44 protein-coding genes, 3 tRNA genes, 8 rRNA genes and 1 riboswitch (1 of these 56 running past the window's edge) are annotated in these 57,671 nt (G+C 45.8%); of the genes, 15 read left to right on the top strand and 40 right to left on the bottom strand.

The genetic code is table 11. The features are described from left to right. Positions 1–73 precede the first annotated feature (73 nt). Positions 74–379: a DUF3630 family protein gene (locus Q7657_RS08220; RefSeq protein WP_107167108.1), complete on the bottom strand. Its 306-nt coding sequence runs from the start codon at positions 377–379 to the stop codon at positions 74–76. A gap of 339 nt (positions 380–718) precedes the next feature. After that, positions 719–2,569 carry an ATP-dependent DNA helicase RecQ gene (recQ, locus tag Q7657_RS08225; RefSeq protein WP_107167107.1) on the bottom strand — a complete coding sequence of 617 codons (1,851 nt, stop codon included), beginning with the start codon at positions 2,567–2,569 and terminating at the stop codon, positions 719–721. 206 nt (positions 2,570–2,775) lie between these two features. Between recQ and rarD the strand changes: the two genes are divergently transcribed. Beyond that, positions 2,776–3,699, top strand: coding sequence for an EamA family transporter RarD (rarD, locus tag Q7657_RS08230; RefSeq protein WP_107167106.1), 924 nt, complete (start codon positions 2,776–2,778; stop codon positions 3,697–3,699). A 117-nt stretch (positions 3,700–3,816) separates the two neighbouring features. Continuing rightward, positions 3,817–5,580 (top strand): gamma-glutamyltransferase, encoded by a 1,764-nt coding sequence (ggt, locus tag Q7657_RS08235; protein ID WP_107167105.1) that lies wholly within the window; start codon positions 3,817–3,819, stop codon positions 5,578–5,580. Between the two features lie 100 nt (positions 5,581–5,680). Here the strand turns inward: ggt and uvrD are convergent, their stop codons facing one another. Next, positions 5,681–7,852 carry a DNA helicase II gene (uvrD, locus tag Q7657_RS08240; protein WP_008985978.1) on the bottom strand — a complete coding sequence of 724 codons (2,172 nt, stop codon included), beginning with the start codon at positions 7,850–7,852 and terminating at the stop codon, positions 5,681–5,683. A 218-nt stretch (positions 7,853–8,070) separates the two neighbouring features. Here uvrD and Q7657_RS08245 point away from each other — a divergent pair, with 218 nt between their 5' ends. Genes Q7657_RS08245 through Q7657_RS08260 form a run of 4 tightly spaced genes read left to right on the top strand, consistent with a single transcriptional unit; the run spans position 8,071 to position 10,442 of the window. Continuing rightward, a complete protein-coding gene (locus tag Q7657_RS08245; protein WP_053986643.1) occupies positions 8,071–8,334 on the top strand; it encodes a BufA1 family periplasmic bufferin-type metallophore in 264 nt (87 codons plus the stop codon). Next, on the top strand, positions 8,335–9,249 hold the full coding sequence (gene bufB, locus Q7657_RS08250; protein WP_107167104.1) for an MNIO family bufferin maturase: 915 nt from the start codon (positions 8,335–8,337) through the stop codon (positions 9,247–9,249). After that, the gene (locus tag Q7657_RS08255) at positions 9,176–9,994 is read left to right on the top strand and encodes an HvfC/BufC N-terminal domain-containing protein (RefSeq protein WP_107167103.1); all 819 of its coding nucleotides are present in this window, start codon (positions 9,176–9,178) and stop codon (positions 9,992–9,994) included. The genes bufB and Q7657_RS08255 overlap by 74 nt, the downstream gene beginning before the upstream one ends. Continuing rightward, positions 9,987–10,442, top strand: a complete 456-nt coding sequence (locus Q7657_RS08260) for a DoxX family protein (protein WP_107167102.1) — start codon at positions 9,987–9,989, stop codon at positions 10,440–10,442. The genes Q7657_RS08255 and Q7657_RS08260 overlap by 8 nt, the downstream gene beginning before the upstream one ends. 54 nt (positions 10,443–10,496) lie before the next feature. Here the strand turns inward: Q7657_RS08260 and yigB are convergent, their stop codons facing one another. From yigB to lptM, 6 genes are all read right to left on the bottom strand, one after another. Further along, entirely contained in the window at positions 10,497–11,225 is a 729-nt protein-coding gene (gene yigB / locus Q7657_RS08265; RefSeq protein WP_107167101.1) for a 5-amino-6-(5-phospho-D-ribitylamino)uracil phosphatase YigB, read from the bottom strand. Positions 11,226–11,255: 30 nt separating this feature from the next. Then, positions 11,256–12,164 carry a tyrosine recombinase XerC gene (gene xerC / locus Q7657_RS08270; RefSeq protein WP_107167100.1) on the bottom strand — a complete coding sequence of 303 codons (909 nt, stop codon included), beginning with the start codon at positions 12,162–12,164 and terminating at the stop codon, positions 11,256–11,258. 2 nt (positions 12,165–12,166) lie between these two features. Further along, positions 12,167–12,871 (bottom strand): DUF484 family protein, encoded by a 705-nt coding sequence (locus Q7657_RS08275; protein WP_107167099.1) that lies wholly within the window; start codon positions 12,869–12,871, stop codon positions 12,167–12,169. After that, positions 12,868–13,698, bottom strand: coding sequence for a diaminopimelate epimerase (gene dapF / locus Q7657_RS08280; RefSeq protein WP_107167098.1), 831 nt, complete (start codon positions 13,696–13,698; stop codon positions 12,868–12,870). The genes Q7657_RS08275 and dapF overlap by 4 nt, the downstream gene beginning before the upstream one ends. Positions 13,699–13,735: 37 nt before the next feature. Continuing rightward, positions 13,736–14,986, bottom strand: a complete 1,251-nt coding sequence (gene lysA, locus Q7657_RS08285) for a diaminopimelate decarboxylase (RefSeq protein WP_107167097.1) — start codon at positions 14,984–14,986, stop codon at positions 13,736–13,738. Positions 14,987–15,056: 70 nt separating this feature from the next. Beyond that, the gene (lptM, locus tag Q7657_RS08290; protein WP_008985988.1) at positions 15,057–15,173 is read right to left on the bottom strand and encodes an LPS translocon maturation chaperone LptM; all 117 of its coding nucleotides are present in this window, start codon (positions 15,171–15,173) and stop codon (positions 15,057–15,059) included. 78 nt (positions 15,174–15,251) lie between these two features. Here lptM and cyaY point away from each other — a divergent pair, with 78 nt between their 5' ends. Continuing rightward, positions 15,252–15,563 (top strand): iron donor protein CyaY, encoded by a 312-nt coding sequence (cyaY, locus tag Q7657_RS08295; RefSeq protein ID WP_008985989.1) that lies wholly within the window; start codon positions 15,252–15,254, stop codon positions 15,561–15,563. Between the two features lie 99 nt (positions 15,564–15,662). On the opposite strand, the gene Q7657_RS08300 is transcribed toward cyaY, so the two are convergent. Continuing rightward, positions 15,663–18,218: a class I adenylate cyclase gene (locus Q7657_RS08300; protein ID WP_107167096.1), complete on the bottom strand. Its 2,556-nt coding sequence runs from the start codon at positions 18,216–18,218 to the stop codon at positions 15,663–15,665. Between the two features lie 396 nt (positions 18,219–18,614). Between Q7657_RS08300 and hemC the strand changes: the two genes are divergently transcribed. The 4 genes from hemC to Q7657_RS08320 are packed head-to-tail and all read left to right on the top strand — an operon-like array spanning position 18,615 to position 22,829. Continuing rightward, on the top strand, positions 18,615–19,547 hold the full coding sequence (hemC, locus tag Q7657_RS08305) for a hydroxymethylbilane synthase (protein WP_107167095.1): 933 nt from the start codon (positions 18,615–18,617) through the stop codon (positions 19,545–19,547). After that, positions 19,547–20,293, top strand: a complete 747-nt coding sequence (locus Q7657_RS08310; protein WP_107167094.1) for a uroporphyrinogen-III synthase — start codon at positions 19,547–19,549, stop codon at positions 20,291–20,293. Before hemC ends, Q7657_RS08310 begins: the two co-directional genes overlap by 1 nt. Positions 20,294–20,307: 14 nt before the next feature. Beyond that, positions 20,308–21,645, top strand: coding sequence for a uroporphyrinogen-III C-methyltransferase (hemX, locus tag Q7657_RS08315; protein WP_107167093.1), 1,338 nt, complete (start codon positions 20,308–20,310; stop codon positions 21,643–21,645). Continuing rightward, complete coding sequence (locus Q7657_RS08320; RefSeq protein ID WP_107167092.1) at positions 21,645–22,829, top strand: heme biosynthesis protein HemY; 1,185 nt, start codon at positions 21,645–21,647, stop codon at positions 22,827–22,829. Before hemX ends, Q7657_RS08320 begins: the two co-directional genes overlap by 1 nt. A 346-nt stretch (positions 22,830–23,175) precedes the next feature. Here the strand turns inward: Q7657_RS08320 and Q7657_RS08325 are convergent, their stop codons facing one another. After that, on the bottom strand, positions 23,176–23,634 hold the full coding sequence (locus tag Q7657_RS08325; RefSeq protein ID WP_107167091.1) for a hypothetical protein: 459 nt from the start codon (positions 23,632–23,634) through the stop codon (positions 23,176–23,178). A 121-nt stretch (positions 23,635–23,755) separates the two neighbouring features. After that, positions 23,756–24,529 (bottom strand): class I SAM-dependent methyltransferase, encoded by a 774-nt coding sequence (locus Q7657_RS08330; protein ID WP_107167090.1) that lies wholly within the window; start codon positions 24,527–24,529, stop codon positions 23,756–23,758. A gap of 163 nt (positions 24,530–24,692) precedes the next feature. Between Q7657_RS08330 and asnC the strand changes: the two genes are divergently transcribed. Then, positions 24,693–25,154 carry a transcriptional regulator AsnC gene (gene asnC / locus Q7657_RS08335; RefSeq protein WP_008985997.1) on the top strand — a complete coding sequence of 154 codons (462 nt, stop codon included), beginning with the start codon at positions 24,693–24,695 and terminating at the stop codon, positions 25,152–25,154. 66 nt (positions 25,155–25,220) lie between these two features. On the opposite strand, the gene hemB is transcribed toward asnC, so the two are convergent. The 9 genes from hemB to rmuC form a co-directional block, all read right to left on the bottom strand. After that, entirely contained in the window at positions 25,221–26,270 is a 1,050-nt protein-coding gene (gene hemB / locus Q7657_RS08340) for a porphobilinogen synthase (protein ID WP_008985998.1), read from the bottom strand. A gap of 59 nt (positions 26,271–26,329) precedes the next feature. Further along, positions 26,330–27,109, bottom strand: coding sequence for a 3'-5' ssDNA/RNA exonuclease TatD (tatD, locus tag Q7657_RS08345; RefSeq protein WP_181319894.1), 780 nt, complete (start codon positions 27,107–27,109; stop codon positions 26,330–26,332). Between the two features lie 142 nt (positions 27,110–27,251). Continuing rightward, the gene (gene tatC, locus Q7657_RS08350) at positions 27,252–28,016 is read right to left on the bottom strand and encodes a Sec-independent protein translocase subunit TatC (RefSeq protein ID WP_008986000.1); all 765 of its coding nucleotides are present in this window, start codon (positions 28,014–28,016) and stop codon (positions 27,252–27,254) included. A gap of 11 nt (positions 28,017–28,027) precedes the next feature. Next, positions 28,028–28,366 carry a Sec-independent protein translocase protein TatB gene (gene tatB / locus Q7657_RS08355; RefSeq protein ID WP_023931280.1) on the bottom strand — a complete coding sequence of 113 codons (339 nt, stop codon included), beginning with the start codon at positions 28,364–28,366 and terminating at the stop codon, positions 28,028–28,030. Between the two features lie 3 nt (positions 28,367–28,369). Beyond that, entirely contained in the window at positions 28,370–28,636 is a 267-nt protein-coding gene (gene tatA, locus Q7657_RS08360) for a Sec-independent protein translocase subunit TatA (RefSeq protein ID WP_008986002.1), read from the bottom strand. 84 nt (positions 28,637–28,720) lie between these two features. Then, positions 28,721–30,358, bottom strand: coding sequence for a ubiquinone biosynthesis regulatory protein kinase UbiB (gene ubiB / locus Q7657_RS08365; RefSeq protein ID WP_179946558.1), 1,638 nt, complete (start codon positions 30,356–30,358; stop codon positions 28,721–28,723). A 7-nt stretch (positions 30,359–30,365) separates the two neighbouring features. Then, positions 30,366–30,968 (bottom strand): ubiquinone biosynthesis accessory factor UbiJ, encoded by a 603-nt coding sequence (locus Q7657_RS08370; protein ID WP_008986004.1) that lies wholly within the window; start codon positions 30,966–30,968, stop codon positions 30,366–30,368. 7 nt (positions 30,969–30,975) lie between these two features. After that, positions 30,976–31,731, bottom strand: coding sequence for a bifunctional demethylmenaquinone methyltransferase/2-methoxy-6-polyprenyl-1,4-benzoquinol methylase UbiE (gene ubiE, locus Q7657_RS08375; RefSeq protein WP_008986005.1), 756 nt, complete (start codon positions 31,729–31,731; stop codon positions 30,976–30,978). 131 nt (positions 31,732–31,862) lie between these two features. Further along, a complete protein-coding gene (gene rmuC / locus Q7657_RS08380; RefSeq protein ID WP_107167089.1) occupies positions 31,863–33,398 on the bottom strand; it encodes a DNA recombination protein RmuC in 1,536 nt (511 codons plus the stop codon). 215 nt (positions 33,399–33,613) lie between these two features. On the opposite strand from rmuC, the gene Q7657_RS08385 reads away from it, so the two are divergent. Next, on the top strand, positions 33,614–34,510 hold the full coding sequence (locus Q7657_RS08385; RefSeq protein ID WP_043128555.1) for a DMT family transporter: 897 nt from the start codon (positions 33,614–33,616) through the stop codon (positions 34,508–34,510). 45 nt (positions 34,511–34,555) lie between these two features. Here Q7657_RS08385 and Q7657_RS08390 read toward each other — a convergent pair whose 3' ends face one another. After that, positions 34,556–35,767, bottom strand: coding sequence for a multidrug effflux MFS transporter (locus Q7657_RS08390; RefSeq protein ID WP_107167088.1), 1,212 nt, complete (start codon positions 35,765–35,767; stop codon positions 34,556–34,558). A gap of 322 nt (positions 35,768–36,089) precedes the next feature. On the opposite strand from Q7657_RS08390, the gene Q7657_RS08395 reads away from it, so the two are divergent. Further along, positions 36,090–37,877, top strand: a complete 1,788-nt coding sequence (locus tag Q7657_RS08395) for an aminopeptidase P family protein (protein ID WP_107167087.1) — start codon at positions 36,090–36,092, stop codon at positions 37,875–37,877. Between the two features lie 52 nt (positions 37,878–37,929). Here the strand turns inward: Q7657_RS08395 and thiH are convergent, their stop codons facing one another. The 7 genes from thiH to Q7657_RS08430 form a co-directional block, all read right to left on the bottom strand. Next, a complete protein-coding gene (gene thiH, locus Q7657_RS08400; protein ID WP_107167086.1) occupies positions 37,930–39,042 on the bottom strand; it encodes a 2-iminoacetate synthase ThiH in 1,113 nt (370 codons plus the stop codon). Between the two features lie 9 nt (positions 39,043–39,051). Further along, positions 39,052–39,816, bottom strand: a complete 765-nt coding sequence (locus Q7657_RS08405) for a thiazole synthase (protein WP_107167085.1) — start codon at positions 39,814–39,816, stop codon at positions 39,052–39,054. Position 39,817: 1 nt separating this feature from the next. After that, positions 39,818–40,030 carry a sulfur carrier protein ThiS gene (gene thiS / locus Q7657_RS08410; RefSeq protein ID WP_107167084.1) on the bottom strand — a complete coding sequence of 71 codons (213 nt, stop codon included), beginning with the start codon at positions 40,028–40,030 and terminating at the stop codon, positions 39,818–39,820. Further along, on the bottom strand, positions 40,031–40,816 hold the full coding sequence (locus Q7657_RS08415) for a HesA/MoeB/ThiF family protein (RefSeq protein ID WP_107167083.1): 786 nt from the start codon (positions 40,814–40,816) through the stop codon (positions 40,031–40,033). After that, positions 40,806–42,023 carry a thiamine phosphate synthase gene (thiE, locus tag Q7657_RS08420; protein ID WP_107167082.1) on the bottom strand — a complete coding sequence of 406 codons (1,218 nt, stop codon included), beginning with the start codon at positions 42,021–42,023 and terminating at the stop codon, positions 40,806–40,808. The genes Q7657_RS08415 and thiE overlap by 11 nt, the downstream gene beginning before the upstream one ends. Continuing rightward, positions 42,024–43,946, bottom strand: coding sequence for a phosphomethylpyrimidine synthase ThiC (thiC, locus tag Q7657_RS08425; RefSeq protein ID WP_107167081.1), 1,923 nt, complete (start codon positions 43,944–43,946; stop codon positions 42,024–42,026). A 119-nt stretch (positions 43,947–44,065) separates the two neighbouring features. After that, a riboswitch (TPP riboswitch) is annotated at positions 44,066–44,163 on the bottom strand. 124 nt (positions 44,164–44,287) lie between these two features. Continuing rightward, positions 44,288–44,710 carry a universal stress protein gene (locus Q7657_RS08430; protein ID WP_107167080.1) on the bottom strand — a complete coding sequence of 141 codons (423 nt, stop codon included), beginning with the start codon at positions 44,708–44,710 and terminating at the stop codon, positions 44,288–44,290. A gap of 205 nt (positions 44,711–44,915) precedes the next feature. Between Q7657_RS08430 and crcB the strand changes: the two genes are divergently transcribed. Then, the gene (gene crcB, locus Q7657_RS08435; protein ID WP_107167079.1) at positions 44,916–45,299 is read left to right on the top strand and encodes a fluoride efflux transporter CrcB; all 384 of its coding nucleotides are present in this window, start codon (positions 44,916–44,918) and stop codon (positions 45,297–45,299) included. A gap of 215 nt (positions 45,300–45,514) precedes the next feature. Here crcB and Q7657_RS08440 read toward each other — a convergent pair. From Q7657_RS08440 to Q7657_RS08490, 11 genes are all read right to left on the bottom strand, one after another. After that, positions 45,515–45,591: transfer RNA gene (locus Q7657_RS08440), tRNA-Asp, on the bottom strand. A gap of 105 nt (positions 45,592–45,696) precedes the next feature. Continuing rightward, positions 45,697–45,812, bottom strand: a 5S ribosomal RNA gene (gene rrf / locus Q7657_RS08445). A gap of 85 nt (positions 45,813–45,897) precedes the next feature. Next, a 23S ribosomal RNA gene (locus tag Q7657_RS08450) occupies positions 45,898–48,788 on the bottom strand. A gap of 316 nt (positions 48,789–49,104) precedes the next feature. Continuing rightward, a 16S ribosomal RNA gene (locus Q7657_RS08455) occupies positions 49,105–50,653 on the bottom strand. Between the two features lie 376 nt (positions 50,654–51,029). After that, positions 51,030–51,145, bottom strand: a 5S ribosomal RNA gene (gene rrf / locus Q7657_RS08460). Between the two features lie 85 nt (positions 51,146–51,230). Next, positions 51,231–54,117: ribosomal RNA gene (locus Q7657_RS08465) — 23S ribosomal RNA — on the bottom strand. Between the two features lie 257 nt (positions 54,118–54,374). Next, a tRNA-Ala gene (locus tag Q7657_RS08470) sits at positions 54,375–54,450 on the bottom strand. Between the two features lie 46 nt (positions 54,451–54,496). Continuing rightward, positions 54,497–54,573, bottom strand: a tRNA-Ile gene (locus Q7657_RS08475). A gap of 73 nt (positions 54,574–54,646) precedes the next feature. After that, a 16S ribosomal RNA gene (locus Q7657_RS08480) occupies positions 54,647–56,195 on the bottom strand. Positions 56,196–56,571: 376 nt separating this feature from the next. After that, positions 56,572–56,687: ribosomal RNA gene (gene rrf / locus Q7657_RS08485) — 5S ribosomal RNA — on the bottom strand. Between the two features lie 85 nt (positions 56,688–56,772). Beyond that, positions 56,773–57,671: ribosomal RNA gene (locus Q7657_RS08490) — 23S ribosomal RNA — on the bottom strand (it continues 1,988 nt past the right edge of the window). The 16S, 23S and 5S rRNA genes sit together here with 3 tRNA genes alongside, the layout of an rRNA operon.

Raw genomic sequence — 57,671 nt, forward strand, 5'->3', positions numbered from 1 at the left:
CGCCAACAACGACCAGGTCGGCGATTATACAGAAACCAGCTTGCTTGCCTAGCTTTTGATCTTGCGAGAAAGATTAATTTAATAAGCTCGCAATAAAGGTGAGTGTTTCTTCATCGTCGTCACTCATGGCTTCAAGCCATAACGCACCGCTGTAATGCTCACCTTTTAACAGCAAACGACAACCTTCAAAATCAATCAACCAAATATGCAGATCTGCATTACTCTCTTTCTCCACCACAGTCGCATCAATGGCGAGTAACAAAGATTCTGCGATCGTATCAAAACTATCGAAATCAAATTCAGGACTTTTAATCGATAAAAAACGTGCGTCGCGATCAAACTGACGAATACCGAATACGTGACTTGTTACTGCTGTCATCATGACTCCTATTTATACCCAAGTAACTTGGGTATATTGCTTTAAATAGTGGCTTTCAATCCCTGTTAGCCCTTGATGTAACCAAGTGTTAATTAGCATTACAAAGGTTAAGGTTGCTCTAGTATTCCACTTCTCATCATGGTCTTATTAGGCTGCTGCTAGAGCACGTTATCGCGAGTCCCGTCGCATGACCTAGCAGTCCGGTGAAATGAATATTCCACCAAATACGCAAGCTGTTTTGTCGTGACCAAACACCCTATTAAGGCTGTTTCTTTAACGCATTCTAGCCGGGCTTACCATGAGCCCGGTTTTTTTATACCTGTCTTTTATGCTATCAGCTTAGTGTGGCTCATCAATCGCCAGTATATGATCGCGGATCAAACCAAGAAACACCTCACCGTATTTCTCAAGCTTACGCTGTCCAACCCCATTTATAGCCAGAAAATCGCCGTTTGATGTCGGTAATCGCTCTGCCATTTCCATTAGACTGGCATCATTAAATACCACGTATGGTGGCAGATCTTCTTCGTCAGCAATCGCTTTTCGCAATTTACGCAACTTGGCAAAGAGCTTTTTATCGTACTGACGATTCACCAACTTGTTCACTTTCATCGTACGGGCAATGTTATCTAGCCGAGGTACTGCAAGCTCTAAGCTGACTTCTGCACGCAATAAAGGACGGGCTTTTTCCGTTAGCTGCAACACCGAGTTACGACTAATATTTTGAGTTAGATAACCAAGGTGGATAAGCTGTCGCAGTACACTAACCCAATACTCATGGCTGTAATCACGACCGATACCATAGGTGCTAAGTTTGTCATGCCCATGCTCTCGAATGCGTTGGTTTTGCATCCCACGTAGCACTTCTACAATGTAAGTAATACCAAAGCTTTGCTGCACACGGTAGACACAAGATAACGCTTTTTGCGCCACCTCCACCGCATTGAAACGCTTAGGCGGATCTAAACACACATCGCAGTTACCACACGGCTCATCACGGTGCTCACCAAAGTAATGCAATAACACCTGACGACGGCAGGTTTGCGCTTCGGCAAAAGCGCCCATCGCATTGAGTTTATGTCGCTCAACCTCTTTTTGTTGCCCTTCTGGCTTTTCATCTAAGCAGCGACGTAACCACGCTAAGTCAGCAGGATCGTAAAACATGACCGCTTCAGCTGGTAAGCCATCACGCCCAGCACGCCCTGTTTCTTGGTAATAGGATTCGATATTACGGGGAATATCAAAATGCACCACAAAACGGACATTGGGTTTGTTGATCCCCATACCAAAGGCAACGGTAGCCACCACAACATGAATATCATCACGTTGGAAAGCATCTTGCACATGTACACGTTCGGCATGCTCAAGCCCTGCATGATAAGCTTCGGCACGAATACCATTGTCTCGCAACTTCTCGCTGATCTGCTCTACCTTTTTACGGCTATTACAATAAATGATACCGCATTGGCCTCGCATCCCTTCGATATAGCGAATGATTTGCGTCAGCGGCTTGTGCTTTTCCCACAAGGTGTAACGGATATTCGGACGATCAAAACTGCCCAAATACTCATGGGGCTTCGATAAGCCTAAACGCTGGATAATGTCATGACGGGTAGTTTCATCAGCGGTCGCAGTAAGTGCCATCACGGGCAGGTTATCAAACGACTGCTTCAGCAATCCTAACGCCGCATATTCAGGTCTAAAATCATGTCCCCATTGGGAAATACAGTGAGCTTCATCGACGGCAACCATGGCAAGCGGCACATCACGCAAGCGATCAATAAAGTCGTGGGTTAACACGCGCTCCGGTGAGACATACACCAGTTTCACGTTGCCGGCTTGCATCGCTTCAAACACCGCAAAAATGTCATCACGACTCATGGTGGAGTTAATGTAAGCGGCAGCAACACCATTGGCTTTGAGTTGGTCGACCTGATCTTTCATCAAGGAGATCAAAGGGGAAATAACCAAGGTTACTCCCTCTTTTAATAAAGCAGGGATCTGGTAGCACAAGGATTTACCACCGCCTGTTGGCATGATCACCAAACAATCTTCATCACGGTTAACGGCATCAATCACATCCTGTTGACCCACGCGAAATTGCTGGTAACCAAAAACATCTTGGAGAACAGATTCACAACAAGGAGCAGATAACGCAGAACAAGGTTCACTGTGACAAACGGATGACATGGTAAGGCTCTTGGCTAAACAGGGCGTTCATTCTATACCTAAAGCCCCCATTGATGCGAGGCACTAACTGGGCTATCAATGAAAAACGCAGCCCTGTTTTTCTCTAACCTTTTCTCCCACAATAAAAATAAATGCTGGAATAATCACCACTTCACTATATATACTGCTAAAGAATAAAATTTAACCAACTTTAGATTTGGAGTTTCATGGAAGAGAACAACAATCTAGCCAAACGTGGCATTATTCTCGCCATTGCGGCCTACACCATGTGGGGCATCGCACCGATTTATTTCAAATCACTATCACAAGTCACTGCCTTGGAGATCCTTAGCCATCGGGTGATTTGGTCATTCTTTTTTCTCGCCCTGCTTATCATCATCGGTCGTCAACGCCATCGTGTTAGCGCGATCTTAAAGCAGCCCCAAACCCTCTTTTTGCTCCTCATCTCTGCTCTATTAGTCGGCTGTAATTGGCTCATTTTTATTTGGGCTGTGAATAACGATTATATTTTGGATGCCAGCTTAGGGTATTACATCAACCCACTGCTAAACGTGTTGCTTGGAATGCTTGTGTTAGGGGAAAGATTACGCCCGCTGCAATGGGGAGCGGTACTGATTGCTGCCATTGGTGTGATTGCCGAGCTGATCCAATTTGGCTCACTCCCTTGGATTGCTTTTGCCCTTGCGATCAGTTTTGGCTTTTATGGGTTGCTCCGTAAAAAAATCAATATTGACGCTCAAACCGGTCTTTTTATTGAAACTTGTGTGCTGCTACCGCTAGCAGCCATTTACCTTATCTTTATTACTGATAGCCCTACAGCCAATCTTGGTCAAAACCCACTAAATCTAAACCTACTCTTACTGGCCGCAGGGATTGTGACCACCTTACCGCTACTGTGTTTTACTGGCGCTGCCACCAAATTGAAATTCTCGACCTTAGGTTTCTTTCAATATATTGGCCCAAGTTTAATGTTTATTCTCGCCATTTTTCTTTATCAAGAACCGTTTAAATTAGAGCATGGGATCACCTTTGGCTGTATTTGGTTCGCCCTGTTGTTATTCAGTGTTGATGGTATTCGTACTCACCGTTTACAGTCTTCTGGGGTGAAACGACACCGCAAAGTACCGTGATGTGAAAGATCATGTGATATGTATGATATATCTCTCATTTTTATTACCTAAATCTATAAATTTAAAGTATAAAATAGTGTTCAGTTACGTCATTTAGCCCACTCATAAGGATCATCTATGCCAAGGTTTGCCCCACCTTTTGCCCTGTTATTGAGTGCTTGTTGTTTTTCATTACCTGTTTTTGCCAATGAAGCATCGCAAGCCTCTGATAATATTGAGCCAGAGCCAGCCATTAGTCAGCAATCTCAGCAGCTAGTGAAGGGTAAAGAATGGATGATCGCCACTGCTAATAAATATGCCAGCGAAGCAGGAGCTGATGTTTTAAGTAAAGGCGGCAGTGCAGTGGATGCGATGATCACTGCACAATTGATTTTAGGCTTAGTAGAGCCTCAATCGTCGGGCATTGGTGGCGGTGGGTTCTTGGTTTATTGGGATAACGACAACAACCAAATGACAACCTTTGATGGTCGAGAAACCGCACCTTTTGCTGCCACTCCCCGTTTGTTTCAAGACAATCAAGGTAAACCGCTAAAATTCTATGATGCAGTTGTCGGTGGGCGCTCAGTCGGCACACCGGGCACCATTAAACTTTTGTGGCGAAGCCACGAGCAGTACGGCAAATTAGCGTGGAAGAGCCTCTTTTTACCAGCGATTAAATTGGCAAAAGATGGCTTTATTGTTAGCCCTCGATTAGCGGCAATGGTTGAGCAAGATGCACAGTATTTAAGTCGCTTTCCAGCAACCAAAGCCTACTTTTTTGATAATGATGGCAACCCTATAAAAGCAGGCACTAAGCTAACAAACCCAGCTTATGCTAACACCTTACGCCAAATTGCTGATTACGGCCCCAAAGCGTTTTATCAGGGTGATATTGCCCGTGATATTGTCGAAGCCGTACAGCAAGCAGAAGGCAATCCCGGGGTATTAAATACCATGGATCTTGCCAGCTATAGCGTCAAACAACGAGAGCCTATTTGTGCTCCTTATCGTCAATATCAAGTGTGTGGCATGGGGCCACCAAGCTCTGGTGCACTCACTTTAGGGCAAATCTTGGCAATGCTAAACCATTATCCGCTGGCGAAATTAGGCGCTGATAATGCCGAAAGCTGGCGCTTAATTGGTGATGCCTCACGCCTTGCGTTTGCCGATCGTGGTCGCTATATGGCTGACAATGATTATGTACCCATGCCAACCCGTGGCTTATTAGATCCAACTTACATAACGCAACGTGCAGCATTACTACAAGGCAAGCAAGCATTAACCAAGGTAGAACCGGGCACACCACCATGGAATCATGCGCAGAAACAAACGAGTAATGAGGCGATTGAGCTGCCATCCACCACTCATCTCTCTATTGTTGATAAAGAAGGTAATGTGGTATCGCTCACCTCTACGATTGAAAACAGCTTTGGCTCACGTTTGATGGTTCGTGGTTTTTTACTTAATAACGAGCTCACGGATTTCTCATTCCGTAGCCAAATTGATGGTGTCCCTGTTGCCAATCGCATTGAGCCGGGCAAGCGTCCACGCTCATCGATGACACCGACAATAGTGATGAAAGATAATCAGCCTGTACTGACTATTGGCTCACCGGGTGGCAGCCAGATCATCGGTTATGTCGCCAAAACGCTGGTCGCTTACATTGATTGGGGCATGGATTTACAGCAAGCGATCAATCTACCGAACATGAATAACCGTTTTGGCACCTTTGAATTAGAGCAAAACACCGCAGCAACTGCGTGGGCACCGAAACTCGAAAAACTGGGTTATAAAACCCAAATCAAAGATCTGAACTCGGGTATTCAAGCCATTAGCATTGCTCCAGAGCAGCTCACCGGTGCCGCCGATCCACGTCGAGAAGGCAAAGTGATCAGCCGATAATCCCACGTATCCATCATCAAAAAATCACAAAAAAGCCCAGCAACGAAATGTGCTGGGCTTTGTTTTATTTAAGCGGTTAATACTCGCTTAACGCTATTTATTACATTGGTGTTAGCTTCGCGTACTGGGTCACCAGCCATTTAATGCCTTCACCATTAAACGCAACTTGCACACGACTTTGTGCGCCACTGCCTTCAAAATTAATGATGGTGCCTTCACCAAATTTAGGATGCTCAACACGCTGACCTAAATTAAAGCCCGTCTCATTAAAGTTGTTATTGACTTGCGCTTGGCTAAAACGACCACTGCTGGCTGGACGTGATACTTGCGCTTTCATTCGCACTTCTTCTACGAACTGCTCGGGAATTTCACGAATAAAGCGTGATGGTTTATGGAAGTTATCTTTACCGTATAGACGACGCATTTCTGCATAGGTGATATACAGCTTTTGCATCGCACGGGTCATACCCACGTAACACAAACGACGCTCTTCTTCTAAACGTCCCACTTCTTCGGTAGTGCGTGAACTTGGGAACATGCCCTCTTCCACACCAACCATAAAGACCACAGGGAACTCTAGACCTTTGGCGCTGTGCATAGTCATCAGCTGTACCGCATCTTCAAAATCATCTGCCTGACCATCACCTGCTTCTAACGCCGCATGGGCTAAGAACGCCGCTAATGGGCTCATGTCTTCAGCTTCTTCAGGGATCTCAAACTGACGGGTCGCGGTCACCAATTCTTCTAAGTTCTCAATACGCGCTTGGGCTTTTTCACCTTTTTCTTGCTCATACATCGCACGTAAACCGGAATTTCGGATCACTTCATCCGTTTGTTGGTACATTGGCAATTCAGCGGTGTCGTCTTCTAGTGCATTAATCAGCTCAATAAAACGACGTAGAGCATTACCCGCACGACCCGCTAATACTTGCTCTTCCAGCAACGCAATACTTGCTTGCCACATGGTTAAGCCACGATCACGTGCTGCTAAGCGAATAGTTTCTAAGGTGCGATCACCCAAACCTCGGGTTGGAGTATTCACCACACGCTCAAATGACGCATCATCATTACGGTTTGAGATCAAACGCATGTAAGATAACGCATCTTTGATTTCTTGGCGCTCGAAGAAGCGCATACCACCGTAAATACGATACGGCAGACCTGCTTGAATTAAAGCCTCTTCCAATACGCGAGATTGAGCGTTACTACGGTACAAGAAAGCCGTTTCGTTTAAGCTACCGCCTTGATCACGCCACTCTTTGATTTTGCCCACCGCAAAGCGTGCTTCATCCAGTTCGTTAAACGCAGAGTAAAGCGAAATCGGCTCACCTTCACCGCCTTCGGTCCACAGCTTCTTACCCATGCGCTCATTGTTATTGGCGATAAGTTCGTTAGCTGCATTCAGAATATTACCTGTTGAGCGGTAGTTTTGCTCAAGGAAAATCGACGACGCTTCGTTAAATTCATTTAAGAAACGTTGAATGTTTTCTACTTTCGCTCCACGCCAACCATAGATCGACTGATCATCATCACCGACGATCATCACATGGCAATCAGGCCCTGCCATTAAGCGTAGCCAAGCAAACTGAATGCTGTTGGTATCTTGGAACTCGTCCACCAAAATATGCTTAAAGCGCGCTTGATAGTGTTCACGAATATGCTTGTTATCACGCAATAACTCGTAAGATCGCAGCAATAACTCGGCAAAATCTACCATACCGGCACGATCACAGGCTTCTTGGTAAGCGCTATAAATACGCAGCCAAGTTTTCTCTACCGGATCGTTATAAGTCTCGACGTGCTTAGGACGTAAGCCTTCATCTTTTTTGGCATTGATGTACCACGCCGCTTGACGGGCAGGCCAATGTTTTTCATCTAAATTCTGCGCTTTGATCAAACGGCGCAATAGACGCATCTGATCGTCAGAATCGAGGATATTGAAATCTTCAGGCAGACGAGCATCAAGATAATGAGCACGCAACATGCGGTGACATAAGCCGTGAAAAGTACCATTCCACATCCCCGCACTGGAGCCTTGCATTAACTCATTAATACGACCACGCATTTCTGCTGCCGCTTTATTGGTAAAGGTCACCGACATGATCGAGTACGGTGACGCTTGCTCTACCGATAACAACCAAGCAATGCGATGAACCAGCACACGTGTTTTACCACTGCCTGCACCCGCTAGTACGAGGTGGTTACCCAACGGTGCTGCCACCGCTTCTCTTTGTTTATCATTGAGCCCATCTAATAGGAGTGAAACGTCCATCGCTATCTACTGGTTATTTATACAATGGTGATGATTATAACAGCACGAAAAAAGATTGCCTCGATATCTTCATCTTTCCTGACTTACTCTACCATTTACAATCTTTATAATTTTTTTTCGCAATAAAGTGACAACTTCCCCTTTCCTATAAGACAAGAGCGTTTTAACGCCAACCAAGAAAGTCTCGTCACCACCGACCAATATTAAGAGGAAGTATTATGAATAAGGTAAACAAGTTAGCACTTGCATCTGCTATGACAGGTTTAATCGCATTAGCCGGTAGTGTTGCCTCTACCTCAGCCGTGGCTGGAGAAGCGAAAGAAAAATGCTATGGCGTAGCAAAAGCAGGAAAAAATGACTGTGCCACCAAAACCTCATCTTGTGCTGGCACATCAAAAGTAGATGGTCAAAAAGATGCCTTTATTGCAGTACCGAAAGGCATGTGTGCCCGCCTTCACGGTGGCTCTACAGAGTCAGCATAAATGAATGACTCAAGGTTAACGGATCTGATTGGGGTGGGCTTACGCTCACCGCATCATCAAGATTTTATCGAGCAGTTGCCAAGCGTGGGCTGGTTAGAAATTCATAGTGAAAACTTTTTCAATCGCCATACACCGCAGTATCAGCAACTCATGACAATCATGGAGCATTACCCAATCAGCTGTCATGGTATTGGGTTATCACTGGGCTCTGCCGATCCGATTAACCTTGAACATATAAAACAACTCAAACAACTGATTGAAGTCGTAAACCCAATCATGGTTTCCGATCACCTCAGTTGGAGTTCAATTGACGGCCAATATTTTAATGATTTACTGCCGTTACCTTATACCGAACAAGCGTTAGATCTTTTTTGTCAGAAAGTAGTACAAGTTCAAGAGCGACTTAATCGACAACTACTTATTGAGAACCCATCCAGTTATCTCAGCTTTGCACATTCTGTCATACCTGAATGGGAATTTTTAACCGCCGTACAACAACGCACAGGATGTGGTTTGTTATTGGATTTAAATAACATTTACGTCAATAGCTTTAACCATCAGTTTGATTGCCAAACCTACTTAAATGCCATTAACCCAGAAACAGTAAAAGAGATCCACTTAGCAGGCTTTACCGTCAAACACTTTCAGCAAGGAGAGATCTGGATTGACACCCATAACCAGCCTGTAAGTGAGCCCGTGTGGCAACTTTACCGTCAATGGGTAGAGCAACATGGTAAACATTTTCCCACCTTGATTGAATGGGATGCGGATTTACCACCACTAGAAAGATTACTCGCTGAAGCGGCTAAAGCTGACGTTATTCTTAAACGAGAACATCATCATGAAATATGCTGTAAAGAACGATCTTCACCACATCCAACAATCCTTTGCCAAAGCCCTGCAATATCAAGATAGCTCGGTATCTCAAGCGATCAATGCCAACCACTTTAGTGCTGAGCAGCGACTACAAATTTATCGTAATAATTTTATTCTTAGTCTCACAGAGATCTTAGCGGCCGTGTATCCCACTGTAAAAGCCATGATTGGACATGATTGTTTTGTCCAATTAGCAAGGCTGCATATTCTTCATTCACCACTAAATGAAGGGGATGTCAGCATGTATGGTGAAGGATTTCATGTCACGATCGCAAAAAGCCCAACGGTCAATAAAGCTTTGCCTTATCTGGTCGATCTTGCGCAATTGGAATGGTATCGAGATGTCGTAAGCCGCATGCCTACCCAGCAGCATCAATTTCCATTAGAAAAACTCCAACAGCTGCAAAACAGTGATGATCTTGATGCTTTTGGTCGCCATTATTTTCATATTCCAGCTGCAACCTATGTGATGAATAGCCCCTATAACGTTGGCGCATTATGGCAATTGGTACAAAACGAGATGTTGGAAACAACACAAACAACAGCATCAGCTAACAACGATCCCTTTGCTGAGTTAGATATTAATCAGCCGCAAACCATCCTTATTCAGCAGCGTAACCGATACATTTTCACCCAAGGTATTTCTGCCCAGTTAGGCGCACTACTCATCCATTGCCAACAGCAAAAACCACTCAATAAAGCCTCAGATGACATGCTAGCGCAGCTACCTTATTTACTTCAGTACCAATTAGTTGACGATATCTTGGAGGCTAACGATGGATAGTTTTATTCGCCGTATCGATCCCGTATTTTCATGCTTAACCACGCCACTGATCCCTGTGCTTTTGCTCTTTACACGACTATGGGTGGCATGGGTCTTTTTCCAATCGGGCATGATCAAGTTTTCTAGCTGGGATAGCACCTTATACCTATTTGAAAACGAGTACCAAGTTCCCTTTATACCTTGGCTATGGGCTGCCTATATTGGTACTGCCGTTGAAGTAATTGTGCCTATTTTTCTTACGCTAGGGTTATTTACTCGACCAATGGCGCTATTACTTTTCGTGTTCAATGCCATAGCCGTGATCTCTTACCCGGTATTATGGGAGCAAGGATTTTACGATCACCAGCTATGGGGAATGATGTTATTGGTCAATATCATTTGGGGGGCGGGCAACTTTTCATTAGATCACTTTCTCAATCGCCAAACTCCTCAACATTCATCTTGTTAACCAAGTCCAAACATGAAAAAAGCGACCGATGGTCGCCTTTTTTATTCCACTTTATTATTGTTCTAGTCCAACTATCGTCAGAAGTTGTGAGAGCTGTGAGATCTCGACATCAGGCAACGTCAGTGCTTTCGATTGCTGTAAAATGGGCTTATTTTGATCGTTAAACCAACAGGCTTGAAAACCATGTAGTTTCGCGCCATAAACATCTGTTTTTAGATGATCACCCACATGTAAAATCGAAGATGCCGGTAACTGTAGTGTCTGTGTCGCCAAGTTAAATAAATCCGCTTCAGGTTTGGCTAAACCATCTTTCCCTGCTTGAAACACCTCGACAAAATACGGCGCTAAACCAATTTTTTTTGCATCCACATTGCCATTGGTTAGCCCAACTAAAGGAAAATGCGCACTTAACGCTTTCAATACTCGATGCGTTTCATCAGGAACATCAACTTGATTACGCACTTCAAGTGCAACCTCAAGTCCTTGTTGTGCCAATGCTTCAGCTTGTTTTAAACGAAATCCAAGCTGCATTAACCCAATCTTTATGGTTTCCACTCGCCACGCACTGACATCATGCTTAAGCATGGGATCAAGGGCTGCCAATTGCTGTTTCAAACGCACCCATGGAGTAATATCACTCAGCGCATGCGGCGAGACTATCTGCGATAGCCACATAAACATCGCTTTTTCGACCCGTACAATAACCGGACGATTGTCATATAAGGTATCGTCAAGATCGAAGGAAAATGCACGAATTGGCGTTAATTGACGGTAAAAATGCATGATATCTCTTTAATTAGCTGAAAATGACAACTACTTGCTACGTTTCTTCGCCCGAGGATGAGCTTCATCGTACACTTTTGCCAAATGTTGGAAATCCAAATGAGTATAGATCTGTGTGGTCGATAGATTCGCATGTCCAAGCAATTCTTGTACCGCACGAAGATCACCACTGGATTCGAGCATATGGGTGGCAAAGCTATGACGCAATTTATGAGGGTTAATATGGCTTGATACCGCCTGTTTTTGTCCCCATTCCGCCATCCTTTTTTGCACATTACGAGTTGAAATACGGTGTCCGAGTTTAGACACAAATAGCGCTTGTTCATCAGCTTGAGCGATTGAATCACGAACCTTTAGCCACTTTGCTACCCACTCACGAGCAAGCCCTGAAAACGGTACAATACGTTCTTTATCACCCTTACCGATCACCCGTAAATCCCCTTTGCTCAGGCTAATATTACGCAGATCGATACCGACTAATTCAGATAAACGCAAACCCGCACCGTACATCAACTCCATCATGGCTCGATCACGGATAGCTAAGGGATCGTCTTCATTTACATCTAGCAGTTGATTCATTTCATCAACATCGAGGTTTTTCGGCAATGGACGCGATTTACGTGGCGCAGCAACCCCCTTAGCAGGATTGGCTTTTAATACGTTTTGATGAACCAGAAAATCAAAAAAACTCCGCAATGCAGAAAGGCGCATGGCTAAACTGCTGGCCTTTAAGCCATCACGCATCCCTTTACTGGCAATTTGACGTACCCAACCAGCATCGACTTGCTGCCAGCTTTCTACCTTTAACTCGACTAATTGCTCTGCAATACGGGTTAATTGGCGCTTGTAGTTTTGTTGGGTATGTAAACTGAGTTCACGCTCACTACGTAAGTACTCGTAGAAACGCTCAAGGGGTTGTTCCAAATTGCGGGGTAACATAGCTAGTCAATAACCTCACGGGTATATTGCCAATGCTCTATCAGGTGACTAATGGTTGTCGCTAATTGCTCAACAAACAAGGTATCCATCTCAGGTTGAAAGTGCCCACCATCAGCACTAGCGAAACTCAACACCCCATTGGCAGCTGAGCGACCTAATGGCAATACAATGAATGAGCCTAACTGGGGCGGATGAGCAAACAGTAATTCGGCCTCAGGACGACGTAAACGCCCTAAATAAGGGCGATCCTGCATCAAGCGAGAGCGATAAAAATCATTAAATCGGTGACGCGCTAAATACAGCAGTTCATCATCCGTGTCGAACAAACGCAGACTAACCGACAACTGTAATTGCTCAGCTAACGCTTCAACAATGGTGAGTACCTGATAGATATTATGGCATTGTAATAATTGTATTTGAGCATTCGAGAACATCACCGACAATTCACCACTTTTCGTAGCATTTGCTAGCAATGTTGCTTGCTGTTGCTCTAATTCAGCAATCCGTAGTCGCAGCCGCTCAAGTTGAATATCGACTAAAGAGACCGTACCACGAGCTTGATGGGGGATCCGCACCTCACTTAACCATTCCGCTTGGTGTGAGAAAAAAGTGGGATTATTTCGCAAATAAGTGAGTACTGTTTGCTCATTCAGCACCTCGTTCAATTCATCCCCTGATGAACAAGTTTGCTGAGAAAGTGTTGTCATAGATTAAACTGTCCGTCAAAAACGTGTGCCGCAGGCCCGGTCATAAATAATGGTTTACCTTCACCTGCCCAACGAATGTGTAAATCACCACCCGGCAGTGAAACTTTCACATTTTCATCCAACAAGCCTTGGATACGGCCAATCGCTACTGCCGCACAAGCACCGCTACCACAGGCTTGTGTCTCTCCTGCACCACGTTCATACACTCGCAAGCGTACATTGTTGCGATCCAGCACCTGCATAAAGCCAGCGTTTACTCGCTCAGGAAAACGTTCATGAGATTCCAGTAATGGACCTAATGTATCTACATCTGCGGTATCGACATCATCCACAACGGTGACACAATGAGGGTTACCCATACTTGCGGCACCACAAAACAGCGTCTGATCACCAACACGTAATATATAGGTTTTTTCAGCCTGTTTGGCTTTCATCGGGATCTTATTTGGCTCAAAAATCGGCACGCCCATGTTCACTGTCACTTGATTATCGTTTTCAAGTTTCAGGATCATTTTGCCCGCTTTAGTACTGACTGAAATATGGTATTTATTAGTTAAGCCCTTCATCGAAACAAAACGCGCAAAACAACGGGCACCATTACCACACTGCTCTACTTCACTACCGTCAGCATTAAAGATACGGTAATGAAAATCGGTTTCTGGATCGTAAGGCGGTTCAACCACTAATAGCTGATCAAAGCCAATACCACGATGGCGATCCGCTAAGCGGCGGATCGCATCTGGTGAAAAAAATACATTTTGTGTCACGCAATCAACAACGACAAAGTCATTGCCTAACCCATGCATTTTGGAAAAATTAATCTGCATGATGTTCCTTAATTTTTATTCTTCGTTGCAGCCATGATCACTCAACAATGTGCTCTAGTTGCCACAACTGCGCTAGCGTTTCACGTTCACGAACGAGATGCACTTGCTCACCATCCACCATCACTTCTGCAGCACGGGCACGGGTATTGTAATTTGATGCCATCACAAAACCGTATGCACCCGCTGAACGCACCGCCAGTAAATCACCTTGCGCTAAACACAAGCTGCGATCTTTACCAATAAAGTCGCCGGTTTCACAAATAGGGCCCACTAAGTCATACACCTGTGCTTCGCCTTGACGCGGGATCACCGGCACAATGTCTTGCCATGCAGAATACAATGTTGGGCGGATCAAATCGTTCATTGCCGCATCGACAATGGCAAAGTTCTTATGCTCAGTATGCTTTAGGAATTCGACTTTAGTCAGAAGAACGCCTGCATTTGCCGCAATTGCACGACCCGGCTCAAAAATAAGCTCTAACTCTGGGTAGTTTTCTAAACGCCCCAATAGCGCTTTAGCATAATCGGCTGGAAGTGGTGGTTGCTCGTCGCTGTACGTCACCCCTAAACCGCCACCGAGATCGAGATGTTCAATAGCAATCCCTTCGGCTTTTAGCTCATCAACTAATGCTAATAGACGATCTGTCGCGTCAATAAACGGGGTGATTTCGGTAAGCTGAGAGCCAATATGACAGTCCATCCCCACCACTTTCAGGTGTGGCAAGCTGTGCGCTAAACGATACACTTCAACCGCTCGCTCAAAGACAATACCAAACTTGTTATCACGCAGACCGGTTGAAATATAAGGGTGAGTTTTAGCATCAACATCTGGGTTAATACGCAGTGAGATAGGTGCAATCACACCTAATTGCTCTGCCACCAGATTAAGACGCTCTAGTTCAGGTTCTGATTCAACATTGAAACACTTAATACCTAACTCAAGTGCACGTTTCATCTCAGCAGAGGTTTTACCCACACCTGAGAACACCACTTTCGCCGGATCGCCACCAGCGGCAATCACACGCTCAAGCTCACCTTGCGACACAATATCAAAGCCCGAACCTAAACGAGCTAAGACATTCAGCACGCCAAGATTAGAATTTGCTTTTACCGCATAACAAATAAGGTGAGGCTGCGTTGCAACGGCTTCATCGAAGGCTTTCCAGTGACGCTCTAGCGTTGCACGAGAATAAACATAAAGTGGCGTGCCATATTGCTCGGCTAATTGCGCCAATGGTACGTCTTCAGCCCATAGCTGATCGTTTTGTTGGTAATTAAAGTGATCCAATGTTTTATCTTCCCTGTTGAGTAGCTGCTTTCAATTGCCACACTGTTCAATGTCAGTGTTTATTTATCTTTTACTTTGCTTGTTCTTGCTGTGGTGCATCTTTCGGCATGTAGAGTGCTCCACTCTGTCCACAACCCACTAATGTTACGGTAGCCAACACAAAAATTGCTAATAAACCTTTACGCATAATTCAAAGCCAGTGATTATCAAACCAATGCCCTCTATAATCGCACCAAGAACAGGAAAAGCAATAGGACACAATAGGATGAATGACACTGAATTTCACCAATTAGCCGATTTAGCACTAATGCAAATCGAAGAAGGTATCGATGAATCCGGTGCTGACATTGAGCCAGAGACGACAGGCAATGTACTAACGCTAGAATTTGCTAACCGCAGCCAAATCGTTATTAACCGCCAAGAGCCGTTACATGAGCTATGGCTAGCGTCAAAAACAGGCGGTTACCACTTTAAATATAATGGTAGCGAATGGCGTTGTACCCGCAGTGATGAAGAGCTATTTTCACTACTAAAACGTGAATGTTCTGTTCACGCCGGTGAAACGGTTGATTGGTAATGCCATCTGCCTATGCCACGGCAATAGATACCTATAAAAAAAGCCTTCATGTCGTGAAGGCTTTTTCATTTAAATCGCAGAAACGATCGAATATATGGCTTAACTGTTCAACATGCCTGTAGAGTTCGCACCAAGATCTGGCTTGTTACGTGGCACTTGCCCACTCTTAAATGGCAATACTTGTAGCTTACCATCATCGCTATGTACGATGTCGTAGAACTGCGGCAAGTTAAAGTTAATAAAGTTAGTCGCACTAAAGCGATCTTGCGCCGAAGTATAAAAACGGTTCACGCCATGCACCATCTCATCTTTATTACCACTACACTGACGATACACTTCCATCTGATTGGTCTCATCTAAGATGTAGATGTTGTAGCCCTGCTCACAATCTTCAAAGAAGAATTGGATCAAACCTTCACTGGCGTACGCATCAACAATCTGTGGTGGATGCGGCTCATCCATTTTACCCATTACCACATGCGGTACTTCACTGACTTTATTCGATGAAATACAGCTGTAGAAATCCACTGGGTTTTCCAAACGTTGCACCGATACACCACGACGTTCAAAGAATAAGCCAAAGGTTTCCTCAGCGATACGGATCGCTTTAAATCGACGACGTTTCTCTTCTTCTACTGGCTTTAAACGCATTTCAATGCATTCTGCCACCAATTGGTACACCAAGTTACGGATCAAACCACGCATGTGTTTGCTGTAACAGAACACATCAACCGCTTCAGGTGGGATCGCATCATGGTGCATTTTGCCCAGCATGGTTTTCAGTGCATCTAACATCGCATTGTCACCGCTAAAGTTCAGCGTACGCACTTCATTCCACGAGTTACGGTAGATTAAGTCCACACTACCGACTAAGCATTTTTGCTCAGGACCGTAACTGAAAATATCTGTCGTTTTAAAATCAAACCGTACCGAGCGGTTTTTTAACTCGTTTGTTGGGTCGTTTTCTAAATTGATAAACAACCCTAACTGACGGATTTCACACGGGCTCGATAACGCCTGCAAACTTGGATTTGGACGACGAATTGGGAAAGTGTTACGAATATCACTGACCAATTGATACAGTTTGTCTAAATCAAAATCAGCATCACGCACTACAGTATGAAGGTGAGTGGATTCTGTCAGTAGGCCGTTGAAATAACTCCACGCCACTAATTTTGATAAATAGCGGTTATGCTCCAGCGAAGGTTGTCCCATGATCAAAAACGGGTCAATCGGCTGTTTATACAAATACCAACCTGCAGCATTACTACGCCCTTCAGGCACCTGAATAAAGGTAATGTCTTCTTCGTGTAAATCCGGTGAAATTTGCGGATTAAGCAGCGTCACTTTACCTGGCAGCACCTCAAATGCCGCATACAGTTTACGCGCCAAGATACTGATATCTTCAGGGCTGATCGCAGAAGTAATATTGTTACGGCGCGCAAAACGGATAAGATTTCGATAACTGAGCATTAACGCATCAAGCAGCTCATTATGGGCTTCTTTAACCTGCGCGACTTTCCAATCACGGCGGTGATCAAGCTCTTTGATCACGCTATCAGACCACTGCCATTGCTCGGTTAAATGTTTGAGCACTCGGCGACGCCAAGGCACAGAGCCTGCACTTGGTTCACGAGACAACTTTTCGTGAGTCTTTAAATAGAAACAGCGACGCACCAGATCAAGACGACGGTGATCGTCAATACGCTCAAGGTAACGCGTGACTTTTTCTAGCATTAAATAGTAAGCATCCATGCAGTATTCACTGCGATCTTCGGCGAAGAAGCGACGCTTACCATCCAAGCTTAATAACTGAGTATGTGGATATTCCCAAGAATACGCTTCCAGCAAAATGGCTTTTAATACCGACTTATAAGGTGAGTCGATACTTTTATAAAGCTGCCACAAGCTAGAGCCAAAGTATTCTTCAGCAGGAATACGGGTTAAGCCACCAAAATCAATCCACTCATCAAGATTGATATATTCTTGCTCAACAATGTAAGCCACATATTGTTCATAGCACTCTTCCATTTCTGGCGGCACCATAAACCATAATAATGGCAGCCCCGCTAAACACACAGCAGAGCGATAGAATTCGTCTAATAAAAGTAAATGCTGGCTCGAACCACAGTTCTCACCTGTCATGGCTTCTGAGAAGTTATGACGGAATCGATTTTCATCAATTAAGAAGAAGTTAGCTTCAACACCTTGCTCCATCGCCCACTCAGAAACGAGACGGCACTTGCTATCAAGCGTGGTACGCTCAGCTGGGGTAAGTGAAGTTCGGATACAAACCCAGATATCAAGATCGCTAGTTAAGCTTTGCCCCATAGACGAGGTACTACCCATGGCATACAAACCAGTGATAGGGCATTCGTTATCGTTAAGCAATAGAGGTTCGACCGAAAGGTCGGCAGAATGGGCGCAATCATTCACGAACTGTTGTTGGACATCGCTAACAACAAATTTCGCGATCCCTTGAGGTACCTGTTGGTCAAGAAAACCAGGTAATGCAGGGTGATTGTAATGAAGTAAGACAGGCAACAAGTCGAACACTTGCACTGATTGAGCACTCATCGCTAACTTTGCTCGTTCGATACGAACATCTGTTAATGAATCAAGCCTGCCTTTCAGCGTCTTAATATAATTTTGCAAATTACTCTTCCAAGAGCTACCAGCGTTGAAGCACCCCAAATTTTGCCATTAGGAAAATAAGGGCTGTGTTAAATATGAGCAAAAACGTGATCAATGTAACACTTTTAATACCCATGGTAAAGATAATGCCAACCGGGGTAATGCAACAATTCTGTATGGTTCATCCTTAAACTGTTACCTCAAATTAGTACAATGCTGAGTTACCGCCAGTCGATGGCAGATCATCAATTTATCATTTAAGGTAGATGTGATTAATATCACATTTTTTTAAACTATTAGCAACACAATAATATGCATATACTCGAATGGAACAAGCAAATTATCATCGAGACGTTGCTAATGGTACGATGTGCCTAATAAAAGAATTATAACCTTGTATATGGATCCCCAATACTTATGACCAGTCAACCTATCCGCATTGCAACACGTAAAAGCCCACTGGCTATGTGGCAAGCAGAATTCGTAAAAGCAGAGTTAGAGCAAGCACATCCAGGTATTGTTGTTGAACTTGTCCCAATGGTGACAAAAGGCGACATCATCCTAGACACTCCACTGGCAAAAGTGGGTGGTAAAGGTCTATTTGTAAAAGAATTAGAAGTAGCAATGCTTGAAGGCCGCGCTGATATCGCGGTGCATTCAATGAAAGATGTACCTGTCGAGTTTCCTGAAGGCCTTGGCCTAGTGACCATCTGTGAGCGTGAAGATCCACGTGATGCATTTGTGTCAAATAAATACAACAACATTGACGAACTACCACAAGGTGCCATTGTTGGTACATCGAGCTTACGTCGTCAATGTCAGATCCGAGCACAACGCCCTGATCTTATCGTTAATGATCTGCGTGGTAATGTGAATACACGCCTACGTAAACTCGATGATGGCGAATACGATGCCATTATCTTAGCCTGTGCTGGTCTTAAGCGTTTGAAAATGGACGATCGCATCCGTAGCGAAATAGCCCCAGAAACAAGCCTACCAGCAGTTGGTCAAGGCGCTGTAGGTATCGAATGTCGTTTAGATGATACCCGTGTACGTCAGTTGCTTGATGCACTTAACCACCAACCAACGGCGACACGTGTTTTGTGTGAGCGTGCGATGAATAACCGTCTACAAGGTGGTTGTCAGGTACCAATCGGTAGTTATGCTCTACTAGAAGGTGATGAAATTTGGCTACGTGCCCTTGTCGGTGAGCCTGACGGTAGCAAGATTGTTCGTGCAGAAATTCGCGGTCCTATTGCACAAGCTGAGCAGCTAGGTACAACCCTTGCCGATCAACTTCTTGCAGATGGCGCAAAAGAGATCTTAGATCGCCTATACGGTAACGCATAATGACAGTGCTGATCACCCGCCCAGCTCCCGATTGTTATCAATTGGCTGAGCAACTGAATGCTACGGCGATCAGCGCGCTTGCCCAACCCCTGTTAACCTTAAAAGTCGGTGATGGACTTCCATCATTATTGCGACAACTCAATGAATTAACTGCTGGTGACTATATTATTGCAGTCAGCCATCATGCGGTGGCATTTGCGCACGATTACTTGATATCACAAGGTGCAGCATGGCCAAAAAACGTGCATTATATAGCAGTTGGCCATAAAACTGCCGCAACTTTGACAAAGTTAAGTGGTCAACAAGTATCATCACCAGCACATCGCTGTGATAGCGAAGGCTTACTCGCCTTACCCGAACTGGCTAATATGGCTGGTCGTAATGTCCTTATCTTACGCGGTAATGGTGGTAGAGAGTTGATCCATCAGGCACTAACAGCACGTCAGGCCGTAGTTAACTATTGCGAAACTTATCAGCGATGTTGGCTGGATCTCGATGGCGAGAAGTTAATACAACAGTGGCAACATCAACATGTGGATACTCTGGTGATCACCAGTGCCGAGCAACTGGTTTTTTTAACTCAGAAGATCCCAACCCAACATTTGACTTGGTTTTTCCATTGCCACCTTCTCGTCCCAAGTCAAAGAGTGGCAGAGCAAGCAGCAACGCTTGGCTTTGTGAATATTTCCACCGTGGGCAGTGCTTCTAATCACGCACTGTTCACGTTCCTAAGCAACTTTAGCTAAACGGAATAATTAGGATGACAGACAAATCTAACAACAATAAAGCAGCGGAACAGTCAAAGCAGGACAAACCAACCAGCGCACAAACTGCAGCGCCTGCTAAAGACTCATCAACAACAACCAATCCAACAAAAGCACCTGTAAAAGCTGACAAAGCAGAAAAAAAATCAGGTAGCAAAACCGGTTGGGTTGCGATTGCATTAGTTCTCGCGCTAGGTGGTGGTCTGTACTACCACGGTCATCAGCAAGGATTGCAGCAGCAACAGCATATTGATGCGCTACAACAGCAAATTGCTGGTATGAAAGCCGCTATGCAAAACGAACAAAAAGAAACGATCGGTATGATAAACGGTGGTTTCCGCAGTACTGAAGCAAGCTTTAACCAGCAGCAAAAATCCATTGATGCACTACAAACTACAGTCGCTGAGCTAAAAGGTAATAATCCTAACGATTGGCTACTGGCTGAAGCTGACTACTTAGTGAAAATGGCTGGCCGTAAACTATGGCTTGAGCATGATGTAACCAGTGCAACCCTGCTACTTGAAGCCGCTGATCATCGCATTGCAGAGCTTAACGATCCAAGCTTGAAGAATCTTCGTCAAGCAATGAGCAACGACATCACTACACTGAAATCATTAACAACAGTTGATCGTGATGGTCTAGTACTGCGCTTAACAAGCTTAGAAAATACGGTTGATTCACTACCACTTGCTAATGCTATCTTGCCGAAAGCAGAATCTGAAGAGCAAGCGAAAACAGTAAGCCAATCGGTTGATGATTGGAAAACAAACCTAATGACATCGCTGAAAAACTTTGGCGATCACTTCATTACTTACCGTAAGCGTGATGGCAACGTAGTACCACTACTATCACCTAAACAAGATTTCTACTTACAGCAAAACATCAAAAATAAGCTAGAGACAGCGATCAATGCGGTTTACCGTGAGCAAGGTGAGGTTTACAAGATTTCGCTAGAAACAGCGAAGAAGTGGGCTGAGCAATACTACGATATGTCATCGCCTCTGACACAAAACTTCATCAAGAGCCTTGATCAACTCGCGCAACAGCAAATCACGGTGAACTACCCTGAGCAACTGCAATCTCAGCCAATGATCACTAAATTAGTGAACCAAGTGCTACGTAATAAGATGGCAACCATTGGTGATACAGCACAACCGGTTAAACAAACGAAACCTGCGGTAAAGCCAGCACCAACAGCGCAAAAGCCTGCGGCAGAACAGCCAGCTCAAGCTAAGCTGGAAACCACAGTAACTCAGCCAGCTGAAACGAAGAACCCAGGTGAGAACAAAGCGAAGGTAACCTACAGCACGGAAACCACAGTGGAGGCCAAATAATGATCAAATTATTGTTATTGGTTATCGCACTGATCGCCGGCATCGTGGTAGGTCCTGAGCTTGCAGGTAACCAAGGTTATGTTCTCATTTCAGCTGCAAACCAAACCATTGAAATGAGTTTAACAACGCTGATCATTTTGATTGTGGCGTTATTTGCAGTGTTCTTACTGCTTGAGTTCATTCTAAAACGTCTGTTCTCACTTGGTAGCTCAACCCGCGGCTGGTTCAGTGGTCGTAAAGTACGTAAAGCGCGTATCCAAACCTCAGAAGGCTTATTGAAAGTCACTGAAGGTAACTGGAAACCTGCAGAGAAGTTATTGGCAAAATCAGCTAAATACAGCGATGCACCATTGCTTAACTACCTAGCAGCCGCAGAAGCAGCACAAGGCTTAGGTAAAACAGAACAACGTGATGAGTACCTAAAACAGGCTGCGGAATTAGATAGTCAAAACCTAGCAGTGGCATTAACCCGTGCCAAGCTTCAAATTCGCCAACAACAATTTGAGCAAGCACTAGCAACTCTGCAAGAAGTCCAACAAGAGCACGCTCGTAATCCTATCGTGCTAGGTCTACTGCAAGAGTGCTACTTAAAGCTTGAAGATTGGAAATCGCTACTCACTTTGATCCCTCAGCTTACTAAAGCAGGCGTGATCACCGCAGAAGAAGCTGCTGCTCTTGATGAGCAAGCGCAATGCGGTCAAATGCAGTACCTTGGTCAACAAAATGGTACTGATGGTTTAGTGGGTTACTGGAACAACATGGGTCGTAAAGACAAACAGAATCCAGCACTCGTGGCATGCTTCATCAAGCAAATGATGGCTCGTCATGCCGATAACGATGCTTACCCTGTTCTTCGTGATGCGCTGAAGAAGAGCCAAGATGAGCGTTTGATCAGCCTTGTGCCTCAGCTAAACTTGCCAGATCGCCACCCTGCAATTGTGAAGTTACAAGAGTTACTACGCCATGACGGTAACAATGCAGCGACACACAGTGCGCTTGGTCAGATGTTAATGGCTGAAGGTAACTGGCAAGAAGCCAAAGATCATTTTGAAAAAGCTGTCGCAGTACGTCCTGACATGACTGACTACGCTCACCTAGTGGCAACACTTGAGCAGTTGGATGACAAACAAGGCGCCGCAGCCGCTTCTCGCCAAGCATTAGAATTAGCTCAACCAAGCAAATAAGCTTCACTAGCTAACATTAAAAAAGCGTCCGAAATGGACGCTTTTTTTTCGCCAAATCAAAGATAAGTAACATTTTTAATAATTAAATGTTTCTATATGTAAACAGCCATTTCAAGGTATATCTATCCCATTGTGATAATTGCTTAAAAACGCTTCAATAGAATCTCCATTTCCTTAACATTTGGATAACTAAGCTATGGATATGCTTCCTTGGTTAATTGTTTCAGGTATCGTGATTTCAGTAATTGTATGCGTAATGACCGCTGTACTAATTAAAAACGCTGACTAATATACGAAGCCATAAAAAAAGCCTCCCAGAATGGAGGCTTTTTTGTTAGATCTGAATTTATAATCCCAGCGATTTTTTGGCTTTCTTTAGCTGCTTTTCAAACTTTTTCACGGTTTTCGCCGCTTTTTTTAACTGCTTATTTTTCTTCTTCGCTAACTTCTTCAGTTTTTTCGCTTGCTTTAGCTTTAAGCCATCAGGCTCTAAGGCTTCCTCTGCAATCACAGATACCATTTCAATATGACTTTGCCCGACAGCCGTCGGTGCTGGCAAATTATGAATATTAGGCGCTGTGATAGCCGTAGGCTGAGAAGCTGGCGGCACAGCAAGCTTTGCAATACGACGAGGAGCAGCCTTTACTGCGCTAGTCAGACGGCTAGGTTTACACAAATACTCTTTATCACTCGCCACACGGGTACAACTGGCACACATGTAATTTGGCTCGCTCACAATCTTACTGATAGTTGCAAACTGATCGGCAATTTCTGCTCGGCGATATTTACATAAGGTCTTAGCCATGAATGCTCCTCTAGCCAACAACGAACCTTTTCATCAACATTAAACGATAATGATTCGTAATACCAGTGATGCATTGCGATTATATTTGCCCTATTTGTAACTATTTATTGGTAACAATCACTTAGGCTTTCATTGCTGCTTTTACGTAAATATCAAAGCGGTTTTTCTTGGTCTCAATTGCCATTGAAGGTTTCGCTTGAGCGAGAAACTCAGCATAATCTGGGCGTTTCACTACCACTCGTTTAGTGGCTAGCGCATAAGCCGGCTCAAATAAACCATCGGCATCTAAATCTGCACCTACTAAGGTTTGGAAAACGCGCATTTCTTTTTTCACTAACGCTGATTTTTTCTTATGCGGATACATAGGATCAAGGTACACCACATCTGGTGCTACAAAATCTGGATCTTCAGCAAGGTTCACCAAAGCATCATGGCTAGAAGCATGTAATAGCTGCATACGCTCACTAACCCATGAGCCAATTTCAGGATCGGCTTTTGCGCGCATCAAACCATCATCAAGCAATGCGGCGACCACAGGATGACGCTCGACTAACTGAACCTTACAACCCAGTGTTGCTAACACAAATGCATCACGACCAAGCCCTGCTGTGGCATCAAGCACGGTAGGATTCACTCCACCTTTTAAGCCAACCGCTTTCGCAATTGCCTGACCTCGACCACCACCAAATTTGCGACGGTGTGCCACTGCGCCACTGACTAAATCAACAAATACTGCGCCAAGTTTTGGCTCATCTAACTTACGAAGCTCTAACTGCTGAGCGGTTAGCACTAACGCAAAACAGCTATTTTCATCATGGCTTAACCCCCAACGTGAGGCTAATTGATCTAACTCAGACTGACGTTCAGGAACTTCACAAACTAAGGCAAGCTGCACAGCATTCTCCGGTATAAAAGCAACATCTGGATGTGAACACACACCCGATCATAAGGCGCGGATTATAGCACTACAATTGTACCTTTGCTCTGGTATCACACCATCAGATAAGTATAAGATACGCCAACAAACCCCGATTTTCTGCGTAGTGAAAGGAACGATTATGACGCCATCCATTCGTATCGATGATTTAGATCGCGATATTCTTAATGCCTTAATGAATGACGCCCGTATTCCTTACGCTGAAATGGCGAAACGCTTTAACGTAAGCCCTGCCACTGTACATGTGCGAGTTGAGAAAATGCGCGCAGCGGAAATCATCACCGGAACCGAGGTGATCATAAACCCGAAATTATTGGGCTATGATGTTTGCTGCTTTATTGGCATTAACTTAAATGCTGCCCGTGATTATCACTCAGCCCTTGCCAAGCTAAATGAGTTAGATGAAGTGGTTGAAGCCTATTACACCACTGGAGCTTATAACATCTTCGTTAAATTGATGTGCCGCTCAATTGAAGAGTTACAGTATGTGCTTATTGATAAGCTGCAAGCGATTGATGAAGTGCAATCCACTGAGACCCTTATCTCACTGCAAAACCCGATCAACCGTAATGTGAAGCCATAAAAAACAGCTTTCAAACGACAATAAAAAAGCGAGCAAAGCTCGCTTTTTGTGTATTTGGAATATCGCTTATTCAGGCTTTTGCGTTAGACATTCGCCACGTGCTGCGCCTTCTTGTGCTAACCACTCAGCGACTGTTTTCGCAAAGTAGGTTAGGATACCATCCGCACCTGCACGCTTAAAGCACAGTAGTGATTCCATAATGGTTTCACGCTCTTTAAGCCAGCCATTTTGAATCGCTGCCATGTGCATCGCATACTCGCCAGACACTTGGTAAGCATAGGTTGGTACTTGCAGCTCACTCTTCACACGACGAACCACATCAAGGTAAGGCATACCTGGTTTCACCATCACCATGTCAGCGCCTTCATTGATATCCATTGCCACTTCTTGCAATGCTTCATCGCTGTTTGCCGGATCCATTTGGTAAGTCTTCTTATCGCCACCTTTTAGGTTGCCAGAAGAGCCAACAGCATCACGGAAAGGACCGTAGTAGTTCGAAGCGTATTTCGCAGAGTACGCCATGATTTGGGTATTAATGTGACCCGCTTCTTCTAATGCTTCACGAATCGCACCAATACGACCATCCATCATATCTGATGGTGCAACCACATCGGCACCTGCTTCTGCGTGTGACAATGCTTGCTTGATCAAAACTTCTGTCGTGATGTCGTTTAGCACGTAACCTTCATCATCGATGATGCCGTCTTGACCGTGAATGGTGAACGGATCAAGAGCGATATCGGTGATCACGCCAAGCTCTGGCACATGCGTTTTCAGCGCGCGCACTGCCGTTTGTACTAAACCTTCAGGGTTGTAAGCTTCTTCTGCTAACTCTGATTTAAAATCTTGTGAAACCACAGGAAAAAGTGCAATCGCAGGAATGCCTAACTTAGCAAGGTATGCCGCTTCTTCCAGTAGCAGATCAATCGATAGACGCTCAACACCCGGCATCGACTCTACCGTTTCACGACGATTTTTACCCATCAACACAAACATTGGATAAATCAAATCATTCACTGATAGTTGATTTTCCGCCATCAAACGACGGCTAAAGTCATGCTTACGCATACGACGCATACGACGACCAGGAAACGCACCTTGAATAGATACTGACACGACAAACTCCTCGCTAAAAAATAGGATTAGATAATATCACTCAGACTGACGAATGTGGCTTAAATCGAAAAAAAAGCCTGACTATTAACATAAGACTGCGCAATGACTTGCTCTGCGGTTTCACCACGACACTCAGCGATCACGGCAGCAATATGTGGTAAAAACTTTGGCTCATTACGACTCGATTTTGGTTTCGGACGATAGTCTCGTGGGAGCAGGTACGGACAGTCGGTTTCTATCATTAAACGGCTTGCAGGAATATGGCGTACGACTTCGCGTAGCTCTTGTCCTCGGCGCTCATCACATACCCAGCCAGTAACCCCTATGTGTAAATCAAGATCTAAGCATTCCTTTAGCTCTTGCTCAGAGCCTGTAAAGCAATGCAGTACTGCCGCAGGTAATTTATCTCGCCAAGGCGTCAAGATTTCAATAAAACGTTCATGGGCATCACGGCAATGCATAAAGACTGGCATGTTCAGCTCAGCCGCTAAAGCCAGTTGCGCTTCAAAGACTGCTTCTTGCTGTGGACGAGGGGAAAAGTCACGGTTGAAATCAAGCCCACACTCGCCAATCGCCACCACTTCAAGTTTTGCCGCTAAAGCACGAATATCGGGTAGCGACAGATCAGTCACTGATTTTGCATCATGAGGATGAACCCCTGCGGTTGAATAACAGTAATGCGGCCATTGCTGCGCCATTTGTTGTGCCTCAATGCTCTCTTCAATACTGGTGCCCGTAATAATTAAATGCTTCACACCCGCTGCTTGAGCTCGCGTGATCACGTCCGCACGATCTTTATCAAAACGGTTATTTGTTAAGTTCACACCAATATCTATCATCTGTTTATCCATTCTCTGCGCAGCAATATCTACAAGCTCAGTATATAGAGCCTGTTCGCTTTGTACCAAACCCATATTTTAGATATAAAAAAACCGACGATTAGGTCGGTTTTTTTCATCATCACATAGTACTAAGTACTATTTACTGTTGCTCTTCGTGCTCTTCCGTATCATCCAGCTCATCATGATCACGTACATAGAAACGTGAGAAGAATAAGCCAACTTCAAACAATAAACACATAGGTACAGCCAACAAGGTCTGAGAAACAATATCAGGCGGTGTTAACAGCATACCAACGACAAACGCACCTACGATAATGTAAGGACGTTTGCTACGTAGAGATTCAGGATCGGTTGCACCGGTCCAACACAACAGAATAATCGCCACTGGAATTTCAAAAGCGATACCAAACGCCATAAATAGCGCCAGAACGAAGTCCAGATAATTTGCGATGTCTGTTGCCACCTCTACCCCTTGTGGGGCAACGCTGGTAAAGAACTTAAAGACCAATGGGAACACAACGTAGTAGGCAAACGCGACACCTGCGTAAAACAGCAATGAGCTGGAAAACAGCAGTGGCATAATCAGCTTACGTTCGTGCTTGTACAAACCTGGCGCAACAAACGCCCAAACTTGGTACAAAATCATTGGCACAGCAATAAACACTGAGGTAACTAAAGTCAGTTTTATCGGTGTAAAGAACGGCGACGCCACATCTGTTGCAATCATGGTCGCACCAGCAGGCATACGCTCTACTAATGGTGCAGCTAAGAAGGCATAGATATCATTGGCAAACCAAACTAAACACAGAAAAACCACCAGCACGCTCAACATAGAACGCAGTAGTCGCGTACGTAGTTCAAGTAAATGACTAAATAGCGGCTGCGTATCTTCGACGGTCGACATAGTGATGTAATTTATTCCTGCTTGTGTGAAGTCGTTGCTGAGGTTTGCTCGCTTTTATCAGCATAAGGGCGCTGAACATCTGAAGCCGCTTTTTTAAGCTCATCCACAGAGTCTTGCAATTCCGGCGCTAAGTCCTTCATCCCCATTTGCTCGGCTTTTTTCAGATTCGCCTGCAATTCCTGAATTTTCAGTTCTTGCGATAGTTCATCTTTAACCGAGTTTGCCATATTACGAGCAGCACCTATCCACTGCGACACTGTACGTATCGCAACGGGTAGACGTTCCGGCCCCAGTACTACTAATCCCACCACGGAGATCAGTACTAACTCCCAGAACCCGATATCAAACACGTGTTAAACCTGCTCTTTGTCTTTTTGACTAGTTGTAGTCTGATCCGCTGGCTTTTTCTCGTCAGCAATTTTCTTTTGCTCGAAGTCAGCATCGTTGTTGTCTGACTCTTTTTTCGCAGCAGGTGCAGCTTCATCATCGCTGATTGCTTTTTTGAAGCCTTTTACTGCAGAACCTAGGTCACCACCTAGAGTACGAAGTTTCTTCGTTCCGAACAGAAGAACAATGATCAGGGCAATAATTAATAATTGCCAGATACTGATACCACCCATGCTTGTTTTACCTCAGCTTTATGTGGTTAATAACGAAAGTGCGTTTATCAACGCAACTATAAGTATAGGCGAGAGCCAAACCGATTATTTTCGGCAGGTACGCCATCCTAGTAACCAAAATAAACCACCGACACCGGCAGATACTGCTGGGTAAGTCGCTACTTGATCACCAAAGAGTATTGCAGCGCACACCATAAAAGTGGCGCCGATACCAAAATAGAACCTTGCCTGGTTATGAGTGCGTCTATTCTCCATGAAATTATCATAGAGTTTATCGATCCGCTGATTCATTACCTTGCCTTGGCGCAAGCTGTCATAAAGTAATTCTGGCAGTTCAGGCAATTTTTCAGCCCAAAATGGTGCTTTACTTTTTACCGCTTCAATAATGGCTTGTGGGCCAACTTGACGCGACATCCAGTTTTCCAAGAACGGCTTGGCTGTTGCCCACAAATCAAGTTGTGGATACAACTGGCGTCCTAAGCCTTCAACATACAACAAGGTCTTTTGTAATAGGACCAGTTGTGGTTGCACTTCCATATTAAAACGGCGAGCAGTATTAAACAGGTTTAACAACACATGACCGAATGAAATTTCGCACAGTGGCTTCTCAAAAATAGGCTCACACACAGTACGAATTGCAAATTCAAACTCATCCACATTGGTATCATGTGGAACCCAGCCTGAATCGACGTGTAATTCTGCAACCTTACGATAATCGCGATTAAAAAAAGCCAATAAATTTTCAGCCAAATAACGCTTATCTTCTCGGTTTAACGTCCCCACAATGCCACAATCTAACGCGATCCATTGGGGATTTTCCGGGTGCTCATAAGAGACAAAAATATTACCCGGATGCATATCAGCATGGAAAAAACTGTCACGAAATACCTGAGTAAAGAAGATATTTACCGCATTTTCAGACAGTAATTTTAAATCCGTGCCGTTCGCTTTTAGCCCCTCAACGTCAGAAACTTGGATACCATAAATACGTTCCATGACAAGAAGATTAATACTGCTGTAATCGGTATAAACTTCCGGTACATACAGTGTGTCATCCCCTTCAAAGTTACGACGGAGTTGAATGCTATTGGCCGCTTCACGCATTAAATCAAGCTCATCGAGCAAGGTTTTTTCGTATTCACGGACCACTTCAACAGGGCGTAGTCGTCTTGCTTCTGGCTGGAGGCGAGAAACTATCTCTGCCATCCTGTACATCAGCTTAATATCAGCCTCAATAATTGGCTTAATATCAGGACGAATGACTTTAAAAACAATTTCTTTGCCGTTTTCTTTTAATGTGCCGGTATGCACTTGAGCAATCGATGCCGAAGCGAGTGCCACTTCATCGAAATCATCAAACCATTGCTCTAACGGCCCACCTAATGCTTGCTCGATAGTACGTTTCGCTAACTTACCATCGAATGGCTCAACTTGATCTTGCAGCAGAGCCAGTTGATCGGCGATATGCGGTGGAAACAAATCGCGACGCGTTGACATCATTTGACCGAATTTGATCCAAACAGGACCTAACTCTTGCAACGCTAAACGTAATCGCTCACCCAGTGGTTTATCTGGATATTCGTTTTTGATCCAAAACAGCGATTTACGAAGTTTCTTTGGAAGTTCAGTGCGCGGATCAACAGGGATAAAGTCATCCAAGCCATAGCGCAGTTGTACTTGAATAATACGGTACAGCCGTTTTATTTCTGAGTAACTCATCATTGCCAATTTATCGCTCAAGTAACTGGTTCAATCGGGCTTCAAAACGGGCTACATCTGATTTCAAGTCATCGACTTGATCGCAGAAATGCATCATTTCTAAAGGCTGTGGTAACAATCGCCATTCCTCAGTGATCACTTCAGCAAGGTCGCGTTGGCGATTTTTAATCCCTTGGCGAATAAATCGACTGCCTGACTTTACACTACTGACTAAAGTATGAGCAACTACATCACCAGTATATTCTGATAACTTGTCCTCAAAATCAGGCTTTAACCCGCTTAACAAACTGGAAAAATGCTGTGCCAGTTGCAGATCACCGTCCAGCGCTAGCTTATCTGCTTTGATCAACTGCGTTAGGTTAGCTTGTTGACGCAATTCTGGTAGAACCGACAGGTTTAATGCTAATTGACAATCAACCTCACCCTCAAATCCTGCCAGCACATCAATTTGATGGCTAAAGACAAAATACATTGTCTTATTAAATTCATTCAGCTTGACGCTGATCACTTTGCCACGTAAACGAGTAAGACGACGCTGACTATCAGCATCATCTTTAATTAATTGATTCAGAGCTGTTTCAACCGCACCGGTAACAAACGCATCTATTGGCATAGGATCCTCAGAACTTATAACCACGGTGCAAGGCAACAATACCGCCCGTTAGGTTGTAGTAACTTGTTTGATCGAAACCTGCTTCATCCATCATTCCTTTCAAGGTTTCTTGATCAGGGTGCATGCGGATAGATTCAGCAAGATAACGGTAACTTTCAGCATCATTAGCAATGATTTCACCCATTTTAGGTAATAGGTGGAATGAATACGCATCGTAGACTTTTGATAATGGCTCTAAAATCGGCTTAGAGAATTCCAATACTAATAAACGACCGCCTGGTTTTAGTACGCGATACATTGAGCGCAGTGCTTTTTCTTTATCTGTTACGTTACGTAAACAGAAGCTGATAGTAATACAGTCAAAGTAATCGTCAGGAAACGGCAGCTCTTCCGCATTAGCTTGAACATATCCCACGTTACCCACAATACCGCTATCACGCAGTTTGCTACGACCAACTTTCAACATTGAGTTGTTGATATCAGCCAAAATAACCTGACCTGTTTCACCCACGATACGTGAGAATTTCGCCGTTAAATCACCGGTACCACCGCCTAAATCCAGTACACGTTGACCTTTACGAACGCCACTACAATCAATGGTGAAGCGTTTCCAAACGCGGTGAATACCCATCGACATCAGATCGTTCATGATGTCGTACTTTGCTGCAACCGAGTGAAAAACCTCAGCAACCATGGTTGCTTTCTCTTCTTTGGCGACGGTACGGAAGCCAAAGTGAGTCGTATCTTGTGTGGTGTCCGTCATGTTCAATCCGTTTATAGATACTGATGACGCTTGGCGTCTACTTACGCAACGTCACCAGTATTAAATTCATTTATTCAACTGGGCTTAGTGTACTTGATGGTTGCTCTTTGCTCAAAGCGCTTTGCCCATCATTATGATAAATCCCCTTCCGAGGACGCGGTAATATGAGAAAAGCCTCGGTATTCCGTCAGGTTAGATTGTGACTTTTCCACCAGCGGAGTACTAATATCACGTTTCACTTCAACCCCTAGCTGTTTAAAGCTTTCCGCTTGGCGGATCACGTTGCCACGGCCTGTTGCCAGTTTATTCATCGCCCCTTGGTAACTTTGATTCGCTTTTTCTAACGACTGCCCCATGGCTTCCATGTCGTTTACAAATAAGCGTAGCTTGTCATAAAGCTTACTGGCACGCTCTGCGATCTCTTTGGCGTTTTGATTCTGTCTTTCATTGCGCCACAAGTTATTAATAGTACGTAATGCCACTAATAACGTTGTTGGACTGACCAGCATAATATTAAGATCCATCGCATCACGAATAAGCGCAGGATCGGCTTCAATCGCGGCTTGAAACGCAGGTTCAACGGGAATAAACATCAACACATAATCAAGGCTACGAATTCCATGCAATTGATGGTAATCCTTTCGGCTTAGCCCTCGCATATGGGCACGCATGGAAGCAACGTGCTCGCTCATGGCAAGCTCTCGCTCGGCAATGGTGTCAGCATTAAAGAAACGCTCATACGCTACCAGTGACATTTTCGCATCCACGACGACGTCTTTTTGTTGTGGTAAATGCACCACTACATCGGGTTGGTAACGCTTACCCTCTTCATTTTCTAAACTAACCTGAGTTTGATACTCATGCCCTTCGCGAAGTCCTGAATCAGAGAGTACCCGAGCCAACACCACTTCGCCCCAGTTACCTTGGGCTTTGTTATCTCCTTTTAAGGCTTGGGTTAAGTTAATGGCTTCTTGTGCCATTTGCTCATTAAGCTGTTTAAGACTGTTGATTTGATGCACCAGCGTATGACGCTCACGAGACTCTTGGGTAAAGTTATCATTAACCTGCTTTTTAAACCCTTCAAGCTGTTCTTTAAGTGGGCTTAAAAGCGTTTCTAAGCTCATCTTATTTTGCTCATCCACGGTTCGTGTTTTTTGCTCAAACAGACGATTAGCTAGACTTTCAAATTGAATACGTAGACGCTCTTCAGCATTTTCTAATAGCTTAATTTTTTCATCCGCGGCTTTTTGCTCTTCAAAATGGCGAGCATCTTGCTCACGCAGATCGGCCTCTAACCCCGCATTCGCTAAGCGGGCATTATCCAGTTGTTCTGATAAGTACTGCTTTTCATTTTGCAGTGCTTCAAAATGGCGCATCTTCTCTAATGCGGCGGCTAAGCGACCATGCATTTGACGAATCTCATGGGTCAGCCTGTCACGATCATCATCAAGCTCTTCCAGCTCTTGGTTACGTTCAGTTAATTGGCTTTGTAGCTGCTGCTCTCGACTTTGTGCCAAACGTGCATCAGATTCTGCTTGTTGCTCAACTAACTGCAAGGTTTGTTCAAATCGCCCTTTATACCAGAATGCGGTGATCACACTGGCAACCGTTGCCCCTAACAATGTTGCTAATGCCGTGATAACGCCACCGCTTAACCATTCTGCCATCGTAAATACTCTATCTTCCTGACGGTTTATTTCTGTTATAAGGCTAAGAGGATACTGGATAAATGTCCAGCTAACGAGCATAACTCGCCATATTTATTCAACAAACAAAGAGATTTGTTTGCAGTCGATCACAAGGTGTTATTGCCCTTGCTATTCTCCTTTATGATCATCTCCTACACTGTTTTCTTTTCACGTTTGCTTAATAATGGAATGTAATGAACGAACGTCTCGCCTTGGGCTATGGCATGGGAGCAGTGTTACTGTGGTCGACTGTCGCAACCGCCTTTAAAATCACTTTAGATTACTTTTCACCCGTACAAATGATGGTGATCGCCAGTACGGTTTCAGCACTGGCACTGATCGCTATTGCTTATTACAAAAAGACACTCCACCTGCTAAAACAAACTTTTATTAAGCGTCCTCTCTATTACCTCACGCTTGGGCTGATAAATCCCTTTGCTTATTACTTAGTACTATTTAAAGCCTACGAATTGCTGCCCGCCTCACAGGCACAGCCCATCAACTACAGTTGGGCGATCACCTTAACCTTAATGGCAGCCATTTTTCTCGGCCAAAAAATTCAACGTAAAGATTGGATTGCTTGCGTACTGGGATATGGCGGTGTGGTGGTGATTGCAACTCAAGGCAATATTGCTGCCTTGAATTTCACCAGTCCATTAGGCGTTGCGTTAGCATTATTTTCGACCCTGTTATGGGCAGGCTATTGGATTTTAAATACTAAAAACACTGCCGATCCAATCCTTGGCTTATTACTGGGCTTTTTAGTTTCACTGCCATTTTCTATCGGCTTGAGTTTGTATCTTGGCGGTTGGCAAAGTGTACCTTGGCAAGGGTGGGCTGCCGTCACTTATGTTGGTTTGTTCGAAATGGGGATCACCTTTGTTTTATGGCTCAATGCCCTACGGTTAACCCGTAATACGGCTAAGATAAGTAACCTGATTTTTATCTCTCCGTTTATCTCTTTATTACTGCTTGCCACCATCATTGGCGAAACCATTCATCCATCTACTTTGATCGGATTAGTGTTGATCATTGCAGGTTTAATCATCCAACAATGGAAAACGAAAAAAGCAGTTACCGTCGAGCCTTAAACGAAAAAAGCCTGTCATCTGACAGGCTTTTTCATCTTTAGAAACTTATTCGTTCACCGTTGCCGAAATAGGATGCCAACGACGCCCAATTTTCGATGCCAGAATGACTAACCCCGGAACCAATAACCACATTTGCAATGTCATCAACATAGGTGACGAAAGATCTAAACGTTGCAGCAAGCTAACCATTACACCGGAGCCACTCATTTGGAACAAACCTAATAGCGCAGCTGCAGTACCAGCGCGATCGCCAAACGGCGCCAACGCCTTACCTGCCGCAGAGCCTAAAACAAATGCAAAACCGAATGAGCACACAAAAATCGGTACCATAAATGCCCATGCTTGTTGTAGCGGGCTTAATACCAACATCATAGCGCCAGCGATCATTAAGACAATCAAACCAGTACGTAATGTACGACGAGTACCAAAGCGATCCATAAACTTAGGCGCAATCATACAAGCAATGATATTGAGTGCCGCATTAATACCAAACCACATTGTAAACTGGTTCATGTCTTGACCAAGGTGATTCATCAACCACACTGGGGCTGATGTGACATAAGCTAAGATCACAGCCATAGCTAACATACATAACGACGCATGAAATAAAAACGTCGGTTCACGTAGCACAGACCAGTAACGACTTAAACTGATGGTTGAACCTGATACATCCGAGTGTGCAGGACGTGTTTCTCTAAACAATGCCACCACAAACAGACCTGCAACTAAAGCAAAGCCCGCCATAAAACTAAAGTTTGAACGCCAGCCAAAATGGTGAGTTAGCCAAGTGCCTAAAAGAGGAGCTAGCGCAGGAATAAAACAAATCGCACCGTTTAAATAGCTGATCATACGACCGCTTTTTTCAGCACCAAAACTATCACGAACCGCCGCAAACGCTGCAACCGAAGTCGCACACGCACCGAAGCCTTGTAGCAAACGTGCCAACAACAACAGATCTAAGCTTTGTGCTAAATACGCCATGGTCGAGCTAAAACCGTAGATCACGATACCGCCTAAGGCGATAGGTCGACGACCAATACGATCCGCTAATGGGCCTGCCAATAACTGCCCTAAGCCCATGCTAAACATGAACCAAGTGACGGTATCTTGCACACGAGTCGGATCAACCTGAAACGTACTTGCCATTGCAGGTAATGCCGGCAAATAAATATCAATCGCTAAAGGGCTAAAGAGGACTAAAGTTACCATTAAGGCAACAAGCCGAGTATCGGCAGAAGGTGAATTCGGTGTTGTCATGCTGCGTTCCTAAAAAATGATCGCGCAAGTCTACGGATTTCTCATAATGAATAAAAATGGTTTATTTTCAAAACCGCTTTTCCAAATTGGAATCCACCAGCTTTTAACGTTTATCAGTCAACCCTCGGCTGGAGTGATGAATAGTCTGTCATTTGTTATTGAGACAATTGAAGCGCATCGATAAACAAGCTAACGTAACAATATTAAGCCTGAATAGCTGAAAATATCACGACACCTAGCATAACCTCGGTGTTGCTGATGCTATTTAGGCACATTTGACCTAACTACCCTTCGATGGTGGTTTCTTGACAAGGACCTATACATGCAAGCAGTTATCGCACAACGTATTGAGCAGATCCGTCAGTGGCTTGAAGCAGAGCAACTCGATGCCCTACTGATCCCTCATGAAGATGAATATCTTGGAGAGTACATTCCCGATCATAACGAACGCCTTCATTGGTTAACCGGTTTCACCGGCTCGGCAGGTGCTGCCGTGATCACTCGTGACCGTGCTGCCATGTTTGTTGATGGTCGTTATGTTGTGCAAGTTCGCAAGCAAGTGCCGGGTGATGTGTTTGAATATTGCCATTTGATCGAGCAACCACCTGTGCAATGGGCATTAGAAAATCTAGCCGCAGGTAGCAAAATCGCCATTGATAACCGCCTACACAGTGCGGCATGGCTAAAAAACACTATCGCAACTCTTGATGGTGAGTTAGATCTGGTAGCGGTTAACGAAAACCCAATTGATGAATTATGGTTCGATCGCCCAGCACCAAAACTATCGGATGCCGAATTAATGGGGCTAGAGTATGTGGGTCAATCAAGCGAAGAGAAGCGTGAACAAATTGCCGCACTGCTTAAAAAGCAAAAAGCTGACGCTGCCTTTTTAAGCCAACTTGATAGCATTGCTTGGCTACTCAATGTCCGTGGTGATGATGTGCATTGTCTACCCGTTCTGCTATCAGCTGCGGTGATCCACAGCGATGCATCGGTGAATTTCTACATCGATCACCACCGCCTACCAGAAGGTTTTGCTGCACATGTCGGTAACGGGGTAAATATCTGTGAACCTGAACAACTCGCAGCAGGTTTAGCGGCATTTGCAGGCAAGCGTGTACTGTTTGATTCAGCGAACAGTAACGCATGGGCGGCTCAGCAATTAACGGATGCTGGCGCACAACTTATTGAAGCGGCAAACCCAACGCTATTACCGAAAGCGGCGAAAAACACGACTGAAATTGCTGGTATGAAAGCCTGTCACATCCGTGATGGTGTGGCTATTGCCAAATTCCTCGCATGGGTTGATACACAAGTTGCGGATGGCAATCTATTAGATGAAGCCGCACTTTCCGATCAACTTTGGCACTTCCGTCAGCAAGATCCAACTTGTCGTGATGTCAGCTTTGATACGATTTCAGCCTCAGCTGGCAATGCGGCTATGTGTCACTACAACCATATTAACCAACCGCAACCAAGCAAGCTGCAAATGGATACGGTTTACTTGGTCGACTCAGGCGGTCAATACCCAGACGGCACAACCGATATCACCCGTACTATCGCTATCGGTAACCCGGGCGATGAAGTAAAACAAGCCTTCACATTAGTACTAAAAGGTCATATTTCATTGGCTTCGGCACGTTTTCCGAAAGGCACAACAGGCTCTCAGCTTGACGCACTCGCGCGTCAGCACCTATGGGCGTATGGTTTTGATTATGATCACGGTACAGGTCACGGTGTTGGTCACTTCTTAAGTGTTCACGAAGGCCCGCAACGTATTGCAAAAATGTACAACCCAACAGCATTACTGCCGGGGATGGTATTATCTAACGAGCCAGGTTATTACCGTGCAGATGCATTTGGTATTCGTATCGAAAACCTTGAACTGGTCGTCGATATTGAAACGCAAGGTGACATGAACGTGATGGGCTTTGAATCATTAACGCGCGCGCCTATTGATAAGCGTTTGATCGAGCCAACGCTACTAACTGACGTAGAGCTTGCATGGCTTAACAACTATCACCAAACCGTATTTAACGTGATCAGCCCATCGCTGACAGGTAGTGATCTTGAATGGCTAACACAAGCAACATCACCGCTAAGTCGTTAACGCTCAAATAAGAAAAAGAAAAGCCAGTACACATCAGGTACTGGCTTTATTTTTATCCAGAGTATGCAGGGTGCCAATCTTTCCACACCACTTCAAACCCCTGTTGCTTAACCGCGGTAGCGACATCTGCGACCGAGCGTTCATCACTGATCGCAAATTGTTCTAGCTCTGGTGTGTCATCGGCGTATCCACCCGGTTGGGTTTTAGAGCCCGCCGACATACTAGTGATCCCCAAAGGCAATACGTTATCGCGAAAATGCGGTGATTCTCGAGTCGATAACGACAGCTCGACTTCAGGATTAAACAACCGATAAGCACAAATCAATTGCACCAGTTGGCGATCCGTCATCACAGATTTTGGCTCTAATCCACCAGTACAGGGTCTTAAACGTGGGAATGAAATCGAATAGCGGCTTTGCCAATAGGTTCGCTCAAGATAAGCCAAGTGACTGGCAACAAAAAAACAATCCGTGCGCCATTCTTCCATGCCGATCAAAGCCCCAATCCCAATCTTGTCTATTCCTGCTTTTGCTAACCGATCAGGGGTCGCTAAGCGGTATTCAAAATTGGTTTTATTGCCTCGTAAATGGTGCTTCGCATAGGTTGGCGCATTATAGGTTTCTTGATACACCATCACCGCATCTAGACCAAGTTGTCGCAGCTCTTGATACTCATCTTGCTCAAGTGGCTGTACTTCCATTGCCAAATAACTGAAGTGCTGTTTAATTTGAGGAAGCGCATCACGAAAGTAATTCATGCCGACTTTGGTTTGATGCTCACCTGTAACCAGTAACACACTATCAAAATTTAGTGCTTTTATTGCTTCACACTCTCGCTCTATTTCCTGCCTATCTAAGGTACGGCGTTTAATGCGATTTTCCATCGAAAAACCACAATAGGTACACGCATTGGCACACAGATTCGAAAGGTATAAAGGCACATAAAAACTCATAGTATGACCAAACCGCTGACGCGTTAGCATCGCAGAGCTTTGTGCCATTTGCTCTAAGTAAGGCTCTGCCGCAGGTGAAATTAAAGCTTTAAAATCTTCTAAATCTCGCTTTGATTTGCCTAAAGCACGCTCAACATCGGTAGCCGTTTTGGCATAAATCGACAAACGGATATCATCCCAAGCCATTTGCTGCCAAACATCCACAAAGCTCATGCTGGCTCCTTACTCATTAAGAAATGCCGTTAATGGGCTTGATGCAATAGCATGGTTCACCTTACCAGCAAGACCCGCTTCATAGGCCATGCGACCACTTTCCACGGCCAATTTAAAGGCTCGCCCCATTGCAATAGGATCACTTGCCGCTGCAATAGCTGTATTGACCAATACCGCATCTGCGCCCATTTCCATCGCTTCTGCAGCATGAGAAGGCGCACCAATGCCCGCATCCACCACCACAGGTACTTGCGCTTGATCGATAATAATGTGCAGAAAATCGCGAGAAGCGATCCCTTTATTCGTGCCAATAGGCGCACCTAATGGCATCACAGCAGCGCATCCTACCTCTTCTAATCGCTTACAAAGCACAGGATCGGCATGACAGTAAGGCAGTACGACAAACCCTTCTTTTACTAGCTGCTCTGCCGCTTTTAGCGTTTCAATCGGATCGGGCATCAAGTATTTCGGATCTGGGTGAATTTCTAATTTTAGCCAATTCGTCCCCAATGCTTCTCGGGCTAGCTGCGCAGCAAAGATCGCTTCTTTGGCATTTTTCGCCCCTGACGTATTAGGCAGTAAATTCACTCCAGCTTGGATCAATGGCGCTAAGATATCGTCATCACGCTCAGCAATATTGACCCGCTTTAGTGCCATCGTCACGAGCTCAGATCCTGTTGCTAAAATCGATTCTGCCATGACATCACGATTGGCGTATTTACCTGTTCCGGTGAATAATCGCGATGTGAATGTTTTATCTGCAATAGTCAACATATTAGCCTCCTGCTATCGCTTGAAATAACGCGATCTGATCGCCATCAGCAATGACGGTTGTCGACCACTCACTGGCTGCAACAATTCGCTGATTTATCGCGACCGCAGTACCTTGTATGGGTAAATCTAACTGCTTAACAAATTGATTGACGGTTTGCTCAGCCTCGCAAGACATAGATTCATCGTTCAGCCAGATAGTTATCATGGTAGCCATTTACACAACCTCCCTTTGATCTTGCTGACCACATACAGGGCAACCAGAATCAGTATCGATTGATACCTGCTGCCATTTTCCTGTTAAGCCATTAAATTGCTGCAGTAAACCAAACCCAACTTCACCAACACCTGCGATAGCTTTGATCGCATTAAGCGCTTGTAACGTTCCAATAGTGGCCACAACAGGTCCCATCACGCCGTTACTACGACAATTTAGATCTTGTGGCCGCGCTTCAGCACTTAATGGAAACACGCATTGATAACACGGTGAGATCTGCCTGAAATCAAACGCCAGTAACTGTCCTTGCCAACCAATAGATGCACCAGCAATTAATGGTGTTTGATGCTGATAACAAGCTTGATTAACGGCATAACGAGTCGCCCAGTTGTCACTGCAATCGAGCACAATATCAGCCTGTTGTACTTCCATGGCAAGTTGAACACCTGCAAGCTTGGCTTTTACTGCACGCGTTCGTACCAATGGGTTCAATGCTAAAAGCTGATCGCAGGCTGCTTGCGCTTTATTAAGTGATACATCGGTTTCTCGATAAATCACCTGACGCTGCAAATTCGAACACTCAACCACATCATCATCTGCAATCACCAGCAAACCAACACCAGCAGCAGCGAGATACATCGCTGCCGCTGAGCCTAAACCACCGGCTCCGACGATCAGTACCTTGGCATTGTTAAGCTCAAGTTGCCCCTGCTCACCCATTTCTTCCAGCATGATTTGTCGGTTATATCGAATAAAAGCGTCATCAGAAAGTGTGTCAGTTGTCATACCCCACCTCCCGCTTAGCTAAACACTGCTTGAGTTGCTCAACGGCAATAGCAGGTTCGCTTGACTGGGTGATCGCACGTACCACCGCAACGCTACTCACCCCAGTTTTCCAAACTACTGGCACACGAGATAAATCAATGCCACCAATGGCCACGGTTGGGAACGCATTACCAATCAATTGTTGGTAAAGCTTTAAGCGATGAACACCTTGCGGTAATGACGGCATTTGCTTGGTTGTGGTTGGATAAATATGACCGAGAGCGATGTAACTTGGATTAAATGCCATCGCACGTAGGATCTCGTAATACCCATGGGTTGAGATCCCCAAGCGAAGGTTGGCTTGTTGAATAGCATTGAGATCAGCAACAGCTAAATCTTCTTGTCCCAAATGCACCCCAAAAGCACCATGCTCAATAGCCAGTTGCCAATAGTCATTAATAAAGACCTGCGCATTGGCCTGCTGACCTAACGCAATCGCATGCGCAACATCTTGCTCTAAGCCTTGTGCATTCGGATCTTTGATCCGCAACTGAGTGGTTTGAACATTTAGCTCAAGTAACTGCTTAACCCATTGGACGGAATCCACTACCGGATATAACGTCAGTTTCTCACTATCAACAGGTGCAAAAGCTTCAACTGGCTGACATTGATCTTGCCAACCAATATCTGACAGCTTTGAAAAATTAGCACAAACGATTTCAGGGAAAGCATCACGCTCGGTTGGCCAAATGCCCATCTGAGTTGACTGGGCATAGGCTCTTGCTAGCACTAATGCATCTTCCAATGGGTAATTCAGCGCGAGAGCGGCCAACAACATCGCTCGCTGTTGTGTTTGATCACCACACTCAACACTAAAGCAGCAACGCACGTCACCATCATGATGCCAAATATCTAGATAGCCACCCTTAACTGGCAAGCCACAAATTACTAAGTCTGGGCGTTTCAGTACTTCTGCTTTGAGCGATGAGAGTTTCGCATCGATAGAGCCCCATTGATCTTGGATCTCATAATCTATCAGCTCAGTGGAGCAGGCTTGTTCAAAGCCCACTCGTTTAATGCTCGATGATGTTGATACCTCAACCCAAGCTTGGCTTGATGGCATCAGCGTGACTTGCTCACCTAACTGATAGTCAGCAGCTGCGGCTAATAAGGGCTCAATATGCATCACCAAGGGCGATAAAGCCTTCGGTAAGCTTAATGTGCTCATTTAGCACTCCTCTTTCGCAGGGTGATAAAGCTCGCTACCTTTCTCACGGAATTCTTGTGCTTTTTGCTGCATGCCCTCTAACGGATCGTCTAATAGCTTGATTGCTAGCTCATCAGATCGTTCAAGATCTTTTGCATAATCACGTACTTCTTGAGAGATCTTCATTGAGCAGAATTTAGGACCACACATTGAGCAGAAATGGGCAATTTTGCCAGACTCTTGAGGTAGGGTTTCGTCGTGATATGCACGCGCCGTTTCAGGATCTAAACCAAGGTTAAATTGGTCTTCCCAACGAAACTCAAAACGTGCTTTTGATAAGGCATTATCACGTACTTGCGCACCGGGATGCCCTTTGGCTAAATCTGCCGCATGAGCACATAGCTTATAAGTAATAAGACCAACTTTTACATCTTCTTTATTAGGTAAGCCTAAATGCTCTTTAGGTGTCACGTAACAAAGCATTGCACAACCATACCAACCGATCATCGCTGCACCAATGCCCGAGGTAATATGATCATAGCCTGGTGCAATATCGGTAGTTAGAGGGCCTAAGGTATAGAATGGCGCTTCATGACAATGCTCAAGCTGCTCTTCCATGTTTTCTTTGATCATATGCATTGGTACGTGTCCAGGGCCTTCAATCATGACCTGAACATCGTATTCCCATGCAATCTTCGTCAACTCACCTAAGGTACGTAGCTCACTAAACTGCGCTTCATCATTCGCATCAGCGACGGATCCCGGACGCAGGCCATCACCCAGTGATAGTGAAATATCGTATTGCGCACAAATCTCACAGATCTCACGGAAGTGCTCGTAGAGGAAACTTTCTTTATGGTGTGCCAAGCACCACTTGGCCATAATAGAGCCGCCACGCGATACAATGCCTGTTACGCGTTTTGCCGTCATTGGTACATAACGAAGCAGTACACCAGCATGGATAGTGAAGTAATCCACCCCTTGCTCAGCTTGCTCTAGTAATGTGTCACGGAATACTTCCCAGTTAAGGTTCTCAGCCACACCATTCACTTTTTCAAGAGCTTGATACATAGGTACCGTACCAATCGGAACAGGGCTGTTACGAATGATCCATTCACGGGTTTCGTGAATATTTCGACCTGTTGATAAATCCATTACCGTATCGCCGCCCCAACGGGTCGACCAAACAAGCTTCTCAACTTCTTCTTCAATTGATGAACTCACTGCCGAGTTACCAATGTTGGCATTCACTTTAACAAGGAAGTTTCGGCCAATGATCATTGGCTCAGTTTCTGGATGGTTAATATTGGCAGGAATAATTGCGCGACCTTCAGCCACTTCTTGACGCACAAACTCAGGGGTAATTTCTTTTGGTAAGTTGGCACCAAAGCTAATGCCTGGATGTTGCTGATTCAAGACTTCATCACGGTATTTCGCACGCCCCATATTTTCACGGATCGCGATATATTCCATCTCAGGAGTAATAATACCTTGGCGCGCATAGTGAAGTTGTGTCACGCACTTACCTGCTTTTGCACAGCGGATCGGTGCACGTTCACCAAAGCGTAAATCATCTAACGTCTTATCATCTAAGCGTTCGTTAGCATAATCAGAACTTAAACCGTCAAGGAGCTCTGTATCGTCACGATCTAAAATCCATTGTTCGCGAACAGTAGGCAAACCACTGTAGATATCAATCGTCTTATCCGGATCGGTATAAAAACCCGAAGTATCGTAAACACGTACAGGTTCGTTTGGTTCAAAAATAGGGGATTCTTTACTGCCACCAACCAAACTATCAGCAAGAGTAATTTCACGCATAGGTACACGAAGATCAGGTCGACTTCCCTGCACATACACTTTTTGTGAATTTGGGTATGGCTGAACAGTTAATGATTCAATAAATTGTTTCGCTTCCAGTCTCGCTTGCTTGCGATTCGACATAGCAGTTTCCTTGATTTTTCAATGTAGGGGAAAATGCTTGGCGGATGGGCGTAAACAAGAGGTGTGTACTTTATGTACAACTATGCAGATGCGTACAGTGATCCTAGAAGATATGTAGCAGAAGACATTCTCTTGTTCCCTTCGCAGGTATTAGCCTGATCAGGTTCAACGGATCCCGCAATGCGGTCTCAGCCATATGGCACTCCGACAAGTAGCAACGAGTATAGAGAAGCTGTAAAAGCGCAACAACCTTTATACTGAGAAAAAATGTGAAAAGTGACAGATAACAAAAAGCCGTGTATCAACACGGCTTCTTATTACATTCAGCATATTGCTCAAGATTATTGTGAAATTAATACATCACAATTAAGGTGATTCGCTAAAGAATCGCTTAAGTCACCAAAAAGGTGGAAAGTCGATTTGTGATACCCAGTGATCACAAGGTTCGCATTAAGCTCCTTGGCTAAGGCTTCAATATGTTTAGCTACATCACCATCTGCAGTATGAATCGCTTTAACCTTGTAAGAAGAAGCTGCAATGAGTTCAGACAACTCTTTCATACGCTTTTTAGCAATAGCGTCATGCTCTTCTTGTAATTCAACTTCAACATCAATAAAGCTGACGTTGCCAATCCCTGGTTCAACATAAGCAACATGTAAATCAGCGTGATTCTGCTCAGCAATAACGCCAGCTTTTACCATCAATTTATGCGCATTTTTATCTTCAGGGTTAACCGCTAATAACACAGTTTGGTAAAGCGACATATCTAGCCTCCTTGAGCTAAGGCTCATTACAAATTCAATAATTATGATTATGATGCTATAAATGTAGCTATACAACTAACGATGTGGCTGACGAATTAATATTCGAATGAATCAATGATTGCAATATTGGAGAGTTCTCACCTTTCTAACTAGCGATTATCATGACCGCTTTCTATCATTACCTGAAAATATAAACGAGATCCCAATGAGCCAATATTTATTACTAGGATTCATCGCGCTTGGTGGTGCATTCGGTGCCTGCTCACGATACCTAATTTCTGAGCTATGCGTAATGCTATTTGGCCGTGGCTTCCCATACGGTACTTTAACCGTAAACGTGCTGGGCTCCCTGATCATGGGGCTATTGATGTCAGCACTGAATCAAGGAATGATTGAAGCTGCGCCATGGCGACCAATCATCGGCTTGGGCTTCCTAGGTGCATTAACTACGTTCTCAACATTCTCAATGGATAACGTAGTACTTATGCAGCAAGGCGATTTTTTTAAAGCTGGTTTAAACATTTTGCTTAACGTTATTGTCAGTATCGCCGCATGTTATGTTGGTTACCAAATCATGATGAAAAGCTAACTAGCAGACATAAAAAAACCGCCTATTAGGCGGTTTTTTATGTCTTACATCTAGGATACGTAAACTTAAATAGCAATTTACCCAATAGCACGACATACCATCATTTATATCAAACTCAAAAAACTGCATCTTAATCATGCTTTATAGACAATCGAAAAGTCTAAATCGATAAATGCAAAAAAGCCCCGCTATTTCTAGCGAGGCTTCTTAATAAGTGGCGGAGCGGACGGGACTCGAACCCGCGACCCCCGGCGTGACAGGCCGGTATTCTAACCAACTGAACTACCGCTCCACACGGAGATAAAACGTTCGTTTTATCCGATACCTGTCGTTCAGAACAAGCATCTTATCTTTTTTGCTTTCATCTTTTTCTTAAAAAGATGAAAACGAATAGGAAGCCTGGCGATGTCCTACTCTCACATGGGGAGACCCCACACTACCATCGGCGCTATTACGTTTCACTACTGAGTTCGGCATGGGATCAGGTGGGTCCATAATGCTATGGTCGCCAAGCAAATTCGGTACAATCTTGAAAAGCTGATTCTCAAACACACGTTCAAGTGTTCTTGGAGTCCGTATAAAACCCCTTGGGTGTTGTATGGTTAAGCCTCACGGGCAATTAGTATCGGTTAGCTCAATGCCTCACAGCACTTACACACCCGACCTATCAACGTTGTAGTCTTCAACAACCCTTTAGAGACCTTAAAGGTCTAGGGATGACTCATCTTGAGGCTCGCTTCCCGCTTAGATGCTTTCAGCGGTTATCGATTCCGAACTTAGCTACCGGGCAATGCGTCTGGCGACACAACCCGAACACCAGCGGTTCGTCCACTCCGGTCCTCTCGTACTAGGAGCAGCCCCTCTCAATCATCCAACGCCCACGGCAGATAGGGACCGAACTGTCTCACGACGTTCTAAACCCAGCTCGCGTACCACTTTAAATGGCGAACAGCCATACCCTTGGGACCGACTTCAGCCCCAGGATGTGATGAGCCGACATCGAGGTGCCAAACACCGCCGTCGATATGAACTCTTGGGCGGTATCAGCCTGTTATCCCCGGAGTACCTTTTATCCGTTGAGCGATGGCCCTTCCATTCAGAACCACCGGATCACTATGACCTGCTTTCGCACCTGCTCGACTTGTCAGTCTCGCAGTCAAGCGGGCTTATGCCATTGCACTAACCTCACGATGTCCGACCGTGATTAGCCCACCTTCGTGCTCCTCCGTTACTCTTTGGGAGGAGACCGCCCCAGTCAAACTACCCACCAGGCACTGTCCGTAACCCCGATAAGGGGTCGACGTTAGAACATCAAGCATACAAGGGTGGTATTTCAAGGACGACTCCATAACCGCTAGCGCGATTATTTCACAGTCTCCCACCTATCCTACACATGTAGGGTCAATGTTCAGTGCCAAGCTATAGTAAAGGTTCACGGGGTCTTTCCGTCTAGCCGCGGGGACGCAGCATCTTCACTGCGATTTCAATTTCACTGAGTCTCGGGTGGAGACAGCGTGGCCATCATTACGCCATTCGTGCAGGTCGGAACTTACCCGACAAGGAATTTCGCTACCTTAGGACCGTTATAGTTACGGCCGCCGTTTACCGGGGCTTCGATCAAGAGCTTCGACCGAAGTCTAACCCCATCAATTAACCTTCCGGCACCGGGCAGGCGTCACACCGTATACGTCATCTTTCGATTTTGCACAGTGCTGTGTTTTTAATAAACAGTTGCAGCCACCTGGTATCTGCGACTCCCGACAGCTTAGAGAGCAAGTCTCATCACCGCTAGGAGCGTACCTTCTCCCGAAGTTACGGTACCATTTTGCCTAGTTCCTTCACCCGAGTTCTCTCAAGCGCCTTGGTATTCTCTACCTGATCACCTGTGTCGGTTTGGGGTACGATTCCTTATAATCTGAAGCTTAGAAGCTTTTCCCGGAAGCATGGCATCAATGACTTCATCACCGTAGTGACTCGACATCGTATCTCAGCCTTAAGATGGTCCGGATTTGCCTAAACCATCAGCCTACATACTTGGACCTGGACAACCGTCGCCAGGCTCACCTAGCCTTCTCCGTCCCTCCATCGCAATTATAAGAAGTACGGGAATATTAACCCGTTTCCCATCGACTACGCCTTTCGGCCTCGCCTTAGGGGTCGACTTACCCTGCCCCGATTAACGTTGGACAGGAACCCTTGATCTTCCGGCGAGGGAGTTTTTCACTCCCTTTATCGTTACTCATGTCAGCATTCGCACTTCTGATACCTCCAGCAAGCTTTACAACTCACCTTCAACGGCTTACAGAACGCTCCCCTACCCAATGAACTAAATCGCATTGCCGCAGCTTCGGTGTATAGCTTAGCCCCGTTAAATCTTCCGCGCAGGCCGACTCGACCAGTGAGCTATTACGCTTTCTTTAAATGATGGCTGCTTCTAAGCCAACATCCTGGCTGTCTGAGCCTTCCCACATCGTTTCCCACTTAGCTATAACTTTGGGACCTTAGCTGGCGGTCTGGGTTGTTTCCCTCTTCACGACGGACGTTAGCACCCGCCGTGTGTCTCCCGGATAGTACTTACTGGTATTCGGAGTTTGCAAAGGGTTGGTAAGTCGGGATGACCCCCTAGCCTTAACAGTGCTCTACCCCCAGTAGTATTCGTCCGAGGCGCTACCTAAATAGCTTTCGGGGAGAACCAGCTATCTCCGAGTTTGATTGGCCTTTCACCCCTAGCCACAAGTCATCCGCTAATTTTTCAACATTAGTCGGTTCGGTCCTCCAGTAAGTGTTACCTCACCTTCAACCTGCCCATGGCTAGATCACTCGGTTTCGGGTCTAATCCTAGCAACTCATTCGCCCAGTTAAGACTCGGTTTCCCTACGGCTCCCCTAAACGGTTAACCTTGCTACTAAAATTAAGTCGCTGACCCATTATACAAAAGGTACGCAGTCACCCAACAAGTGGGCTCCTACTGCTTGTACGTACACGGTTTCAGGTTCTATTTCACTCCCCTCACAGGGGTTCTTTTCGCCTTTCCCTCACGGTACTGGTTCACTATCGGTCAGTCAGGAGTATTTAGCCTTGGAGGATGGTCCCCCCATATTCAGACAAGATAACACGTGTCCCGTCCTACTCGTTTTCACTGATAAGATGTTGTCGGTTACGGGGCTATCACCCTGTATCGCGGAACTTTCCAGAACCTTCACCTAACATCAAACTAGCTTAAGGGCTAATCCGGTTTCGCTCGCCGCTACTACCGGAATCTCGGTTGATTTCTCTTCCTCGGGGTACTTAGATGTTTCAGTTCCCCCGGTTCGCCTCGTGCTGCTATGTATTCACAACACGATACTTACTTATGTAAGTGGGTTTCCCCATTCGGAAATCCCAGAGTCACCGGTTTTTACTACCTCATCTGGGCTTATCGCAAGTTAATACGTCCTTCATCGCCTCTGACTGCCAAGGCATCCACCGTGTACGCTTAGTCACTTAACCATACAACCCCAAGAGGTTTCGTATGTTCAAACAACCAAGGTTTGTGTCCTTGATAAGAGGACATTGGTTTTTCGCCGGACTCGATACAAGACACTTGAATGTGTATTGTTTTGAGAACTCGTTTTCATCTTTCGATGAAAACTATAAATCAATCTATTGATTGAATTTACTAGTCAGCTTTCCAGATTGTTAAAGAGCATAACGCAAAAGCGTTAATCAATAACAAATGTTATTAATTAGCACTTTCGCTATTTTCTAAAATCATTTCACCAAGCAATCTGTGTGGACACTGCATTTAAACAGTTAAGTCTTTAGGTAAGGAGGTGATCCAGCCCCAGGTTCCCCTAGGGCTACCTTGTTACGACTTCACCCCAGTCATGAACCACACCGTGGTAAACGCCCTCCGAAGGTTAAGCTATCTACTTCTGGTGCAGCCCACTCCCATGGTGTGACGGGCGGTGTGTACAAGGCCCGGGAACGTATTCACCGTGACATTCTGATTCACGATTACTAGCGATTCCGACTTCATGGAGTCGAGTTGCAGACTCCAATCCGGACTACGACGTACTTTATGGGATTCGCTCACTCTCGCGAGTTGGCAGCCCTCTGTATACGCCATTGTAGCACGTGTGTAGCCCTACTCGTAAGGGCCATGATGACTTGACGTCGTCCCCACCTTCCTCCGGTTTATCACCGGCAGTCTCCTGGAGTTCCCACCCGAAGTGCTGGCAAACAAGGATAAGGGTTGCGCTCGTTGCGGGACTTAACCCAACATTTCACAACACGAGCTGACGACAGCCATGCAGCACCTGTCTCAGAGTTCCCGAAGGCACCAAAGCATCTCTGCTAAGTTCTCTGGATGTCAAGAGTAGGTAAGGTTCTTCGCGTTGCATCGAATTAAACCACATGCTCCACCGCTTGTGCGGGCCCCCGTCAATTCATTTGAGTTTTAATCTTGCGACCGTACTCCCCAGGCGGTCTACTTAACGCGTTAGCTCCGAAAGCCACGGCTCAAGGCCACAACCTCCAAGTAGACATCGTTTACGGCGTGGACTACCAGGGTATCTAATCCTGTTTGCTCCCCACGCTTTCGCATCTGAGCGTCAGTCTTTGTCCAGGGGCCGCCTTCGCCACCGGTATTCCTTCAGATCTCTACGCATTTCACCGCTACACCTGAAATTCTACCCCCCTCTACAAGACTCTAGTCTGCCAGTTCAAAATGCTGTTCCGAGGTTGAGCCCCGGGCTTTCACATCTTGCTTAACAGACCGCCTGCATGCGCTTTACGCCCAGTAATTCCGATTAACGCTCGCACCCTCCGTATTACCGCGGCTGCTGGCACGGAGTTAGCCGGTGCTTCTTCTGTAGGTAACGTCAAACAATGCCGCTATTAACGACACTGCCTTCCTCCCTACTGAAAGTACTTTTACAACCCGAAGGCCTTCTTCATACACGCGGCATGGCTGCATCAGGGTTTCCCCATTGTGCAATATTCCCCACTGCTGCCTCCCGTAGGAGTCTGGACCGTGTCTCAGTTCCAGTGTGGCTGATCATCCTCTCAGACCAGCTAGGGATCGTTGCCTTGGTGAGCCATTACCTCACCAACAAGCTAATCCCACCTGGGCTAATCCTGACGCGAGAGGCCCGAAGGTCCCCCTCTTTGCTCCGAAGAGATTATGCGGTATTAGCTATCGTTTCCAATAGTTATCCCCCACATCAGGGCATATTCCCAGGCATTACTCACCCGTCCGCCGCTCGCCGCCCTTAACGTTCCCCGAAGGTTCAGTTAAGTCGCTGCCGCTCGACTTGCATGTGTTAGGCCTGCCGCCAGCGTTCAATCTGAGCCATGATCAAACTCTTCAATTAAAGTTTTTGTGGTCTTTCGACCGGCTCAATGAATACTGTTAATTCATCATAAATGATGAATGAATTGACTGTGCTGATACCGAAGTATCAATTGGTCACTAGTATCATTGATAAATCTTTTGACTAATCATTCAACGAGTGCCCACACAGATTGCATGGTCAAATTATTAAAGAACGTTGACTTTCAATGCCTTAGCGCTTTGCGCTTCAGCAAGTCAGGTGGCGTATAATACGCTTATCTGATATTCAGTCAAGACAAAATTCTCATCTTTTTAATCAGTTGGTTAAAAGTGAAAACCTTCTTTGACCTCGCTCACATTCCAATCAGCGGGAGCGAAATAAAAGCCCGTTCATCAGAACGGGCCTTTTAATTGAAGCCTGGCGATGTCCTACTCTCACATGGGGAGGCCCCACACTACCATCGGCGCTATTACGTTTCACTACTGAGTTCGGCATGGGATCAGGTGGGTCCATAATGCTATGGTCGCCAAGCAAATTCGGTACAATCTTGAAAAGCTGATTCTCAAACACACGTTCAAGTGTTCTTGGAGTCCGTATAAAACCCCTTGGGTGTTGTATGGTTAAGCCTCACGGGCAATTAGTATCGGTTAGCTCAATGCCTCACAGCACTTACACACCCGACCTATCAACGTTGTAGTCTTCAACAACCCTTTAGAGACCTTAAAGGTCTAGGGATGACTCATCTTGAGGCTCGCTTCCCGCTTAGATGCTTTCAGCGGTTATCGATTCCGAACTTAGCTACCGGGCAATGCGTCTGGCGACACAACCCGAACACCAGCGGTTCGTCCACTCCGGTCCTCTCGTACTAGGAGCAGCTCCTCTCAATCATCCAACGCCCACGGCAGATAGGGACCGAACTGTCTCACGACGTTCTAAACCCAGCTCGCGTACCACTTTAAATGGCGAACAGCCATACCCTTGGGACCGACTTCAGCCCCAGGATGTGATGAGCCGACATCGAGGTGCCAAACACCGCCGTCGATATGAACTCTTGGGCGGTATCAGCCTGTTATCCCCGGAGTACCTTTTATCCGTTGAGCGATGGCCCTTCCATTCAGAACCACCGGATCACTATGACCTGCTTTCGCACCTGCTCGACTTGTCAGTCTCGCAGTCAAGCGGGCTTATGCCATTGCACTAACCTCACGATGTCCGACCGTGATTAGCCCACCTTCGTGCTCCTCCGTTACTCTTTGGGAGGAGACCGCCCCAGTCAAACTACCCACCAGGCACTGTCCGTAACCCCGATAAGGGGTCGACGTTAGAACATCAAGCATACAAGGGTGGTATTTCAAGGACGACTCTATAACCGCTAGCGCGATTATTTCACAGTCTCCCACCTATCCTACACATGTAGGGTCAATGTTCAGTGCCAAGCTATAGTAAAGGTTCACGGGGTCTTTCCGTCTAGCCGCGGGGACGCAGCATCTTCACTGCGATTTCAATTTCACTGAGTCTCGGGTGGAGACAGCGTGGCCATCATTACGCCATTCGTGCAGGTCGGAACTTACCCGACAAGGAATTTCGCTACCTTAGGACCGTTATAGTTACGGCCGCCGTTTACCGGGGCTTCGATCAAGAGCTTCGACCGAAGTCTAACCCCATCAATTAACCTTCCGGCACCGGGCAGGCGTCACACCGTATACGTCATCTTTCGATTTTGCACAGTGCTGTGTTTTTAATAAACAGTTGCAGCCACCTGGTATCTGCGACTCCCGGCAGCTTAGAGAGCAAGTCTCATCACCGCTAGGAGCGTACCTTCTCCCGAAGTTACGGTACCATTTTGCCTAGTTCCTTCACCCGAGTTCTCTCAAGCGCCTTGGTATTCTCTACCTGATCACCTGTGTCGGTTTGGGGTACGATTTCTTATAATCTGAAGCTTAGAAGCTTTTCCCGGAAGCATGGCATCAATGACTTCATCACCGTAGTGACTCGACATCGTATCTCAGCCTTAAGATGGTCCGGATTTGCCTAAACCATCAGCCTACATACTTGGACCTGGACAACCGTCGCCAGGCTCACCTAGCCTTCTCCGTCCCTCCATCGCAATTATAAGAAGTACGGGAATATTAACCCGTTTCCCATCGACTACGCCTTTCGGCCTCGCCTTAGGGGTCGACTTACCCTGCCCCGATTAACGTTGGACAGGAACCCTTGATCTTCCGGCGAGGGAGTTTTTCACTCCCTTTATCGTTACTCATGTCAGCATTCGCACTTCTGATACCTCCAGCGAGCTTTACAACTCACCTTCAACGGCTTACAGAACGCTCCCCTACCCAATGTGCAAAGTACATTGCCGCAGCTTCGGTGTATAGCTTAGCCCCGTTAAATCTTCCGCGCAGGCCGACTCGACCAGTGAGCTATTACGCTTTCTTTAAATGATGGCTGCTTCTAAGCCAACATCCTGGCTGTCTGAGCCTTCCCACATCGTTTCCCACTTAGCTATAACTTTGGGACCTTAGCTGGCGGTCTGGGTTGTTTCCCTCTTCACGACGGACGTTAGCACCCGCCGTGTGTCTCCCGGATAGTACTTACTGGTATTCGGAGTTTGCAAAGGGTTGGTAAGTCGGGATGACCCCCTAGCCTTAACAGTGCTCTACCCCCAGTAGTATTCGTCCGAGGCGCTACCTAAATAGCTTTCGGGGAGAACCAGCTATCTCCGAGTTTGATTGGCCTTTCACCCCTAGCCACAAGTCATCCGCTAATTTTTCAACATTAGTCGGTTCGGTCCTCCAGTAAGTGTTACCTCACCTTCAACCTGCCCATGGCTAGATCACTCGGTTTCGGGTCTAATCCTAGCAACTATGACGCCCAGTTAAGACTCGGTTTCCCTACGGCTCCCCTAAACGGTTAACCTTGCTACTAAAATTAAGTCGCTGACCCATTATACAAAGGTACGCAGTCACCCAACAAGTGGGCTCCTACTGCTTGTACGTACACGGTTTCAGGTTCTATTTCACTCCCCTCACAGGGGTTCTTTTCGCCTTTCCCTCACGGTACTGGTTCACTATCGGTCAGTCAGGAGTATTTAGCCTTGGAGGATGGTCCCCCATATTCAGACAAGATAACACGTGTCCCGTCCTACTCGTTTTCACTGATAAGATGTTGTCGGTTACGGGGCTATCACCCTGTATCGCGGAACTTTCCAGAACCTTCACCTAACATCAAACTAGCTTAAGGGCTAATCCGGTTTCGCTCGCCGCTACTACCGGAATCTCGGTTGATTTCTCTTCCTCGGGGTACTTAGATGTTTCAGTTCCCCGGTTCGCCTCGTGCTGCTATGTATTCACAACACGATACTTACTTATGTAAGTGGGTTTCCCCATTCGGAAATCCCAGAGTCACCGGTTTTTACTACCTCATCTGGGCTTATCGCAAGTTAATACGTCCTTCATCGCCTCTGACTGCCAAGGCATCCACCGTGTACGCTTAGTCACTTAACCATACAACCCCAAGAGGTTTCGTATGTTCAAACAACCAAGGTTTGTGTCCTTGATAAGAGGACATTGGTTTTCGCCGGACTCGATACAAGACACTTGAATGTGTATTGTTTTGAGAACTCGTTTTCATCTTTCGATGAAAACTATAAATCAATCTATTGATTGAATTTACTAGTCAGCTTTCCAGATTGTTAAAGAGCATTGTGTTTATCGTTAGATAACCACTTTTTAAAAACACTCATAAGAATGTGTTTAAAGAGTGGTGGAGCTATGCGGGATCGAACCGCAGACCTCCTGCGTGCAAGGCAGGCGCTCTCCCAGCTGAGCTATAACCCCAACGATATAAAAGACTTAAAACCGCCACTTTCTTCTGAGGAGAAAGTGGTGGGTCTGAGTGGACTTGAACCACCGACCTCACCCTTATCAGGGGTGCGCTCTAACCACCTGAGCTACAGACCCAAGTCTTTTTGCGTTCTTTACTATTAACCAAGCAATCTGTGTGGACACTGCATTCAACAGTTAAGTCTTTAGGTAAGGAGGTGATCCAGCCCCAGGTTCCCCTAGGGCTACCTTGTTACGACTTCACCCCAGTCATGAACCACACCGTGGTAAACGCCCTCCCGAAGGTTAAGCTATCTACTTCTGGTGCAGCCCACTCCCATGGTGTGACGGGCGGTGTGTACAAGGCCCGGGAACGTATTCACCGTGACATTCTGATTCACGATTACTAGCGATTCCGACTTCATGGAGTCGAGTTGCAGACTCAATCCGGACTACGACGTACTTTATGGGATTCGCTCACTCTCGCGAGTTGGCAGCCCTCTGTATACGCCATTGTAGCACGTGTGTAGCCCTACTCGTAAGGGCCATGATGACTTGACGTCGTCCCCACCTTCCTCCGGTTTATCACCGGCAGTCTCCCTGGAGTTCCCACCTTACGTGCTGGCAAACAAGGATAAGGGTTGCGCTCGTTGCGGGACTTAACCCAACATTTCACAACACGAGCTGACGACAGCCATGCAGCACCTGTCTCAGAGTTCCCGAAGGCACCAATCCATCTCTGGAAAGTTCTCTGGATGTCAAGAGTAGGTAAGGTTCTTCGCGTTGCATCGAATTAAACCACATGCTCCACCGCTTGTGCGGGCCCCCGTCAATTCATTTGAGTTTTAATCTTGCGACCGTACTCCCCAGGCGGTCTACTTAACGCGTTAGCTCCGAAAGCCACGGCTCAAGGCCACAACCTCCAAGTAGACATCGTTTACGGCGTGGACTACCAGGGTATCTAATCCTGTTTGCTCCCCACGCTTTCGCATCTGAGCGTCAGTCTTTGTCCAGGGGCCGCCTTCGCCACCGGTATTCCTTCAGATCTCTACGCATTTCACCGCTACACCTGAAATTCTACCCCCTCTACAAGACTCTAGTCTGCCAGTTCAAAATGCTGTTCCGAGGTTGAGCCCCGGGCTTTCACATCTTGCTTAACAGACCGCCTGCATGCGCTTTACGCCCAGTAATTCCGATTAACGCTCGCACCCTCCGTATTACCGCGGCTGCTGGCACGGAGTTAGCCGGTGCTTCTTCTGTAGGTAACGTCAAACAATGCCGCTATTAACGACACTGCCTTCCTCCCTACTGAAAGTACTTTACAACCCGAAGGCCTTCTTCATACACGCGGCATGGCTGCATCAGGGTTTCCCCCATTGTGCAATATTCCCCACTGCTGCCTCCCGTAGGAGTCTGGACCGTGTCTCAGTTCCAGTGTGGCTGATCATCCTCTCAGACCAGCTAGGGATCGTTGCCTTGGTGAGCCATTACCTCACCAACAAGCTAATCCCACCTGGGCTAATCCTGACGCGAGAGGCCCGAAGGTCCCCCTCTTTGCTCCGAAGAGATTATGCGGTATTAGCTATCGTTTCCAATAGTTATCCCCCACATCAGGGCATATTCCCAGGCATTACTCACCCGTCCGCCGCTCGCCGCCCTTAACGTTCCCCGAAGGTTCAGTTAAGTCGCTGCCGCTCGACTTGCATGTGTTAGGCCTGCCGCCAGCGTTCAATCTGAGCCATGATCAAACTCTTCAATTAAAGTTTTGTTGGTCTTTCGACCGGCTCAATGAATACTGTTAATTCATCATAAATGATGAATGAATTGACTGTGCTGATACCGAAGTATCAAATTGGTCACTAGTATCATTGATAAATCTTTTGACTAATCATTCAACGAGTGCCCACACAGATTGCATGGTCAAATTGTTAAAGAACGTTGACTTTCAATGCCTTAGCAAATTCCGCTTCAGCAAGTCAGGTGGCGTATAATACGCTTTTCTGATATCCAGTCAAGACAAAATTCTCATCTTTTTAATTGGTTGGTTAAAAGTGAAAACCTTCTTTGACCTCGCTCACATTCCAATCAGTGAGAGCGAATAAAAGCCCGTTCTGATGAACGGGCTTTCTAATTGAAGCCTGGCGATGTCCTACTCTCACATGGGGAGGCCCCACACTACCATCGGCGCTATTACGTTTCACTACTGAGTTCGGCATGGGATCAGGTGGGTCCATAATGCTATGGTCGCCAAGCAAATTCGTTACAATCTTGAAAAGCTGATTCTCAAACACACGTTCAAGTGTTCTTGGAGTCCGTATAAAACCCCTTGGGTGTTGTATGGTTAAGCCTCACGGGCAATTAGTATCGGTTAGCTCAATGCCTCACAGCACTTACACACCCGACCTATCAACGTTGTAGTCTTCAACAACCCTTTAGAGACCTTAAAGGTCTAGGGATGACTCATCTTGAGGCTCGCTTCCCGCTTAGATGCTTTCAGCGGTTATCGATTCCGAACTTAGCTACCGGGCAATGCGTCTGGCGACACAACCCGAACACCAGCGGTTCGTCCACTCCGGTCCTCTCGTACTAGGAGCAGCCCCTCTCAATCATCCAACGCCCACGGCAGATAGGGACCGAACTGTCTCACGACGTTCTAAACCCAGCTCGCGTACCACTTTAAATGGCGAACAGCCATACCCTTGGGACCGACTTCAGCCCCAGGATGTGATGAGCCGACATCGAGGTGCCAAACACCGCCGTCGATATGAACTCTTGGGCGGTATCAGCCTGTTATCCCCGGAGTACCTTTTATCCGTTGAGCGATGGCCCTTCCATTCAGAACCACCGGATCACTATGACCTGCTTTTCGCACCTGCTCGACTTGTCAGTCTCGCAGTCAAGCGGGCTTATGCCATTGCACTAACCTCACGATGTCCGACCGTGATTAGCCCACCTTCGTGCTCCTCCGTTACTCTTTGGGAGGAGACCGCCCCAGTCAAACTACCCACCAGGCACTGTCCGTAACCCCGATAAGGGGTCGACGTTAGAACATCAAGCATACAAGGGTGGTATTTCAAGGACGACTCCATAACCGCTAGCGCGATTATTTCACAGTCTCCCACCTATCCTACACATGTAGGGTCAATGTTCAGTGCCAAGCTATAGTAAAGGTTCACGGGGTCTTTCCGTCTAGCCGCGGGGACGCAGCATCTTCACTGCGATTTCAATTTCACTGA

This window comes from Candidatus Photobacterium acropomis (genome assembly GCF_030685555.1).
Taxonomy (GTDB): domain Bacteria; phylum Pseudomonadota; class Gammaproteobacteria; order Enterobacterales; family Vibrionaceae; genus Photobacterium; species Photobacterium lucens.

Coding starts and splice junctions, on each gene's coding strand:
- Q7657_RS08220 (WP_107167108.1), bottom strand. CDS start 379: ATGACAGCAGTAACAAGTCACGTATTCGGTATTCGTCAGTTTGATCGC.
- recQ (WP_107167107.1), bottom strand. CDS start 2,569: ATGTCATCCGTTTGTCACAGTGAACCTTGTTCTGCGTTATCTGCTCCT.
- rarD (WP_107167106.1), top strand. CDS start 2,776: ATGGAAGAGAACAACAATCTAGCCAAACGTGGCATTATTCTCGCCATT.
- ggt (WP_107167105.1), top strand. CDS start 3,817: ATGCCAAGGTTTGCCCCACCTTTTGCCCTGTTATTGAGTGCTTGTTGT.
- uvrD (WP_008985978.1), bottom strand. CDS start 7,852: ATGGACGTTTCACTCCTATTAGATGGGCTCAATGATAAACAAAGAGAA.
- Q7657_RS08245 (WP_053986643.1), top strand. CDS start 8,071: ATGAATAAGGTAAACAAGTTAGCACTTGCATCTGCTATGACAGGTTTA.
- bufB (WP_107167104.1), top strand. CDS start 8,335: ATGAATGACTCAAGGTTAACGGATCTGATTGGGGTGGGCTTACGCTCA.
- Q7657_RS08255 (WP_107167103.1), top strand. CDS start 9,176: ATGAAATATGCTGTAAAGAACGATCTTCACCACATCCAACAATCCTTT.
- Q7657_RS08260 (WP_107167102.1), top strand. CDS start 9,987: ATGGATAGTTTTATTCGCCGTATCGATCCCGTATTTTCATGCTTAACC.
- yigB (WP_107167101.1), bottom strand. CDS start 11,225: ATGCATTTTTACCGTCAATTAACGCCAATTCGTGCATTTTCCTTCGAT.
- xerC (WP_107167100.1), bottom strand. CDS start 12,164: ATGTTACCCCGCAATTTGGAACAACCCCTTGAGCGTTTCTACGAGTAC.
- Q7657_RS08275 (WP_107167099.1), bottom strand. CDS start 12,871: ATGACAACACTTTCTCAGCAAACTTGTTCATCAGGGGATGAATTGAAC.
- dapF (WP_107167098.1), bottom strand. CDS start 13,698: ATGCAGATTAATTTTTCCAAAATGCATGGGTTAGGCAATGACTTTGTC.
- lptM (WP_008985988.1), bottom strand. CDS start 15,173: ATGCGTAAAGGTTTATTAGCAATTTTTGTGTTGGCTACCGTAACATTA.
- cyaY (WP_008985989.1), top strand. CDS start 15,252: ATGAATGACACTGAATTTCACCAATTAGCCGATTTAGCACTAATGCAA.
- hemC (WP_107167095.1), top strand. CDS start 18,615: ATGACCAGTCAACCTATCCGCATTGCAACACGTAAAAGCCCACTGGCT.
- Q7657_RS08310 (WP_107167094.1), top strand. CDS start 19,547: ATGACAGTGCTGATCACCCGCCCAGCTCCCGATTGTTATCAATTGGCT.
- hemX (WP_107167093.1), top strand. CDS start 20,308: ATGACAGACAAATCTAACAACAATAAAGCAGCGGAACAGTCAAAGCAG.
- Q7657_RS08320 (WP_107167092.1), top strand. CDS start 21,645: ATGATCAAATTATTGTTATTGGTTATCGCACTGATCGCCGGCATCGTG.
- Q7657_RS08325 (WP_107167091.1), bottom strand. CDS start 23,634: ATGGCTAAGACCTTATGTAAATATCGCCGAGCAGAAATTGCCGATCAG.
- asnC (WP_008985997.1), top strand. CDS start 24,693: ATGACGCCATCCATTCGTATCGATGATTTAGATCGCGATATTCTTAAT.
- tatD (WP_181319894.1), bottom strand. CDS start 27,109: ATGATAGATATTGGTGTGAACTTAACAAATAACCGTTTTGATAAAGAT.
- tatC (WP_008986000.1), bottom strand. CDS start 28,016: ATGTCGACCGTCGAAGATACGCAGCCGCTATTTAGTCATTTACTTGAA.
- tatA (WP_008986002.1), bottom strand. CDS start 28,636: ATGGGTGGTATCAGTATCTGGCAATTATTAATTATTGCCCTGATCATT.
- ubiB (WP_179946558.1), bottom strand. CDS start 30,358: ATGATGAGTTACTCAGAAATAAAACGGCTGTACCGTATTATTCAAGTA.
- Q7657_RS08370 (WP_008986004.1), bottom strand. CDS start 30,968: ATGCCAATAGATGCGTTTGTTACCGGTGCGGTTGAAACAGCTCTGAAT.
- ubiE (WP_008986005.1), bottom strand. CDS start 31,731: ATGACGGACACCACACAAGATACGACTCACTTTGGCTTCCGTACCGTC.
- rmuC (WP_107167089.1), bottom strand. CDS start 33,398: ATGGCAGAATGGTTAAGCGGTGGCGTTATCACGGCATTAGCAACATTG.
- Q7657_RS08385 (WP_043128555.1), top strand. CDS start 33,614: ATGAACGAACGTCTCGCCTTGGGCTATGGCATGGGAGCAGTGTTACTG.
- Q7657_RS08390 (WP_107167088.1), bottom strand. CDS start 35,767: ATGACAACACCGAATTCACCTTCTGCCGATACTCGGCTTGTTGCCTTA.
- Q7657_RS08395 (WP_107167087.1), top strand. CDS start 36,090: ATGCAAGCAGTTATCGCACAACGTATTGAGCAGATCCGTCAGTGGCTT.
- thiH (WP_107167086.1), bottom strand. CDS start 39,042: ATGAGCTTTGTGGATGTTTGGCAGCAAATGGCTTGGGATGATATCCGT.
- Q7657_RS08405 (WP_107167085.1), bottom strand. CDS start 39,816: ATGTTGACTATTGCAGATAAAACATTCACATCGCGATTATTCACCGGA.
- thiS (WP_107167084.1), bottom strand. CDS start 40,030: ATGGCTACCATGATAACTATCTGGCTGAACGATGAATCTATGTCTTGC.
- Q7657_RS08415 (WP_107167083.1), bottom strand. CDS start 40,816: ATGACAACTGACACACTTTCTGATGACGCTTTTATTCGATATAACCGA.
- thiE (WP_107167082.1), bottom strand. CDS start 42,023: ATGAGCACATTAAGCTTACCGAAGGCTTTATCGCCCTTGGTGATGCAT.
- thiC (WP_107167081.1), bottom strand. CDS start 43,946: ATGTCGAATCGCAAGCAAGCGAGACTGGAAGCGAAACAATTTATTGAA.
- Q7657_RS08430 (WP_107167080.1), bottom strand. CDS start 44,710: ATGTCGCTTTACCAAACTGTGTTATTAGCGGTTAACCCTGAAGATAAA.
- crcB (WP_107167079.1), top strand. CDS start 44,916: ATGAGCCAATATTTATTACTAGGATTCATCGCGCTTGGTGGTGCATTC.